The organism is Natrialba hulunbeirensis JCM 10989 (genome assembly GCF_000337575.1).
Taxonomy (GTDB): domain Archaea; phylum Halobacteriota; class Halobacteria; order Halobacteriales; family Natrialbaceae; genus Natrialba; species Natrialba hulunbeirensis.
Map to the genome: position 1 here is coordinate 57,672 of NZ_AOIM01000035.1, position 56,600 is coordinate 114,271.

52 protein-coding genes, 2 tRNA genes and 1 pseudogene (2 of these 55 cut by a window edge) are annotated in these 56,600 nt (G+C 62.7%); 26 read left to right on the forward strand and 29 right to left on the reverse strand.

Annotated features, from left to right (window positions below):
* The 5 genes from C483_RS11560 to C483_RS11585 all read left to right on the forward strand — a co-directional run.
* A protein-coding gene (locus C483_RS11560) for a tryptophan--tRNA ligase (RefSeq protein ID WP_006653541.1) crosses the window boundary here: on the forward strand, positions 1-488 show its 3' end. Its footprint begins 826 nt before the window's first position; the window shows 488 of its 1,314 coding nt (coding positions 827-1,314); the start codon falls outside the window, past its left edge; its stop codon occupies positions 486-488.
* Positions 489-637: 149 nt separating this feature from the next.
* Complete coding sequence (locus tag C483_RS11565; protein WP_006653542.1) at positions 638-1,141, forward strand: metallophosphoesterase; 504 nt, start codon at positions 638-640, stop codon at positions 1,139-1,141.
* Between the two features lie 97 nt (positions 1,142-1,238).
* The gene (locus tag C483_RS11570) at positions 1,239-1,823 is read left to right on the forward strand and encodes a KH domain-containing protein (RefSeq protein ID WP_006653543.1); all 585 of its coding nucleotides are present in this window, start codon (positions 1,239-1,241) and stop codon (positions 1,821-1,823) included.
* A 350-nt stretch (positions 1,824-2,173) separates the two neighbouring features.
* The gene (thsA, locus tag C483_RS11580; protein WP_006653544.1) at positions 2,174-3,832 is read left to right on the forward strand and encodes a thermosome subunit alpha; all 1,659 of its coding nucleotides are present in this window, start codon (positions 2,174-2,176) and stop codon (positions 3,830-3,832) included.
* Between the two features lie 314 nt (positions 3,833-4,146).
* Positions 4,147-5,226 (forward strand): ornithine cyclodeaminase family protein, encoded by a 1,080-nt coding sequence (locus tag C483_RS11585; RefSeq protein WP_006653545.1) that lies wholly within the window; start codon positions 4,147-4,149, stop codon positions 5,224-5,226.
* Between the two features lie 12 nt (positions 5,227-5,238).
* Here C483_RS11585 and C483_RS11590 read toward each other — a convergent pair whose 3' ends face one another.
* Positions 5,239-6,030 carry a YqjF family protein gene (locus C483_RS11590; RefSeq protein ID WP_006653546.1) on the reverse strand — a complete coding sequence of 264 codons (792 nt, stop codon included), beginning with the start codon at positions 6,028-6,030 and terminating at the stop codon, positions 5,239-5,241.
* A 261-nt stretch (positions 6,031-6,291) separates the two neighbouring features.
* Between C483_RS11590 and C483_RS20460 the strand changes: the two genes are divergently transcribed.
* Together C483_RS20460 and C483_RS21095 are read left to right on the forward strand one after the other, a co-directional pair.
* Positions 6,292-6,465 carry a hypothetical protein gene (locus C483_RS20460; RefSeq protein ID WP_169331426.1) on the forward strand — a complete coding sequence of 58 codons (174 nt, stop codon included), beginning with the start codon at positions 6,292-6,294 and terminating at the stop codon, positions 6,463-6,465.
* A gap of 162 nt (positions 6,466-6,627) precedes the next feature.
* On the forward strand, positions 6,628-6,753 hold the full coding sequence (locus C483_RS21095; protein WP_006653548.1) for a hypothetical protein: 126 nt from the start codon (positions 6,628-6,630) through the stop codon (positions 6,751-6,753).
* A gap of 112 nt (positions 6,754-6,865) precedes the next feature.
* Here C483_RS21095 and C483_RS11600 read toward each other — a convergent pair whose 3' ends face one another.
* Positions 6,866-7,360, reverse strand: a complete 495-nt coding sequence (locus C483_RS11600) for a PaaI family thioesterase (protein WP_006653549.1) — start codon at positions 7,358-7,360, stop codon at positions 6,866-6,868.
* Positions 7,361-7,567: 207 nt separating this feature from the next.
* Between C483_RS11600 and C483_RS11605 the strand changes: the two genes are divergently transcribed.
* The 3 genes from C483_RS11605 (at position 7,568) to C483_RS11615 (ending at position 11,025) form a co-directional block, all read left to right on the forward strand.
* Complete coding sequence (locus C483_RS11605) at positions 7,568-8,038, forward strand: DUF4385 domain-containing protein (protein WP_006653550.1); 471 nt, start codon at positions 7,568-7,570, stop codon at positions 8,036-8,038.
* Positions 8,039-8,098: 60 nt separating this feature from the next.
* On the forward strand, positions 8,099-9,577 hold the full coding sequence (locus C483_RS11610) for a serpin family protein (RefSeq protein ID WP_006653551.1): 1,479 nt from the start codon (positions 8,099-8,101) through the stop codon (positions 9,575-9,577).
* Between the two features lie 68 nt (positions 9,578-9,645).
* Positions 9,646-11,025 carry a serpin family protein gene (locus C483_RS11615; RefSeq protein WP_049912620.1) on the forward strand — a complete coding sequence of 460 codons (1,380 nt, stop codon included), beginning with the start codon at positions 9,646-9,648 and terminating at the stop codon, positions 11,023-11,025.
* Positions 11,026-11,057: 32 nt separating this feature from the next.
* On the opposite strand, the gene C483_RS11620 is transcribed toward C483_RS11615, so the two are convergent.
* Positions 11,058-11,963 carry a hypothetical protein gene (locus tag C483_RS11620; protein WP_006653553.1) on the reverse strand — a complete coding sequence of 302 codons (906 nt, stop codon included), beginning with the start codon at positions 11,961-11,963 and terminating at the stop codon, positions 11,058-11,060.
* Positions 11,964-12,022: 59 nt separating this feature from the next.
* Here C483_RS11620 and C483_RS11625 point away from each other — a divergent pair, with 59 nt between their 5' ends.
* Positions 12,023-12,868, forward strand: coding sequence for a lipoate--protein ligase family protein (locus C483_RS11625; RefSeq protein WP_006653554.1), 846 nt, complete (start codon positions 12,023-12,025; stop codon positions 12,866-12,868).
* Between the two features lie 115 nt (positions 12,869-12,983).
* Positions 12,984-13,517, forward strand: a complete 534-nt coding sequence (locus C483_RS11630) for a DUF7529 family protein (protein WP_006653555.1) — start codon at positions 12,984-12,986, stop codon at positions 13,515-13,517.
* 48 nt (positions 13,518-13,565) lie between these two features.
* On the opposite strand, the gene C483_RS11635 is transcribed toward C483_RS11630, so the two are convergent.
* The 3 genes from C483_RS11635 to C483_RS11645 form a co-directional block, all read right to left on the reverse strand.
* Positions 13,566-14,639 (reverse strand): hypothetical protein, encoded by a 1,074-nt coding sequence (locus C483_RS11635; protein WP_006653556.1) that lies wholly within the window; start codon positions 14,637-14,639, stop codon positions 13,566-13,568.
* 163 nt (positions 14,640-14,802) lie between these two features.
* Positions 14,803-15,534, reverse strand: coding sequence for a DUF5806 family protein (locus C483_RS11640; RefSeq protein WP_006653557.1), 732 nt, complete (start codon positions 15,532-15,534; stop codon positions 14,803-14,805).
* Positions 15,535-15,597: 63 nt separating this feature from the next.
* A complete protein-coding gene (locus C483_RS11645; RefSeq protein WP_006653558.1) occupies positions 15,598-17,502 on the reverse strand; it encodes a PKD domain-containing protein in 1,905 nt (634 codons plus the stop codon).
* A 179-nt stretch (positions 17,503-17,681) separates the two neighbouring features.
* Between C483_RS11645 and C483_RS11650 the strand changes: the two genes are divergently transcribed.
* From C483_RS11650 to C483_RS20885, 3 genes and pseudogenes are all read left to right on the forward strand, one after another.
* Positions 17,682-18,818, forward strand: a complete 1,137-nt coding sequence (locus tag C483_RS11650) for a thiolase family protein (RefSeq protein ID WP_006653559.1) — start codon at positions 17,682-17,684, stop codon at positions 18,816-18,818.
* 198 nt (positions 18,819-19,016) lie between these two features.
* Complete coding sequence (locus C483_RS20880) at positions 19,017-19,496, forward strand: PLD nuclease N-terminal domain-containing protein (RefSeq protein ID WP_006653560.1); 480 nt, start codon at positions 19,017-19,019, stop codon at positions 19,494-19,496.
* Positions 19,497-19,610 (forward strand): annotated as a pseudogene (locus C483_RS20885) (bacterio-opsin activator); the annotation flags it as partial.
* A gap of 505 nt (positions 19,611-20,115) precedes the next feature.
* On the opposite strand, the gene C483_RS11660 reads toward C483_RS20885, so the two are convergent.
* The 12 genes from C483_RS11660 to C483_RS11720 form a co-directional block, all read right to left on the reverse strand.
* Complete coding sequence (locus C483_RS11660) at positions 20,116-21,807, reverse strand: aldehyde ferredoxin oxidoreductase family protein (RefSeq protein WP_006653561.1); 1,692 nt, start codon at positions 21,805-21,807, stop codon at positions 20,116-20,118.
* Positions 21,808-21,903: 96 nt separating this feature from the next.
* A complete protein-coding gene (locus tag C483_RS11665; RefSeq protein WP_006653562.1) occupies positions 21,904-22,194 on the reverse strand; it encodes a hypothetical protein in 291 nt (96 codons plus the stop codon).
* Positions 22,195-22,327: 133 nt separating this feature from the next.
* Positions 22,328-24,349 carry an AMP-dependent synthetase/ligase gene (locus C483_RS11670; RefSeq protein ID WP_006653563.1) on the reverse strand — a complete coding sequence of 674 codons (2,022 nt, stop codon included), beginning with the start codon at positions 24,347-24,349 and terminating at the stop codon, positions 22,328-22,330.
* A 205-nt stretch (positions 24,350-24,554) separates the two neighbouring features.
* On the reverse strand, positions 24,555-24,920 hold the full coding sequence (locus C483_RS11675; RefSeq protein WP_006653564.1) for a cupin domain-containing protein: 366 nt from the start codon (positions 24,918-24,920) through the stop codon (positions 24,555-24,557).
* Positions 24,921-24,986: 66 nt separating this feature from the next.
* A complete protein-coding gene (locus C483_RS11680; protein WP_006653565.1) occupies positions 24,987-26,858 on the reverse strand; it encodes an acyl-CoA carboxylase subunit beta in 1,872 nt (623 codons plus the stop codon).
* Between the two features lie 9 nt (positions 26,859-26,867).
* Entirely contained in the window at positions 26,868-28,646 is a 1,779-nt protein-coding gene (locus C483_RS11685; RefSeq protein WP_006653566.1) for an acetyl/propionyl/methylcrotonyl-CoA carboxylase subunit alpha, read from the reverse strand.
* Positions 28,647-28,655: 9 nt separating this feature from the next.
* Positions 28,656-29,822, reverse strand: a complete 1,167-nt coding sequence (locus C483_RS11690) for an acyl-CoA dehydrogenase family protein (RefSeq protein ID WP_006653567.1) — start codon at positions 29,820-29,822, stop codon at positions 28,656-28,658.
* 370 nt (positions 29,823-30,192) lie between these two features.
* The gene (locus tag C483_RS11695) at positions 30,193-31,707 is read right to left on the reverse strand and encodes a UbiD family decarboxylase domain-containing protein (RefSeq protein ID WP_006653568.1); all 1,515 of its coding nucleotides are present in this window, start codon (positions 31,705-31,707) and stop codon (positions 30,193-30,195) included.
* Positions 31,704-33,362 carry a UbiD family decarboxylase gene (locus C483_RS11700; protein ID WP_006653569.1) on the reverse strand — a complete coding sequence of 553 codons (1,659 nt, stop codon included), beginning with the start codon at positions 33,360-33,362 and terminating at the stop codon, positions 31,704-31,706. The genes C483_RS11695 and C483_RS11700 overlap by 4 nt, the downstream gene beginning before the upstream one ends.
* Positions 33,359-34,021: a hypothetical protein gene (locus C483_RS11705; protein ID WP_006653570.1), complete on the reverse strand. Its 663-nt coding sequence runs from the start codon at positions 34,019-34,021 to the stop codon at positions 33,359-33,361. Before C483_RS11705 ends, C483_RS11700 begins: the two co-directional genes overlap by 4 nt.
* Positions 34,022-34,262: 241 nt before the next feature.
* Positions 34,263-34,457 carry a cold-shock protein gene (locus C483_RS11710; RefSeq protein ID WP_004267330.1) on the reverse strand — a complete coding sequence of 65 codons (195 nt, stop codon included), beginning with the start codon at positions 34,455-34,457 and terminating at the stop codon, positions 34,263-34,265.
* A 502-nt stretch (positions 34,458-34,959) separates the two neighbouring features.
* Positions 34,960-35,703, reverse strand: a complete 744-nt coding sequence (locus C483_RS11720; RefSeq protein ID WP_006653572.1) for a carbonic anhydrase — start codon at positions 35,701-35,703, stop codon at positions 34,960-34,962.
* Positions 35,704-35,850: 147 nt separating this feature from the next.
* Here C483_RS11720 and C483_RS11725 point away from each other — a divergent pair, with 147 nt between their 5' ends.
* Positions 35,851-36,867, forward strand: a complete 1,017-nt coding sequence (locus C483_RS11725; protein WP_006653573.1) for an NADP-dependent oxidoreductase — start codon at positions 35,851-35,853, stop codon at positions 36,865-36,867.
* A 102-nt stretch (positions 36,868-36,969) separates the two neighbouring features.
* On the opposite strand, the gene C483_RS11730 is transcribed toward C483_RS11725, so the two are convergent.
* The 4 genes from C483_RS11730 to C483_RS11745 all read right to left on the reverse strand — a co-directional run bounded on the left by C483_RS11730 (position 36,970) and on the right by C483_RS11745 (position 40,885).
* A complete protein-coding gene (locus C483_RS11730; RefSeq protein WP_006653574.1) occupies positions 36,970-37,560 on the reverse strand; it encodes a zinc ribbon domain-containing protein in 591 nt (196 codons plus the stop codon).
* Between the two features lie 83 nt (positions 37,561-37,643).
* Positions 37,644-38,441 carry an ABC transporter permease gene (locus C483_RS11735; protein WP_006653575.1) on the reverse strand — a complete coding sequence of 266 codons (798 nt, stop codon included), beginning with the start codon at positions 38,439-38,441 and terminating at the stop codon, positions 37,644-37,646.
* Positions 38,441-39,532: an ABC transporter ATP-binding protein gene (locus C483_RS11740; RefSeq protein ID WP_006653576.1), complete on the reverse strand. Its 1,092-nt coding sequence runs from the start codon at positions 39,530-39,532 to the stop codon at positions 38,441-38,443. The genes C483_RS11735 and C483_RS11740 overlap by 1 nt, the downstream gene beginning before the upstream one ends.
* A gap of 105 nt (positions 39,533-39,637) precedes the next feature.
* Entirely contained in the window at positions 39,638-40,885 is a 1,248-nt protein-coding gene (locus C483_RS11745) for a site-2 protease family protein (protein WP_006653577.1), read from the reverse strand.
* Positions 40,886-41,147: 262 nt separating this feature from the next.
* Between C483_RS11745 and C483_RS11750 the strand changes: the two genes are divergently transcribed.
* The 3 genes from C483_RS11750 (at position 41,148) to C483_RS11760 (ending at position 43,728) form a co-directional block, all read left to right on the forward strand.
* Positions 41,148-41,678 (forward strand): 50S ribosomal protein L16, encoded by a 531-nt coding sequence (locus tag C483_RS11750; RefSeq protein ID WP_006653578.1) that lies wholly within the window; start codon positions 41,148-41,150, stop codon positions 41,676-41,678.
* A gap of 313 nt (positions 41,679-41,991) precedes the next feature.
* Positions 41,992-42,735: a hypothetical protein gene (locus C483_RS11755; protein ID WP_006653579.1), complete on the forward strand. Its 744-nt coding sequence runs from the start codon at positions 41,992-41,994 to the stop codon at positions 42,733-42,735.
* Between the two features lie 117 nt (positions 42,736-42,852).
* Complete coding sequence (locus C483_RS11760; protein WP_006653580.1) at positions 42,853-43,728, forward strand: ATP-grasp domain-containing protein; 876 nt, start codon at positions 42,853-42,855, stop codon at positions 43,726-43,728.
* A gap of 93 nt (positions 43,729-43,821) precedes the next feature.
* Here the strand turns inward: C483_RS11760 and C483_RS11765 are convergent, their stop codons facing one another.
* Positions 43,822-44,223, reverse strand: coding sequence for an Hsp20/alpha crystallin family protein (locus C483_RS11765; RefSeq protein ID WP_006653581.1), 402 nt, complete (start codon positions 44,221-44,223; stop codon positions 43,822-43,824).
* Positions 44,224-44,397: 174 nt separating this feature from the next.
* The gene (locus tag C483_RS11770; protein ID WP_006653582.1) at positions 44,398-45,411 is read right to left on the reverse strand and encodes a type II glyceraldehyde-3-phosphate dehydrogenase; all 1,014 of its coding nucleotides are present in this window, start codon (positions 45,409-45,411) and stop codon (positions 44,398-44,400) included.
* Positions 45,412-45,607: 196 nt separating this feature from the next.
* Here C483_RS11770 and C483_RS11775 point away from each other — a divergent pair, with 196 nt between their 5' ends.
* Entirely contained in the window at positions 45,608-46,567 is a 960-nt protein-coding gene (locus tag C483_RS11775; RefSeq protein ID WP_006653583.1) for an aminopeptidase, read from the forward strand.
* A 54-nt stretch (positions 46,568-46,621) separates the two neighbouring features.
* Here the strand turns inward: C483_RS11775 and C483_RS20895 are convergent, their stop codons facing one another.
* On the reverse strand, positions 46,622-47,074 hold the full coding sequence (locus C483_RS20895) for a hypothetical protein (RefSeq protein WP_006653584.1): 453 nt from the start codon (positions 47,072-47,074) through the stop codon (positions 46,622-46,624).
* 143 nt (positions 47,075-47,217) lie between these two features.
* Here C483_RS20895 and C483_RS11785 point away from each other — a divergent pair, with 143 nt between their 5' ends.
* The 3 genes from C483_RS11785 (at position 47,218) to C483_RS11795 (ending at position 49,549) form a co-directional block, all read left to right on the forward strand.
* On the forward strand, positions 47,218-47,871 hold the full coding sequence (locus C483_RS11785) for an HVO_0476 family zinc finger protein (protein WP_006653585.1): 654 nt from the start codon (positions 47,218-47,220) through the stop codon (positions 47,869-47,871).
* Positions 47,872-48,055: 184 nt separating this feature from the next.
* Positions 48,056-48,718: a protein-L-isoaspartate(D-aspartate) O-methyltransferase gene (locus C483_RS11790; RefSeq protein ID WP_006653586.1), complete on the forward strand. Its 663-nt coding sequence runs from the start codon at positions 48,056-48,058 to the stop codon at positions 48,716-48,718.
* An 84-nt stretch (positions 48,719-48,802) separates the two neighbouring features.
* Positions 48,803-49,549 carry a protein-L-isoaspartate O-methyltransferase family protein gene (locus C483_RS11795; protein ID WP_006653587.1) on the forward strand — a complete coding sequence of 249 codons (747 nt, stop codon included), beginning with the start codon at positions 48,803-48,805 and terminating at the stop codon, positions 49,547-49,549.
* 249 nt (positions 49,550-49,798) lie between these two features.
* On the opposite strand, the gene C483_RS11800 is transcribed toward C483_RS11795, so the two are convergent.
* The 4 genes from C483_RS11800 to C483_RS11815 form a co-directional block, all read right to left on the reverse strand.
* Positions 49,799-51,967, reverse strand: coding sequence for a bacterio-opsin activator domain-containing protein (locus tag C483_RS11800; protein ID WP_006653588.1), 2,169 nt, complete (start codon positions 51,965-51,967; stop codon positions 49,799-49,801).
* Between the two features lie 226 nt (positions 51,968-52,193).
* Positions 52,194-52,622 carry a group I intron-associated PD-(D/E)XK endonuclease gene (locus C483_RS11805; protein ID WP_006653589.1) on the reverse strand — a complete coding sequence of 143 codons (429 nt, stop codon included), beginning with the start codon at positions 52,620-52,622 and terminating at the stop codon, positions 52,194-52,196.
* 417 nt (positions 52,623-53,039) lie between these two features.
* Positions 53,040-53,112: transfer RNA gene (locus tag C483_RS11810), tRNA-Asp, on the reverse strand.
* A 630-nt stretch (positions 53,113-53,742) separates the two neighbouring features.
* A tRNA-Asp gene (locus C483_RS11815) sits at positions 53,743-53,815 on the reverse strand.
* Between the two features lie 394 nt (positions 53,816-54,209).
* Here C483_RS11815 and C483_RS11820 point away from each other — a divergent pair.
* The 3 genes in view from C483_RS11820 to rpoB are tightly spaced (at most 6 nt apart) and all read left to right on the forward strand, a layout consistent with a single transcriptional unit that may run on beyond the window.
* Positions 54,210-54,437 (forward strand): DNA-directed RNA polymerase subunit H, encoded by a 228-nt coding sequence (locus C483_RS11820; RefSeq protein ID WP_004267310.1) that lies wholly within the window; start codon positions 54,210-54,212, stop codon positions 54,435-54,437.
* Positions 54,438-56,018, forward strand: a complete 1,581-nt coding sequence (locus tag C483_RS11825; RefSeq protein WP_006653590.1) for a DNA-directed RNA polymerase subunit B'' — start codon at positions 54,438-54,440, stop codon at positions 56,016-56,018.
* A gap of 6 nt (positions 56,019-56,024) precedes the next feature.
* On the forward strand, positions 56,025-56,600 hold the start of the coding sequence (gene rpoB, locus C483_RS11830) for a DNA-directed RNA polymerase subunit B (protein ID WP_006653591.1). 1,254 nt of this gene lie beyond the right edge of the window; the window shows 576 of its 1,830 coding nt (coding positions 1-576); the start codon lies at positions 56,025-56,027; its stop codon lies beyond the right edge, outside the window.

A 56,600-nucleotide genomic window follows, 5' to 3' on the forward strand; every position in this document is an offset into this window, starting at 1 on the left:
CCGCGAAAGAGGCGTTGCCCGTCGACAAACCCGGTGCGCTGCTCGGGCGGTTCCTCCCGAGTCTGGCGGGGCCGGGGAAGATGAGTTCCTCCGGCGACGCGCCGTCGATCGAGTTGACGGCCGATCCCGACACCGTCGCCGAGACGATCCACACCCACGCCTACACCGGCGGCCGAGCCACGCTCGAGGAGCACCGCGAGCACGGCGGCGATCCGTCGGTCGACGTCCCCTTCCAGTACCTGCGATTCTTCTTCGAGGAGAACGACGAGACACTCGAGTCCATCGCCGACGCGTACCGTGCAGGCGACCTGCTCAGCGGCGAGTTGAAGGAGCTCGCGATCGAGCGGATCACGGACTTCCTCACAGCCCATCAGCGCCGCCGTGACGCGCTGGGCGAGATTTCAGACGAACTCGAGTCCTACCGGCTCACGGACGACGAACGTCGCCGGGCACTGGAACGGGCTGGCGTTCCGGGGGTACTCGAGTAGCCCGCGGAGGGCCCGGTTCGGTCGTTACCAAGGTAGTAGTTGAACGATGTCACAACTACGGTGGCGAAGATGAGTTCGGGAACAGTCGCCTGTGGTGGCTCTTGCTCCCACCCCGAACGGCTTAGTGGCTCGCGGGTCCCCCATTGGGTATGAACATCGGAATCGTCTCCGACACCCACGACAACGTCGCGGCAACCGAACGAATCACCGACCTCCTCGAATCGGAGGGCGTCGAAATCGTCATCCACTGCGGCGACTTCGTCGCACCGCTGCTCCCGCCGTACTTCTCCGACTTCGAACTGCACGGGGTTCTCGGGAACAACGACGGCGACGTCGCCAATCTGCAGGCGGCCTTCGACTCGCTCGGCGGCGAAAGCGAACTCCACGGCCGGTTCGCCACACTCGAGTTCGACGGCCTCTCGTTTGCCGTCCTGCACGGGGAATCGATGGACGAAGTTCGGGCAATCGCCGACTCCGAGTCGTACGACTTCGTCTGCTACGGCCATCACCATACGCGTGAACTCTCGGAACACGGGCGCACGACGCTACTGAACCCCGGCGCACAGTTCCCGACGACCCCCGAGGACCACCAGACCATTGCACTCGTGGACACGCGAACGGAGTCGGTTCAGTTTCGGTCGGTACTCGAGTAACGTCCTGTGCGGAACCGGATGCCGCGGTGTGGGGAGCGGTTCCAAACGGCGGCGAGCGGACCAAGGCCTTAACCTCACGCAGCAAGTAGCCGGGTGTATGCAGCACGTGAAGATTCCGCAGGACCGGATCGGAGTTCTCATCGGTGAGGGTGGCGAGACGATGCGTGAGATCGAGGCGGCGGCCGAAGTGCGATTGGATATCGACTCGGAGAACGGCTCGGTTGCTATCGAAACGGTTGGCGACCCCGTTCTCGGGTTGAAGGGTCCCGAAATCGTCCGTGCGATCGGACGTGGGTTCCCGCCGGAAGACGCCCTTCGGTTGCTCGATGACGACATGATGCTGTTCGACGTCGTTGACATCGACGCCGCTTCCCGGAACAAGAACGATATGAAGCGCCAGAAGGGCCGACTCATCGGCGAAGGTGGCCGGACCCGTGAACTCATGGAAGAGCTCTCGGGTGCGTCGGTCGTTATCTACGGATCGACGCTGGGACTCATCGGGACGCCGCCGGAGGTCGAGGCCGCACGGACGGCTGCCGAGATGCTCCTCGATGGGGCTCCACACGGAACGGTCTACTCGTTCCTAGAAGAGAAGCACAACGAGATGAAACACCAGGGGCTGCAGTATCACCGGTTCCCTGGCTCCAGCTCTGACTCTGACTCTGGTTCGGAGTCGCCGTAGCGTCGGTGTCGTACGGTTCGCGCCGTATCTGCCGTGTCGAACCGTATCGCATCGATTGCGCCGTGTCGTCGTGCTCCGACCGCTGGCGACGTTGAGTATCCAGTCCCTCCGATCTGTTTCAGGTTTGGCCGGGTTCGTTGGTCCTGTTCCGTCTCCTCTGTCTCCTTCTGGGTTTGCCGACTGGTCGTCATGCCGTTACAGTCGGAACTCCTAATCGTTCATAAATAACTGCTGACCGGTTTCACTCGGTGCAACACTCCCCGTCGATTCAGCGCTGTAACGAGCGCGGACACCAAAGCATTTATATAGAATAACAATCAATCCTTCGGGTGACTATGGCTCAACAGCAGATGGGCAACCAGCCCCTCATCGTTCTTTCGGAGGACAGCCAGCGAACCTCCGGGAAAGACGCGCAGTCGATGAACGTACAGGCCGGTAAGGCAGTCGCCGAGTCCGTTCGGACGACCCTCGGCCCGAAGGGGATGGACAAGATGCTCGTCGACTCCTCGGGCAACGTCATCGTTACGAACGACGGCGTCACACTCCTCTCGGAGATGGAGATCGATCACCCCGCGGCGGACATGATCGTCGAAGTCGCCGAAACCCAGGAGGACGAGGTCGGCGACGGCACCACGAGCGCCGTCGTCGTCTCCGGTGAACTCCTCAGCCAGGCCGAGGATCTCTTAGAGCAGGACATCCACGCAACCACGCTCGCACAGGGATACCGCCAGGCCGCCGAGGAAGCCACGAACGCACTTGAGGAGATCGCGATCGAGGTCGACGAGGACGACGATGAAATCCTCCACCAGATCGCCGCCACCGCGATGACCGGGAAGGGCGCAGAGAGCGCTCGCGACCTGCTCTCGGGACTCGTCGTCGACGCCGTTCAGGCCGTCGCTGACGAGGACACCATCGACACGGACAACATCAAGGTCGAGAAGGTCGTCGGCGGTTCGATCGAGAACTCCGAACTCGTCGAGGGCGTCATCGTCGACAAGGAGCGCGTCTCGGACAACATGCCGTACTTCGCCGAGGACGCCTCCGTCGCGATCGTCGACGGCGACCTCGAGATCAAGGAGACCGAGATCGACGCCGAGGTCAACGTCACCGATCCGGACCAGCTCGAGCAGTTCCTCGAACAGGAAGAACAGCAGCTCAAGGAGATGGCCGAGCAGGTCGCCGACGCCGGTGCTGACGTCGTCTTCGTCGACGGCGGTATCGACGACATGGCCCAGCACTACCTCGCACAGGAGGGCATCATCGCCGTCCGCCGCGTCAAATCCAGCGACCAGTCCCAGCTGGCCCGCGCGACCGGCGCAACGCCCGTCTCCTCGGTCGACGACCTCACAGAGGACGACCTCGGCTTCGCCGGCAGCGTCGCCCAGAAGGACATCGCAGGCGACCAGCGCATCTTCGTCGAGGACGTCGACGACGCGAAGGCCGTTACGATGATCCTCCGCGGCGGCACCGAGCACGTCATCGACGAAGTCGACCGCGCAATCGAGGACTCCCTCGGCGTCGTTCGGACGACGCTCCAGGACGGCAAGGTGCTCGCCGGCGGCGGCGCACCGGAAGTCGAACTCTCACTCGCGCTGCGTGACTACGCCGACTCCGTCGGTGGCCGCGAGCAGCTCGCTGTCGAAGCGTTCGCAGACGCACTCGAGGTCATCCCGCGCACGCTGGCAGAGAACGCGGGTCTCGACCCCATCGACTCCCTCGTCGAACTTCGCGCCGACCACGACGGCGGCAACGAGGCCGCTGGCCTCGACGCGTTCACCGGCGACACGATTGACATGGCCGAGGAAGGCGTCTACGAGCCGCTGCGCGTGAAGACGCAGGCGATCGAGTCCGCCACTGAGGCGGCCGTCATGCTGCTTCGCATCGACGACGTCATCGCAGCCGGCGACCTCGCGGTTGCCGACGACGACGACGGCGAAGACATGCCACCAGGCGGCGGTGGCATGGGCGGTATGGGCGGTATGGGTGGCGGCATGGGCGGCATGATGTAAGCGCGGTTTGACCAAACCCAAACCCGCGTCCATGCGAACGGCGCTTTGCGCCGTGAGTAGGCGAGGTCGGGACGACCGAAGCGAGTAAGGATCTCGTGAAAGCGAGCGGGAAGCGAACGACCCGCGAGCAAGCCCGACTCGCAGCTACCTACGTTTCACCCGACCAGTACTGTCAGCTCGGACCGCATCCGAGCACACTTGCGACGGCCCATTTTGCCGTTGGCACTCGATCTCACTGTAGTGACAACGATACCGCTGCCCGGTTCTCCTGGCCGGAGAATCACTTAAGGTCCCGCCACGCAATATTCGCCTCTATGCAGACACTGCTTTTGGACAGCGACGACGTCGAGGCGAACGCCCAGATGGGTGCCATCATCGAGGCGGTCGAACAGGCCTTCGGTGCGTTCGAGCGTGGCGATACACAGATGCCAGCCAAGTCCTACATCGACCTTCCACAGTACAACGGCGACTTCCGGTCGATGCCAGCGTATCTCGAGGTTCGAGGAAGCGACGCGTCCTCGAGTGAGTCAGGATCACAGCGCGATGCTGACGCCGCCGATGACTGGGACGCGGCAGGCATCAAGTGGGTCAACGTCCACCCGAACAATCCTGCCGAGCACGACCTGCCGACCGTGCTGGGGACGATGATCTATTCCGATCCCGAAACCGCCTCCCCGCTCGCGATCATGGACGGGACGACGCTGACGATGAAACGAACCGGTGCGGCAGCAGCCGTCGCAACGGACTACCTCGCTGTCGCGGATGCGACGAGTCTCGGTCTCGTCGGTGCTGGCGTCCAGTCGTACACGCAACTCGACGCAATCAGCGAGGTTCGCCCCATCGAGGAGGTCGTCGTCTCGGATCTCGACGACGCGCGCACCCAGCGGTTCATCGACGCCTACGACGACGAGTTCGACGTCCGCGCCGGTTCCATCTCGGAGGCCGGCCACTGCGACGTGCTCTCGACCGTGACACCTGTCCGCAACCCCGTCGTCACACCCGACGATGTCGGTGAGCACACCCACATCAACGCCATCGGTGCCGACGCAGAGGGCAAGCACGAACTCGCTGACGACCTCCTGCAGGCGGCGACCATCGTCATCGACGACCACGAGCAGTGTACTCACTCGGGCGAGATCAACGTCCCGTACCACGAGGGAACGCTGACCGATGCGGACATCTACGGCGAAATCGGCGAACTCGTCGTCGGCGCAAACGCAGGTCGGGCCGGTGGAGCAGGCGGGGACGATGAATCGGGCGTGACCGGTGTCTCCGTCTTCGATTCGACCGGGCTCGCAATTCAGGACGTCGCCGCTGCTCGCGTCGTCTACGAGAACGCCCGCGACCGCGATACCGGTACCCCGTTCGGGCTGATCGACACCGAGGTTCAGTAAGCCTCATACCAGCTACCGCACACGCCGCGGAATCGATCCCGTCATCTCGAGTTCGTCGCAATAATAGCAGATCGGCCCGCCGGACGGCTCCGGCAATCCGTGCCTGTCGAACACCGTATTCTCTCGAATCGTCATCTCTGCCGGCTGTAACGGCCACGGGTCGTGTGCAATTTCTGCCGTGAGCACGCCGCTACGACCGTGCCCGCTGGCCGGCGCGTAGAACCGCCGGCGCTCTGTCAACCAGTACTCGAGTGACCCTGGCTCTGCCGTGGTGACTGGCCCGTTCGGACGGTAGGTTGCGGCGAACCAGGCGGGTTCGTCGTCGGTCCCGTTCTCTCCAGGGAGGTCAGCCACGGTGTCCGAGCGGCGACTCGAGAACGTGATGCCGTCCTCGGTGCCGCTGACGGACATGGTGGCGTTGAACACCGGGAGACGAGTAAGCCGACCGATGGCGGTTGCGAGCAGCGGTTTATCGAGGTCGACGCTGAGGAAGTAGAGTCCCGGATCACCGCGGCAGGTAACGTACGTTCGGACGTTGAGTTCTGGAAACGCGATTCTGGTCGCTGCAGGCGAGCCGCGGATGCCGACGTTCGTGAGGACGAACGGAAGGATGCTGAGCCAGGCGTCGCCGTCCCAGGTTTCGAGTTCCAGCGGCGCTGGAACGTGCGGTCGGAGCTGGTCGGGGTCGACCGGCCAGTTCGCGAACAGCCCGTGTCGCCACGTCATCGATGCGATGTGCGGTGCTCGCGGGCGCTGGCCGTCGGTGAACTGCCACCGAATCTGGTCAGTCCGTCCGTCTGTCATGTCTGTTGTCACGGTTTGAGACTGGTGACTACCCGTCTCTACTGTATGGCGGACAGCGACATAAAACAGATAGCTGTCTGTCAAAACCGGTGGAGGTTCGCCATCGGGAAGGCAGGTATGAGTGTAATCGAATGTGAAACGTCGGCGACTCCGGCGGGGTATGTGCAGGCTGCTGTGGCGGGGATTGCGCGATCGATACAGACGGAGTTTAGTCGTCTCAGTCAAAGCCGTACGTATGAGTACTCGATGGGGGAGCGGTCGATGACCGGGCGACGACTGCAGGCGATGTACGTCTTCGGTATCCTCCTCAACGCCGGTGCGCTGATTGCTGCGGCGACGAACGGGGCGACGCTGTACGCCGTCACGTTCGGCATCGTCATGTGTTATCTGGGCGTCCGGTTCTGGATGGTCCGCCAGAGCTATGGTGCCCACTGACCGTCACTGCACGACTACGAATCGCCACTTCCTGTACGCGGTGCGACGCAGTAGTGTGTCTTCGGTTCAGTTGACATTCTCGCCCTCTCTTTTACGCCGGCCCATAAAGCCATCAGCAGTTCAGGTTCAGACGTATGGTACTCGAGTGCCCACACTATCGTGATGGAACCGGTCCCCGTCTACGTTGAAACGGTGATTTACGGCTACTTTGTGCTCGTCTGTGCGATCGGTTGTTACCTCCACGGCCGACTTCGGTTCGGGTCGCGAACTGAGGGGCGCGAGACGTAATCTGCGTCATATACCAGTCCCGTTTGGACTCTGTTCCGATCCTATCCCACCCCGTTTCGACCCTGTCCAGACTCCGTTACGACCCTGTCCCAACCCCAACACCACCGCCGACTCAGCGCCGAAACACCCGATAAGATCCCTGCCCGGTCGCGACCTCCTTCGTCTCGCCGTCCGGCGTCGTGCTCTCGACCGTTACCTCGCTGACGCCGACGGTTCCGCCGACGCGGATCACGTTCGCCGTCGCCGTCAAGTCGCCCGTCGCCGGACGCAGGTAGTTCACGTTCAGGTTGATCGTCGCGATCGAGGCATCGACGGGGTCCTCCAGTTCGGTTCGGAGCGCGAGGCCGCCGACGGTGTCGATGAGCGTGGCGGCGATGCCGCCGTGGATGTCGGGTCGCTGGTCCGAGTCGGTCGTTGCAGCGGGGCGGACGTTCGTGAGTTTCTGGTCGTAGGGGATCGACATGGTCATCGTCCCGGGACCGACGTCGTCGACGCTGGTGCCGATCCACGAGAGGAAGTCCTGGTATTCGTCGATGTAGCTCTGGAGGTACTGTGCGATGTCGTCGTAGCCGCCGTCGCCGGTAATCTCAGGGACGTCTTCGGTCATACCCTGTGGTCCGACAGCAACTGTCTTGATGGCTACGCTTCTGTGGTTGCCAGTTGTTGGGTGTTTGTTGTGGGTTCGGCGAGCGTTTGGCGGACGCGTATGACTCGCTGCCCACTCGTTCTGTCGCCTGTCGTTTCAGTCGTTTCGCGTGGCGTGGTTTCGTATGCCGGCCGGGGGTCGTTCCCGCTGGTCCGCCACAGGTGAGCTATGGGAGATAGATCGACCAACAGCGATGGCGGCCCGGAGTACGAGACCGATTTCCGCGCCAATCCCGCCGAGTACGATATCGGTCGCGGCGAGGAGGGCGTCTTTAAAGTCGAACCGTACAAGAGCGAACTCCTGCCGCTGTGGTCGTACAAAGACGAGGACGCAGCCGAGGAGTCCGCCGAGGCAATCTACGATCAGTACGAACAGTACCGAGCGACCGACGAGTTCCCTGGGATGGATATGGCCCGTAAGTACCTCCAGATGGGGTACACGCGAGCGATGCGCTACGCGAAGTACTCTGGGGGACAGAAGTACGACGAGGATGGCACCGAACGCGACCCCGAACAGTGGGCGGACCCCGACAAACGCGAGGCAGCGCTCGTCTTCGAGTCCTACTGGGAACGAGTGCGGGAGGACGACGCCTACCAGCGGGCGAAAGAGCGCCACCGCGAACACACTGGCGAATCGTAAGCTGAAACTGCCGTTTTACCCTCCCGAACACGTTTGATACGCCAGTTCGTTATGTCGCATATGACACAGGGCTACGCCGACCGACGGACGATGCTCGCTCTCTCCGGTGCCTTTCTCGCGGGAATGGCCGGCTGTACAGGGACATCTCCCGATGCGGAGGACGAGGTCGAGAACGGAGATTCGAACGGAACTGAACCCGACGACGAGACAGGCAGATCCAACTCCGATATCGACTTCGACGGCGACTTCCCCGAACTCGAGTTCGTCACCGATCCCGAACTCGAGGACGACCTGCTCGCAGATCAGATCCGCAGTAACGTCGCGTTCTCGCTCGACCTTCTCTCCCAGCTCCGGACGGACCGACCCGATGAAAACCTCTTTTTCTCGCCGTACAGCGTCTCTGTCGCGCTGGCGATGACGTACGCCGGTGCGCGCGGTGAGACGGCCGCAGAGATGCGTGAGACACTGCGGTACGATCTGCCGGGAAGTGCCGACGACTGGTCGACAGCAACCGAATCCGACGACACGACGCTCCACGCAGCCTTCGGTGCACTCGAGTCCGAGTTCGATCGGCGAAACGAAGACGGGGAGGAGATTGAACAGCCGCGAGATGATGAAGTCGGCGCGGATGACGACGAAAGTAAGGACGAGTTGGGCTTCCAGCTCTCGAGTGCCAACGCCGTCTGGGCAGCCGAGGACCATCCGTTCGACGACGCGTACTTCGACCTTCTCGAGGCCTACTACGGGGCTGGCGAGCACCTCGTGGACTTTACCGGGAGCCCGGACGAGGCGCGCGAGGAAATTAACGCTTGGGTGGAAGCACAGACGAACGATCGGATCGAGGACCTCCTGCCCGAGGGCTCGGTCGACGCCTCGACGCGGCTCGTGCTGACGAACGCGGTCTACTTCCTTGCGGCCTGGAAGCACGACTTCGACCCTGCGAACACCGAGCCGGAGACCTTCACCGGGCTCGCTGGTGCCGAGACCGAGGTCGAGATGATGCACCAGGCCGCCCAACTGCGCTACGCCGAGCACGAGGGCCACCAGCTCGTCGAACTTCCCTATGCCAACGAGGAGACGAGCATGGTCGTTATCCTCCCTGCAGAAGGCGAATTCGAGTCCTTCGAGGAGTCGTTCTCGGTGGACGTACTCGCGGCGATGCTCGACGATGCCTCGCGCCCGCAGGTCGACCTTGCGATGCCGAAGTTCGGTATCGAGTCGAAGGTCAGTCTCGTCTCAGTCATGCAGGAACTGGGGATGCAGCGGGGGTTCACCACCAGCGCAGATTTCAGCGGGATGGTCGACGGTGAGACGAGCGACCTCTTCATCGGCGACATCATCCACCAGAGCTTCGTCGAGGTGGACGAGGAGGGAACCGAAGCCGCCGCGGCAACGGCCGTCACAATGCCGGTTTCGGCTCCGCCAGATCAGGTCGAACTGACGGTCGATCGACCGTTCCTCTTCTACATCCGCGACCAGCCGACCGAGACGCCGCTGTTTCTGGGTCGCGTCGTCGATGGCCGTTCGTTACGGATGTAGAAGGCATAAACTCGAAATCGGACATTACTATGAAAAAGCACTTATCGCGGCAGGAACGTGTGATCGGTATGTCATCCGACCGACGGACCGTTCTTACTCTGATCGGGGCCGCGATGGCCAGCGGAGCTGGCTGCCTGTCTGGAATGGGTTGGAGGGAGGGGGACAGCGTGTTCGACGAATACGACGCTCCTACCTTTCCCCAGACAGATTTCGTAACGGACCCCACTATCAGTTCGGCGGTAGCTGCCGATCAGGTGCGGGGTAATATCGATTTTTCACTGGCACTTCTAGACCAACTCCGGGACGGAGTGGCCGACGATGAAAACCTCTTCGTCTCTCCGTACAGCGTCTCTGTCGCGCTGGCGATGACCTACGCTGGCGCACGCGGCGAGACGGCCGCAGAGATGGCTGCGGCGCTGCGGTACGACCTCGAAGACGACGACCTCCACGCCGCATTCGGCGCGCTCGAAACGGAACTCGAACAGCGAAACAGGGACGGACAGGAGGTCGAACAGCACGGGGCGGAGGACTCCGACGAAACGGACGCACTTGGGTACCAGCTATCGAGTGCTAATGCCGTCTGGGCGGCCAAGGAGTTTCCCTTCGCCGACGACTATCTCGACCTGCTCGAGGCGTACTACGAGGCTGGCGACCACACCGTTGACTTCGCTGGAGACCCGGACGAGGCGCGCGAGGAAATCAACGCTTGGGTCGAAGCGCAGACGAACGACCGCATCGAGGATCTTCTCCCCGAAGAATTAATCAACGCCTCGACGCAACTCGTGCTGACGAACGCAGTCTACTTCCTCGCGGCCTGGGAACACGACTTCGATCCTGACGGCACGGAACCCGCGCCGTTCACCGGACTCGACGGAACTGAATCCGAGGTGGAGATGATGCACCAGTCGACGCAACTTCGCTACGCCGACATCGGTGGCCATCAACTCGTCGAGTTGCCGTATGCGAACGACGACACGAGTATGGTCGTTATCCTCCCCGCGGAAGGCGAGTTCGAGTCTTTCGAAGCGTCGCTGACAGCGGATCGGCTCGCAATCATGCTCGATGAAGCCACCTATCCAGTGGTAGACCTCGCACTACCGAAGTTCGGTATTGAGTCGAAGTTCGACCTCAGAAACGTGCTGGGCGAACTGGGGATGGAACGAGCGTTCGACGGGGCCAGTGCAGATTTCAGCGGGATGCTCGAGGATGACGACAGCGACCTGTCTATCACGAGTGTCATCCACGAGACCTTCATCGAGGTGGACGAAGAGGGGACGGAGGCTGCAGCGGCGACGGCGGTGGTGATGGGAGGGGACGACGACGGCGGACAGCCGGACAGCGTCTCGATGACAGTCGATCGACCGTTCCTCTTCTACATCCGTGACCAGCCGACCGAGACGCCGCTGTTTCTGGGTCGTGTTGTCAACGGCGAGACGTTCGACGACTGAATCAGCGAGTCGTCTCTGTCACCGTTACTCAGCTATTGCCCTCGAACGCGGATCTGTACCTGCTCCCCGTCCTCGAACGGCCGCTTCGGGCAGATCAATTTCGCGCCGAAATCCGCATCTCGCGCACAGAACAGCGAGAGCCCCGTAATCGGGTCCCCGTTCGCTGTGACGACCACATCGTCCCACGTGATCGACCGGCCGTCATCCGCGATCGAGCCGAGTTCGTCCCCGTTCAGCGAGACCTGCGACGGGAGTGGGGTACTCGAGTACACTCCGCCGCCGTCGTAATGCGGGAGTCCGCCGTCGAGGACGCCGCTCGTGTCGTTGTCGTCGACTCCGACACCGACGAATTCCTCGCCCGGATTCGGGTGTGTCGGCGCGTCGAGGACGGCGTACGTTTCGCCGGTCGCGACGACGGTTCCAGTGCCGTCCCATGCGAGCGGCCGCGGGCGGACGCCGTCTGCGAGTTCGATCGGAACCGACCCTGAGGCGCGGTACGGGTTCTGTGCCGGCGTCCGAAAGCCGACGTGGAGGTGGTTGTCGACCCACGGCGCGAAGAAGCCGGCGCGGACGAGTTTGCCGAGCGACTCTCCCGCTTCGACGCGGTCACCGGCCTCGACAGCGGGATCGACGTGGAGGATTCGGGCTGTTAGCCCTGCACAGTCACCGGGGCCGTCGCAGTCGATCAGAATGAGATGGTCGTGTTCTGGCGCGTACGGTTTCGGCGGTGCGCGGACCGTGCGGGTTTCGCGGACGGTGCCGGCGACAGGGCTCGGCGCGGCGGTCGTCCGACCATCGCGCAGCGTCCCGGGATAGAGGTCGATCGCACACCCCGCGTCGTGGGCCGGATACGGCGAGTTGTACAGCGAGAAGCGAGCGTATGGTGCCAGTGCTGCCTCCGAGAGCGGTACCGCGTCTGTGTCCGACAGATCGATCACAACTGTACCGACGACTCGCAGCGAGAGCGTTTAGGTGCGTCGACACAAATGCCACTGGTATGCGAGTGCTTCGCGGCCGCGCCGACACGATAGACGCTGACCGGCGGGCAAGCGAGTCGCTACTCGAGTTCGCCGCCGACGGCGAACCCGCGGTTCGGGTCTGGCGACCGCACCGACAGGTCGCCTTCGGCCGGCGTGATCGCAGGCAAGAGGGGTACGACGAGGCCTACGAGGCCGCACGCGAGCACGGGTTCGCACCGATCGAGCGGTCGGTTGGCGGCCGCGCGGTCGCCTACGACGGCGAGACGACGATCGCGTTCGCCCGTGCCGACCCGGTCGAAGACTTCCGGCGCGGAACCGACGCGCGCTACGAGCGAGCCACGAACGCGACGGAGCGGGCACTCTCCGAGTTGGGTGTCGACGCCGAGCGCGGCGAGCCGGCGGACGCGTTCTGTCCCGGCTCGCACTCTGTGTCGGCCCGGCTCACCGCTGCTGGCGGGAACAGGGACCCGACACTCGGGAAACTCGTCGGCCTCGCCCAGCGCGTTCGCCAGGATGCCGCCCTCACGGCGGGGATCGTTCTGGTCGACAACCGCGAGGAGATCGGACCGGTACTCGAGTCGGTGTACGGCGCGCTCGGGCTCGCGTTCGATCCCGATTCAGTTGGGACGATTGCGGCGGCTGGTGGCGACCCGCATCCAGCTGTGGTCCGCGCGCGGTTTGAGGAGGCACTTATCGGCGATGTCGACTCGGAGGCTGTCACGGTCGAGTCTGTACCGGTCGAGGACGACGGTGGCTCGGCAGACAGCGACCAGTCGAACGGCGGTCCGGCGGCACAGCAACCGGACGCCGATGCGGTAGACGACAGATCGACCCGAGGGTGGGACCGGGAGGAGTATGAGTGAGGTGGGTGTGAGAGCGAAAGGTACTGTTTTCGGGCTCCGTCCCGTCGGTTACGAGTATGCACACCGACGTAGCGATAGACCGACGGTACGGCGATCGTGCCGTGGAGGGCTCGCGATGAGCGACGACGCACCGACGGCCGACGACCGGTGGGCGGAACTGCTCGCCGACGCGAACGCGATCGCCGCGGAGTACGACGAGGACGGCTGGGAACCGATCGTTCTCGAGCCGGCGTCGGTCTCGCCGAGCGAGGCCGAGGAGCGCTTCGGTCTCGACGTTGGCATCGATCAGGAGACGTTCGAACGGGTCGAGGACCGTGTCGCGGACTCGGCCACGACGTTCGGCGACGCGGAGGTGTACTATCTGCCGGTCGACGAGGATGACACAACTCGCGACGACAGCCGCCGCTTCGCACTCGCCGTCGAACGCGATGCTGACAACTCGGTCGCCGTCTTCGTCCCGGTGACCTACACCCTCCCCGAAGCGAAACCTGTCTTCGAGACGGCGCTCCTTGAGGAGGAACTGCTGATCCACGTTCGGGCGATCGATGCGGACGAGACGGATCCGTGGGTGACGTTTTCCCACGATGACCCGTCGCTGTTCCTTTCGGAATCGGACGTGCAGTCGTGGGAGTTCTCGCCGAGAGAGTGATGACTGATTCGGACTAGATCGGACTGGTTCAGACTGGTTCAGACTGGATTAGCAGGGCCCGAACTCGAACGTCCCGTTCAACGCCATCGAGTGGTCGTCGTAGTACGCGTAGAGATTTTTCGGTGCGGTGTACTGGCCGCCGTAGTGACCCGCGGGACCGTTCGAATCGATGATGTTGTTCGCGTGATCCGTCGTGAACCGAAGGTCCTCGCGCTCGTAGACGAGGTCGTCGTCGAGCCAGTAGCGGACGATCCCGTCCGGATTCGCCGCGCCGTCGGTCACCGTGTTCACGCAGGCGTAGTATTCGAACTCGTACCAGTTCCCGGGGACGATCTCTGGCTGACCGAGCGCGTACGGCTCGCCCTCCATGACGAAATCGTGGTCCTGGTTCTGGTCCATATGGTACGTGTGTGAGAGCAGAGAGAACGGCCCGTCGGGGTCCGATCCCCGGTTGGTGATGTACAGTCGATTACTCCAGCCGTTCGTCCCGTCGGGCATTCCGCCACCGGCACTCCCTTCGCCGAGCGCCATCGCACAGTTCCAGAGCCGGCAGTTCGCCGGATACCGACCGGTCATCTCCCAGCCCGTATCGAGCGCGAACCGGACGCGTCCGGTGAGTTCGAACAGGCCGTCCGCGAAATCGTAGTGCGTGCTCGCACCCCAGTGTGCACCCTCCTGCATGCGCACCTGCAGCGCCCGGTTCCCGGAGGCAGTCGGATCGGCGACGAGGTCGAGCGCCGCCGGATCGCCGTTCGACAGACGATATACGTCGTCCCACCCCTCGTAGTCGTCGTAGTCGAGATGAACGACTTCATCCGGCCGGCCGCACTGCGTCGTGTCCGGTGTCTGTGCTGTCCCAACGCCAGTCCCGAACTCGAGTCCACCCACAAGTCCGCCCAGTCCGAGCGCTCCCAGAACGCCACTCGCGCGTATCGTTTGTCGGCGGCTCAGGCTTGGGCTCTGGTTCTGGTTTTGGTTTTGGTTTTGGTTCAAGTTGCCCGCTACTGGCGGGGTACTCGAGTTCCGGCCCGTGTCGGTTCGTGATGCCGTGCACCGATCACGGCCGTCGTCGCTGTTGGTTGTCCCGCCGTCGATTGCGTCGTCGGTCGCGTGGGATGTCATGCACGACTCGCTCGCACAGGGGGACGGTTAGTATCGAGTCAGCTACCAGACAGTCCCGATTCAGAAACGGTGTTTTCCGGCGGTTACCACCGGCAGGAACGATTGTACTCGGTACAACTGTCTGGAGTGGCTGCTCCCGACCGGCCCCATTCGCCGTGCGTGACTACTCGTCTTCCTGTTCGCGCAACTCTGCGCTCGCCTCGCGGACCTCGCGCATTACGCTGGAGATTCGCTCTTCGGCCTCGAGTTCGTCCTCGACGGAGAGGTCGACCCCCTCGACCTCCAGCAGGAATTTCGCGACCTCGGTAGATTCGTACATCACGTCGTCGAGTTCCTCGGCAGTGAAGAAGTCACACATTGCGCCGTAAAGGAAGGTTGCGCCGGCGGTTCGGACCTTGTCTTCGAACGAGGAGCGGGCCTGGTTGACCGCCTGGGGCGTGTAGGTGTCGGTCATGAACGGCACGAGTTCGGGCAGGTTTTCGCCGATTTTGGTCATCTCGACGCCGGTTTCGGTCCGGAAGTCAGAACAGAGTCGGGCGATGGCCCACTCGCGGGCGGTGATGTAGGTTCGGTCGCGCAGGAACTCGTTAACGCGGTCGTACTGCGCGCCGTCCATTTTCTTGAAACGGGCGTACTTCTGGACGTCTTCGGGGATGTCGGACTCTTCGGGTTCGGTATCTGGAACGTTCGGTAGTGGGCTATTGTCCTCGCTCGCCCCCGCTTGCTCTCCGGTGGTTGATTGCTCCGTGGGCGAACTCTCGGCGACGGTTCGTGGCTGTTCTCCTGCCGGTTCACCGTCGCTGCTGGCGTCGGTGTCAGTGTCGGCGTCGGTGTCAATGTCGGTGTCAGTCGACTGGTCCGACTCCATGCTTGCCTTCGTGCCGTCCTCGTCCATGCGCGCCTATTTCTACAGGCCCGAGATAAGGTTTCTTGGTTCGAGTACGGAGTGTCGGTGTCGTTAGGAACGGGAGTCCTCGCCGTCGCCACGATAGCGAGCTACCAGGTAGCCCGCCCCGCCGATGCTCGCGAGTGTCCCGACGAATCCTGGTGCTGGTATCCCGTCGGTGTCAGCACCACTCTCGTCAGCAGTTGACTCATCGGTTTCGTCGCTGTCGGTTGCCTCCGCTGTTTCCGTCCCGTTATCCGAATCTTCGCTGCCGCCGTCGTCTTCGCTCTCCGCGTCAGCGTCGTCAGCGCTTTCAGCTTCCTCGTCGTCCGTTCCGTCGGCTCCGTCAGATTCACTATCTGTTGGTTCTTCCGCAGTGTCAGCATCAGCCTCTACATCGCCGACTGCAATCTCCACTGACGTCTCCGCGCTCCCACCGCTGTCATCGATGACCGTCAGTGTGACTGTCCGTGTGCCTGCGTCCGAAAACGCGTGCGTAACTGTCTCACCGGAACCTGTCTCTCCATCACTGAACTCCCACGTGTAGGCGACGATCGTTCCGACACCCGCTGAGGACTTGGTTGCGTCAAACGAAACGTCCTCGCCGACTGCTGGCGCTGTCGCGGAAACCTCGATCACAGGTTCGGTTCCAAGTGCGTCGCCGAACTCACTCACACTCTCCCCGGCGAGACTTTTCTGGTGAAACTCGACGATGTCCGCTTCTGCTTCACGAGGACTGTGCCCGGCGTTCTCGTAGATCTTGAACTGGGCATCGACACCGGCTTCTTCGAACGCAGCCTGACAGGTTGGGAACCGTTCCGTAATCATATCATCGCCGTAAACGTCGAGCGCTGTCTGACGAAGTTCGTCCTTGGTCCAGGCGTCGTCGTACGGAATGGTGTCGTTGTCGTCCTGTGCTCCCATGTAGAGGAAGTGGTTGACCTCGTCGACCGCGTCGAGATCGACCGGCTCGCCGGTGAGCTCCTCGACGTCCGCGATTCCGACGTGGAACGGAAGTTCGTGGCCGTCGTACTCCTCGTGGGGCAGCGTGACCATTCCATTCAACCCACCGGCCGTGACCGATACGACCTCTTCTGGGTGAAGCATGGCAAAGCGTTCGACGAAATTCCCCGATGCGGAGAATCCGTTCAGCATAACGCCGTCGTCGGTGTCGTACCCTTCACTCTCGAGTTGCCCGCGGGCGTGCTCAACCATCGCCAGGAGCTGTAGATCAACGCGCTCGAGATCGCCACTCTCGATACTCATCGTTTCCCTGTCGAGCGCGTGTATGTAGTGCGACCAGTCGACGGGCTCCTGTACTGGGCGCGGGAAGACCGGGATTACCAGCGGTGTCCCAACCTCCTCGCTGACTCTCCGCGAGGTACCACCCTCGATGTGGCGCTGTGCAACCTCACGGTGCTCTTCGAGCTCGTCGGCTGTCGTCCCCGTGTTGTTCGGTTCGACGAGAACGGGCGTCGCTTCGTCATCGGAGACTCGATCCGGTGCGTACAGGTAATAGGGGTAGTTGAATCCGGCTGACGGATCCGCTTCGACGAACCGTTCTTCCACCCCGGAGACGACATCGACGGTGTCTTCGAAGGAGACTGTCGCAACCTCGCGGGCAATCCCCTGCCCAGTCTCGTGGTCGTAGATGCTGACAGCAATATCGATCTCCCCGTTGTCATCGATCGGCTCGGTGAACTCGAGTGTCAGGTCCTCGATTGTCGTGTCGGCCTCGATCGTCGTTCGTCCGAGTTCCCCGGTTTCGTTGCTCCGAGCTGCTAGCATTCCATCGACAGTCGAACTCGCTTCGGCGATGGTGATCGAGGTCCCGTCGGACGTCTGCTCTTCGAAGACCAGTGATGCGTCCGGGTCGCTCGTCGCACCGGCCGTATTCGAAGCCAGACCGGCAACTGAAACGAGACCTGCCCCGGCCAGTTGAAACAGCGTTCTCCGAGTCGATTTCGGTTCGCTCATTGAATTGGCCCCCGATTGTGTGATCCAACCTGTTTCATCGACTCACAGTTCTGAATAGGACGAAATCATCGTTATGGCCAGTTGCCGTTTTCGCGTGATCGGGTACAGAATCAGTAAACTCTCCTCGCATCCTCGCGAGTTCTCCCGGATTTAAGTTTGTTAAGCGTCTTCGATACAGTATGTCACAGACACCAGTCGTAGTGAAGGCCGTGCGGACACCACAGGGCAAGGAGGACGGCGTGTACGCCGATCTCCGAAACGAGGATCTCTCGGTCCCGCTCATCGACGAAATCCTGGCCGAGACCGGTCTCTCCGGCGAAGACGTCGACGACCTGATGTGGGGCTGTGCCCAGCAGCGCGACGAGCAGGGGAACAACGTCGCCCGCGTCATCGCACTGCTCTCCGAACTCGGCGAGCACACGCCTGCAACGACGATCAACCGCTGGTGTGCCTCTTCGATGCAGGCCGTCATCTCCGCCTCGGACGCCATTGCCGCCGGCAACCGCGACGCCGTCATCGCGGGCGGTGTCGAGAGCATGAGCCGCGTCGCGATGGGGCAGAACACGCACAACGTCCACCCGCGGATGGCCGAACTGTACAACATGGGCGAACTCCAGATGGGGATGACCGCCGAAAAGGTCTCCGAGGAGTACGGCGTCAGCCGCGAGGAGCAGGACGAGTACGCCGCCCAGAGCCAGCAGCGAGCCGTCGAGGCAACCGAGGAGGGTCGCTTCGACGACGAAATCGTCCCGATCGAAACCGAGGACGGCACCGTCGAGGAGGACGAAGGCCTTCGCCCAGGCACGACCGCCGAGAAGCTCGGCGAGCTGCCGACCGTCTTCAAGTCCGACGGCACCGTCACGCCCGGCAACGCCTCCCAGATCTCCGACGGCGCGTCCGCGCTGCTCATCACCAGCAAGGCGTTCGCCGAGGAGAACGACCTCGAGATCATGGCCGAAGTCGGCATGAACAACGTCGCCGGCGTCGACCCGACCGTGATGGGAATCGGTCCGGTCCCCGCAACTGAGGGGCTCCTCGAGCGCAACGGCCGCGACATCGACGAGTACGACCTCGTCGAACTCAACGAGGCCTTTGCCAGCCAGTCGCTCTATTCGCGCGACGAACTCGGTATCGACCCCGACATCTTCAACGTCAACGGCGGCGCAATCGCCATCGGTCACCCACTGGGTGCCTCCGGCGCGCGCCTCCCAGTGACGCTGATTCACGAACTCCAGAAGCGTGGCGGCGGACTCGGCCTGGCGACGCTCTGTGTTGGCTTTGGCCAGGGTGCAGCGATCGAGTTCGACGTGAACTAGGGCGGTCGATCGAGGACTTTTGGTCCAGATTTTGCGAGCGTGCGGTATGACCGCGAGCGAGACAACAGGTGGTCGTGTCAGGGTACAGCGATCGAATTCGACGTGAACTACCTGCGGACGCGGTTTCACTGGGTCGCGGTAGTTTTTTTATCACGATTGAGCAGTCGACTTACAACGCGTGGGCACGTAGGACCACCAATGGACCTGCTGCTCCTGGCTATCGTCGTCGGGATTCCACTCGCCTGGCACGTCGGGTTGACGGCGTTCACGTACTACGACGCCGGAACGGTCGGGCTCGAGCCGCCGGCGAAGTGGGCGGCGATCACGTTCCTCGTCCCGATCTTTGGCTTCTTTATCTACCTCTTCGAGCGCAGCGAACTCGACTACGATCCGGAGACGGACCCCTACAAGGGTCACAACTTCAACATTCATCCCTCGCGGGCCGACGATGCGCCGTTGCGCTCTCGCGGTGACGATCGGCTGTCGCCAGAGGACGAGCAGAAGAGCGGATTTGATGGTGATGGAGAGAGCGTTCGCGATGGCGAGAACACCACAGCGTACGACAGCGTGTTTGACTCCGACAGCGATCGGGGACGCGACGGGACCACTGACTCCACCGACACTACCGGAACTACCGACCCCACCGAGAACACCGATCCAAACTCACACTCGGAGTAACAACTCGGCGACGAGCTCGGAATCACGCAGCAGGCTATCGCGTCTCGTCTCCGTCGTGGGATGAAGCACATCCTCGAGAGCACCCTTCCCGAAACGGGGGAGTCGAACCAGTGATATACTTAAATCAGTTGTATAACCAAGAGTAGTTCTGATGTTGTTATTGCCCTAACTGGGGGTAGACAATGCCCGAGGGAGAGAGTGAACGGACAATTGCTGAATGTTTCGACTGTGGAAGTGCGTATGCGGCCAAGAAGTGGCCAGACGGGACGATTCAACCAATCGGGACGAGAAACGGCTGCCAATGTGGTTCAACGGAGTTTCAGACCGTTGGGAAGGCAAGTGCGACCGTTCTCCGTGAAGGTCAGAGTGACTGACTAGAGAGCTGTCGGCTACGCAGAAATCGACGGCGATGACCAAACCGATCGTGCGACACTCATCTTCTGTATTCAGTACGACGCCAGATTCCGATCGTCGATCAACGGGATCCACAGAGCCCTGAGGCCACGGTTGTCCAGGGCACAACGCAATTCCCACTGTGTGCGCCCTCTGCGCCGACCGACGCTGCGGAACCCCACATCCAGACTACTAGCAGCGAAGAACTCAGCACAGCAGCGCTGCCTCAGTCGTCAGCCGGTGCCGCGTCAGAGCCACCCGACTCGAGTGCACTCGCTGGAACCGTCCCGTCTTCGTTCCAGCCGCGTTCTGCGTAGTACTCGTCGAGTCCCTGCTCGAAGCCGGGAATCTCGTACGGTAGCGTGTCGTCCTTGCGGTCGAAGCCGCGCTGGTTGTTGAAGTGGCGCTCGAGGGCGACGATTTCGCCGCCGAGAGCGAGTAGCTCTTCGTAGTCGGCGTCGAGCAGTGTCTCGATGCGTTCTTCGGTCATGAAGCTCCGGGAGAACTTACAGAGGACGGCGCTGTCCTTGATGGCGTTGATGTTCTCGAGTTCGACGACTTTCGGGGGCTTGTCCTCGAGTCCCTCCTTGTCGAAGGCGTCGTCGGCGTCGACGAGCGGGTACTCGTAGGGGTAGAACTCGGCGTACATGTGGTCCGCGCCGCGGTTCGAGGTCGCGAAGGCGAGCCCCTGGCCGTTCAGGGTGCGCCCGTCGTGGGCGGCGAACTCCATGCTCTTGACCGACCAGTTCTCGACGCCGAGGTCGTCGTGGACGCGGTCGATACCCTCTGCGAGGTCGTCGCCGATGCCCTCGCGGTAGGCGATCTTCTCGACGGTTTCGTGGATGAGCTCGGCGTTGCCGAACTCGTCTTCGCTCGCGAGGTAGGCGGCGACGACGTCGCCGGCGGAGATGGTGTCGAGCCCGAGTTCGTCACAGAGCTTGTTCGACTTCATTACGTCCACGATGTCGTCGACGCCGGAGTTCGAACCGAACGCCATCAGTGTCTCGTACTCGGGGCCTTCGGTTTCGAGGCCGGTCTCCTCGTCTTTCGTCGGCAGTTTGCAGGCGAATGCACAGGCCGAGCAGGTCCCCTTCTTGTACTTTTTCTCCTCGACGCGGTCGCCGCTGATGTCGTCGATGTGCTCGTAGGAGAGCTCCGAGAAGTACCGCGTCGGCAGGGCTTCGACCATGTTCGCGTACGTTGCGACCGAGGTCGTCCCCTGATCACGCATCGGACTGTCGGACTGGGCAGCCTCGCCGTGGATCTCCATCTGGAGGGGTGGGATCTCGACCTCGTGGGTGGAGTCGCCGTCGAACGTGATCGCCTTCACGTTCTTCGCACCCAACACTGCACCGAGTCCGCCGCGACCGAACGCCCGTTCCTCGGAGGTCATAATCGAGGCGAAACGAACCTCATTCTCGCCGCCGGGGCCGATCACGACCGTGTGCTCCGAGCCGAGTCCGTGCTCGTCGTCGATGTAGTCACAGGTTTCGGGAACGGTCGCCTTCTCGAGTTCGGGGACGGCTTCGAACTCGACGCCCTCGTCGGTGACGTGAACGATGACGAGCTCGTCGCTCGCGCCGGCGATCTCGACAGTGCTGTAGCCGGTGCCGGTGAAGTTCCGCGAGAGGAAGCCGCCCGCGTTCGAGGAGAGCAGCCCGTCGGTCAGCGGCGAGACGCCGGTGGCCGACATGCGGCCCGTGAAACTCATCGTCGCATGCTGGAGCGGGCCGGTCGCGAAGTAGAGGCGGTTTTCCGGTCCGAGCGGGTCGGCGTCGAACGGGATGCGCTCGTGGGCGAGTTTCGTCGTGAGCGCGCGGCCGCCGATCGACGATTCGAGAACGTCGTCGATCGATTCGGTTTCGACTGTTTGTTCGCCGACGTCGATCGTACACAACGGTCCCCGGACGTGTTTCATACACACTACCGTGGTACGCGCTCCGGCAAAATGATACCGGTTCTGTGACTGTGGGTGTTTACTCTTCAACCGACTATTTGGATTGGCTGTTCAACTTCAGACAACATCGTGTGATCTTTTAGAAGACAAGCCAACTATCTCCTCGTCTGCCGGTGGCCGATGATCGGTGTCGTCGAGGACGACCTCGAGTCGTCCGTCTCGAATCAGGTGGTCGATCTGGTCGTGTGTGAACCGGCCGTTGCACTCCTCACCGACGAACGTAACGTAGCGCTCGGTTCGTTCGATAACGGTTGCGAGGGAATCGCCGGTTCGGTAGTAGTAGCGAACGGTCGTACCGGGGTGGAGGGCGTCTGCGCTCGTGCGATACGCCCAGCGGTGGAGGACCATCGGTAACTGATCTTGGGTGAGGGGTTTGTCTGTCTTCTGGTCTCAGCGTTGTCCCCAGATCGCCGGTGAACGGTCGACAACTGCACGCAAAAGAGCCAGCAGCAGGTGTACCGAACCCGTTACACCAATCGTCTCAGGCTTCGGGTGCCTGTTCGGCCGAATCCTCTGCGTAGATCGACTCGATCTCGTCGTCGAACGCGTCGAGGATCGCGCGGCGCTTCTTCTTCATCGTCGGGGTGAGCAGGTCGTTCTCCTCCGTGAACTCGATCGGAACGAGCCGGTACTCCTTGATCGTCTCGTGGGACTCGAAGTTCTCGTTGACCGTGTCGACCGCCTGGTCGATTCTGTGTTGGACCCATTCGTGATCGCAGATGTCCGAGGGATTCTCCGGCAGTGCAACGCCCTCGTCCGCAGCGGCACGCTTGATCGCATCGATGTTCGGCACGAGCAGCGCGCCGACGAACTTCTCGCCGTCGCCGACGACCATACACTGCTCGACGAGTTCCTTCGAGGCGAAGGCGTCCTCGATCGGTGCGGGCGCGACGTTCTTGCCGGTCGAGAGGACGACAAGCTGTTTCGTCCGCTCGTGGAACTCGATGTAATCGTCGGGGCGGATCGTGACGATGTCGCCAGTACGGAACCACTTGCCCTTGTCTTCACCTCCCGCATCGTCTTCGTCTACACCCGGCGCGTGCTCGGTGAACGCCCGATCCGTCGCTTCGGGTTTGTTCCAGTAGCCCTGGGTCACGTTCGGCCCGCGGACGAGGAGTTCACCCGTCTCGCCGGGCGTGTTGGCGGCGTCGCCGTCCGGCACAATCGAATCGTCGACAGTTACGTCGCAGTCGATGATTGCCGGGCCGACGGTGCCGATCTTCGGCTCCTCGGGCGGGTTGGTCGTCACGACTGGCGAGGTTTCAGTCAGGCCATAGCCCTCGAAGATGGGCAGTCCCATGCCGTGGTAGAGCTGGCAGAGCTCCGGCGAGAGACTGCCACCGCCGCTAACGAGCATCTCGATGTTTCCACCCAGCGCTTCCTTGACCTTGCTGAACACCAGTTTGTCTGCAACCGAGAGCTTGAACTCCAGAATCGCCCCCGGATCGTCCGCCTGGTAGTACTCGCGGCTTACGTCGGTCGCCCAGTTGAAGATGCGTTCCTTGACCGGGGACTCCGTCGCCTGCTCGCGAATCGTGTCGTAAATTTTCTCGTAGACACGCGGCACACTCGTCGCGCCGGTCGGCTGAACGGCCTGGAAGTCCTCTTTCAGCGTGTCCGAACTCTCGGCGTAGGCGACGGTCGCGCCCGCGGCGAACAGCAGGAAGTGGCCCGCCGTGCGCTCGAAGACGTGTGCCAGCGGCAGGTAGGAGACGAGCGTACTGTCCTGATCGATACTCGGCACGTCCTCGTCCTTGTCCGGTCGCGGCCCGTACCGGCGATAGACCTGGTTGACGTTCGTCCGGAAGTTGCCGTGAGTGAGCATGACCCCCTTCGGCTTGCCTGTCGTTCCGCTCGTGTAGATGATGCTCGCCAGATCGTCGAGGTCGCGCTCTTCGAGCCACTCCTGGTAGGCGTCCGGATCGTGTCGCTCCTCGCCGATCTCGTAGACATCCGCGAGGGTGTAGATCTCCGTTTCAGCGTCGGCGTACTCTGTGTCTAACGCGTCCATCGAGACGATGAACTCTAGATCCAGTTCGTCTTCGACTTCCAGCACGCGCTCTAGCACGTCCGCGTTCTCGACGACGACGCCGTCTGCGTTGGGATCGTCGAGCAGATACCTGGCCTTCTCCGGTGAGGAGTTCTTGTACACCGTCGTCACGACTGCGCCGGCGGCGAGCAGCGCGAAGTCTGTCTGTGCCCACTCCATGCGCGTCTGGGCGAAGATGCCGACCCGATCGCCGCCCTCGACGCCGAGTTCGCGAAAGCCGGTCGCCAGCGGCCGGACGATCTCGGCCATCTCGGTGTAGGTAAGACTCACATAGTCGCCGTGTGGGGCGGGTTCGAACGCCGTCCCCGCCAAACTACGGTCGTAGATCCCGCCCTGATACTGCTGGGCGACCGCGTTCGGATTCCGCTCGACCGACGCCTCGAACAGCTGCCCCAGTGGTTCCCCTCCCAGTACGTCGCTCGAGAACTCTCGCTCTGCAGTCTGCCAATCCATGGCTTATCATACCAAGGGAAGCGATCACTCTTGAAAGCATAGGATGTTTCGAACTCCGTTGGTTGAAATAATCGCAAAAATCAGGAGCGGTAAGCGGACCGTCCACTTCGAGTGAACATTGGTAACCATCACAGCGGGGTCGCGCTCCGGTCACAGCCCCGTTGGGTGGGAGGTGGTACACCGTGGGACTGGACAGCAACCCGCGTCACTCAACGAGTTCGATCTCGTCGTCGCCGTTCGGGACCGCACAGAGGAACGCACCGTCTTCGTCGCCCTCGTTTCGATACCAGTGGACCGTTCCCGCGGGAATGAGCAGCGAGTCACCCGCCTCAACCTCGTACTCCTCGTCGTCGATGCCGACGGTGTACTCGCCACCGAGGACGTACTGCTCGTGTTCGACCTCGTTCGTATGCTCCGGGACCTCGGCACCCGCTTCGAGGACGAACCGCCGGATCGCGAAGTTCGGTGCGCCGTGGTCGTCCGCGATCAGCACGCCCTTCTCGAGTCCGTCCGCAGCGTCGACGGCCTCGTACTCGATCTCGTCACTGGTTCGGATCAGTGGTTCAGCCATGGACGGCGATTCGGACGCCAGAACCAAAACAGCACCCGGTTTGGGTGTTCCGCTCGACCGCGCGGCTCAGAGAATCGTCCCGTGCTTCTTGTCCGGAATATCCTTCTCGACCGTTTCGTAGAATTCGAAGCGGTTTTCCAGTTCCTCGCGCAGCGAGCTCGGCGGGACGATCTCGTCGACGACGACCTCGCTTGCCATTCGGTGGATGTCGATATCTTCGCGGTACTCCTCGCGCAGTTCCTGCTCGCGTGCGGCGCGCTCGTCGGGGTCGTCGATGTCCGCGAGTCGGTTCGCGTAGACTGCGTTGATCGCAGCCTCGGGGCCCATGATCGCGATTTCGCCGCTTGGCAGGCCGATGACGCTCTCCGGATCGTAGGCTGGCCCAGACATGGCGTAGATGCCCGCCCCGTAGGCCTTGCGGACGACGACGGACTGTTTCGGCACCGTCGCCGAGGAGGTTGCGTAGATCATCTTCTTACCCTGCTCTAGGATGCCGTCTTTCTCGACCTGCGAACCGGCCATGAAGCCCGGTGTGTCACAGAGGTACAGCAGCGGCACGTCGTAGGCGTCGCAGGTCCAGATGAACTCGGCGGCCTTCTCGGCCGCATCGGGGAAGATCGCGCCCGCGCGGTGGTTTGGCTGGTTGGCCACGATGCCGACCGGCCGGCCGTCGATGCGCGCGAAGGCCGTGATGATCTCCTTGCCGTACTCCGGTCGCAACTCGAGTACCGAGTCGGCGTCGACGACGCGCTCGATGACGTCGAACATGTCGTAGCCGCGGTTCGGTTCCTGCGGAACGACGGCGTCGATGCCCTCGGGTGAGAGCCGCGGCGCTGTCCCGGCTGTCTGGGGTGGCTTCTCGTCACTGTTGTCCGGCAGGTAGCTGATCAGTTTCGCGACGAGTTCGCGTGCGTGTTCCTCGTCCTCGGCGATCAGATCCGCGCTTCCGGAGTGTTGGGCGTGGACGTCCGGGCCACCGAGATCCTGCAGATCGATGTTCTCGCCGGTGACCATCTCGACCATCCGCGGCGAGGCGATGGCCATCGCGCTCACGTCCCGGACCATGATCGTGAAGTCCGCGAAGACGGGCGTGTAGGCCGCGCCGGCGATACACGGACCGTAGAGCACGCAGATCTGCGGAACGCGCCCGGAGAGCATCGAGTGATTGTAGTAGTACTTCCCGATGCCCTCGCGGTTGGCGAAGAAGCCGGTCTGCTGGTCGATGCGGCCGCCCGAGGAGTCCATCAGGTAGAGGACGGGGCGACCGGTCTTGAGCGCGCGCTGTTGCATTCGCAGGAACTTCTCGACGCCCTTCTCGGCCATCGAGCCCGCCTTGACGGTGAAGTCGTTGGCCATGAAGTGCAGGTCCCGGCCCTCGAACTCCGCCGCGCCGGTGATGAGACCGTCCGCAGGCAGGTCGTCCTCGGCGTCGAAGTTGGCGAACTTGCCGTCTTCGAACTTGATCGTGTTCCCGCCGTTACTGCCGGCCGTGTCGCCGTCCGAACCGCCGTCATCCGTGCCGCCGTCGTCGCCGAACCAGAGATCGAGTCGGTCGCGAACGAACAGCTTCCCCTGATCGGAGAGTCGCTCCTTGTACTTCTCGGGGCCGCCCTCGAGTATCTCCTCGATTTCCTCGCGCAGGAGTTCCTCGCGCTCGGTTGGTTCGAGGTCGTCCGCTGCACTACTGCGCTCACGGCTTCGGCCGGCGCTCTGGACCGGTCCGGAGCCCGAGCCAGAGCCGGCAGCGCCACTGCCACCGCTACCGCCACTCGCCGCTCCAGTGGGCGCTGACGCGCTTGCGAGCAGATCGTCCCCCGACTGCGTGTACAGTTCGACGTCCTCGCCGAAGTGCTCGGCGAGCGCCGAGGCGACCGCTTGCACTTCGCTCTCGTCCTGTGCCGCCGCGTCCGAAATTCTGAGTTTGAGGTCTATCGTCATCGTTTCATCTCACTCCAGTACGACCAGCGGGTCGCCCATGTCGACCGAGTCGCCCTCGGAAACGGGAACCGAGGCGACGGTTCCAGTTCCTGGCGCGACCACGTCGTTCTCCATCTTCATCGCCTCGAGGACACAGACCACGTCCCCGCTGGCGATTTCGTCGCCGGGTTCGACGTCGATCGAGAGCACGGTGCCCTGCATCTCGGCCGTGATCGCGTCGCCGGCCGCGACCTGTTCGGTAGCGCCAGCTCCGCTCCCTGATCCTGAGGACTCACCAGCGGCTGCGCCGCCGTTGCTGGCCGCCCGCGGCAGGCCGTCTTCGACCAGCACGTCGAATCGCCGACCGTCGACCTCGACGGTGAGTTCGTGCTCGCTCGCGTCGGCATCGCTTGCGCCGCCGGTCGTTGCACCCGACCCCCAGCGCTCGACTGCGTCGGCGAGTTCGTCCTGGCTCACTTCGTGGTCGAGGTAGGCCGTCGTGTGCTCGCCTGCGCGGAAGGTATCATCCGCGAGCATGAGCCGGTGGAACGGCACGATGGTTTCGGGACCCGAAATGTCGAAGTGGGCGAGTGCGCGCTGTGAGCGGTCGAGACAGCGCTCGCGTGTCGGTGCGCGAACGATCAGCTTCGCGATCATCGAGTCGTAGTCGCCCGCGATCTCGTCGCCCTGGGAGACTGCGTCGTCGAGTCGAACACCGAGACCGCTCGGTGGGTTGTACGTCTCCAGTGTGCCTGGCGTCGGTGCGAACTCCTTTGCGGGGTTCTCGGCGTTGATCCGGAACTCGATGGCGTGGCCCTCGATATCGATGTCGTCCTGTGCGTAGGGGAGTTCCTCGCCGGCCGCGATGCGAAGCTGTTCCCGGACGATGTCGATTCCCGTTACCTCCTCGGAGACGGTGTGCTCGACCTGAATCCGGGTGTTGACCTCCATGAAGTAGAACTCGCCGTCCTCGACGAGGAACTCGACGGTACCGGCGTTCGTGTAGCCCGACTCGCGGACGCCGCGGCGGGCCGCCTCGCCGATCGACTCGCGCAGTGAGTCGTCGAGTGCGGGACTCGGCGCTTCCTCGATGACCTTCTGGTGACGGCGCTGGAGCGAGCAGTCGCGCTCGCCCAGGTGGAGCACGGTGTCGTGTTCGTCCGCCAGGATCTGCACCTCGACGTGCTTGGGGGACTCGAGATACTTCTCGACGTAGACCGTGTCGTCGTCGAAGTAGGCCTCGCCCTCACGTTTCGCGCTCTCGAAGGCGTCGTCGGCCTCCTCGGCGCTGCGGACGATTTTCATGCCGCGACCGCCACCGCCGCCGGCAGCTTTGATCGCGACGGGGTAGCCGTACTCCTCGCCGAGTTCGCGGACTTCGGCGGCGGAGTCGACGGGATCGGTCGTGCCGGGGACGACCGGCACGTCGGCCGCTCGCATGACCTGTCGGGCCGTCGTCTTCTCGCCGAGGGCCTCCATCGCCCCGCTCGGCGGGCCGACCCAGGTGATCCCCTCGGCATCCTCGACGCGGGCCGCGAACGCGGCGTTTTCCGCGAGGAAGCCGTAGCCGGGGTGGATTGCGTCGGCACCCGCGCGGTCGGCGACGTCGATGATCGTCTCCTGATCGAGGTAGGACTCGCTTGCGGGTGCGGGGCCGACGTTGTACGCCTCGTCGGCGTACTCGACGTGGCCCGCGTTTCGGTCCGCGTCGCTGTAGATTGCGACGGTGTCGATACCCAGTTCCTCACAGGCTTGCATGACGCGCACGGCGATTTCGCCGCGGTTGGCAACGAGTAGTTTGCTAAACATCGTGATCACTCAGTAGGACTTGGGGAACCCGAGCTGCTGGCTGATGTGGTTGTACGCCATCTGCTGGGAGACCGGCGCGAGCCGGGTCAGGTTGATCTCGCGCCACCAGCGCTCGACATCGTACTCGGTGGCGTACCCCCAGCCGCCGAAGGCCTGCATCGACTGCTTGACGGCCTCGATGCCGGCCGACACGGCGGTCGCCTTCGCGACGTTGGTTTCGTAGGCACAGTCCTCGCCCTGGTCGTAGAGCCAGGCCGCCTTCTCGCGCATGAGCGCGGCGGTCTCCATCTTCGCGTAGGGTTTCGTGATCGGGAACGAGACGCCCTGGTGGGAGCCGATCGGCGCGTCGAACACCTCGCGCTCGTTCGCGTACTCGATGGCCGTGTTCGCGGCGAGTTTCCCGATTCCCGTTCCGGCCGCGGCGAAGCCGATCCGCTCGGGGTTGAGCATGTCGACCAGCACCCACCAGCCGTCTCCCTCGTCGCCGAGCATGTTCTCCTCGGGGACGCGGACGTTCTCCAAGAAGACCTCGCAAGACTTCGAGTAGTTGATGCCGTGTTTGTCGATCGGCGAGACGTCGATGTTCGAATCGTCCATATCGACGATGAACAGGCTGATGCCGTCCGTGCCGCGGTCGACCTCCTCGCGGGGGGTCGTCCGCGTGACGATAATCATGTTTTCGGCACGATCGGAGAATGTGATCCAGGCCTTCTGGCCGTTGAGGACGTACTCGTCGCCGTCCTTGTCGGCTTTCGTGGCGACGTTCAGCGTGTTCGTCCCCGCCTCGGGTTCGGTGATCCCGATCGAGAAGTTGCGCTTCCCGTTCGCGATGTCCGGCAGGTACGTCTCCTTCTGGGACTCGGTGCCGTACTCCCGGATGCCGACCGCGGCCATTCCCGCGGTGAGCACCAGGTACCAGGTGCCGGCCATCCCACAGCCCTCCGCACAGAGGGTCTCCATGGCGAGGCCCATCTCCTGCATTCCCATGCCAGCGCCCTCGTACTCCTCGGGAATCAGCAGGCCGTGAAAGCCCGCCTCGGCAAGTTCGTCCCAGAAGGCCTCGGAGAACTCGCCGGCTTCTTCCTTCTCGCGCCAGTGCTCGGGGCCGTACTCCGCGGCCACGTCGGCCGCCGTCTGTCGGATCAGATCGCGTTCCTGTGTAGATTCGAAGTTCATAGTTTGAATCTCGTCGTGCACCGTTATCCGTGTCCCCACCCGATGGTTGGGTCGTCGACACGTCGTGACTGACCTCGCGCGACCCGCCCAGTTCGCGGGACGTGAACCAGTCGGTTGCCGCGCGATGGCATACACCGAAGCGGTTTCGCCATCCCCAATAACTATTCTGGTAACTTTCGCGCGATTTACCGGAGGAACCAACCGATTCAGCACGACGACACGGTGTCTACCCCGGCGCATTCTTGCGTAAACAGTTTCGTATACACCAGTACCGAGCGTGACCAGTTCAGTCCCTCCTGGTCGGTACTCGAGTACACCTGCGCTCAGAAACAGATTTGCGCCTGTTCGCTACTCGCTGTTTCCCGACCCGTCACTCCGCCGACTCGGACTCGTCGCCGACGGTAGCCATCGACTCCCGCTCGAACCCGAACTCCGTCCACGAGTCCCGAACTGCCTCGCGGAGTTCTGGCGGGTACGACTCGTCGAACGAGACTCTGGGTGCGATGTACTCGTCCGTCCAGCGCGGGTCCCAGGTGGCGTCGACGTAGAGGCGTGCGCCGGTCTCACTGTCACCGCCTTCGTGGTTGTTCTTGCCTCCACCTCCACCGCTGCCTCGGCCGTACGTCGGCATCCGCGCGCTCGGTGCGTCGGGTTCGCTCACCAGCCAGTCCCGCGAGGGGTGGGCCTTGACCCAGCTATCGCCGAGCGCCCGGCCGAGGTTTCGCGGACTGATCTCGGTGTCGACGACGAGCACCTTGTCGAAGCAATCAGAGAGCGAGAACAGCAGGTTCGCAAGCTGCCACTCGAAGCCGGCGTAGAGAATCTCCGAAGCGACGAGACAGAGCCCGAGCCGCCCCTCCGCGGGCAATAGCAGCCAGTCGACCGGCGCGACACCCCAGTAGCTGTTGACCCGATCGAACAGGGTCGCCGATAGCGAGAGGGCCGCAAGCTGCAGGTCGTCCGACAGCGGCACCCCCAGCGGCGTGAACGGCACGACCGGCTCCTCACGAGTGAAGATCGCGTCGGACTCGAGTGTCAGCGTCGCTCCGCCACCCAGTCGCTCCCAGAACTCGCGTTTCTCGGACTGCGTTGCAGGCTGGCGGTCGGCGACGGTGGTCTCGACGACGACTTCCGCGGAACTCGGGACGACGCCGCCGGCGGTGGGAATGACAGGGACCGTCGCGCCGACGCCGCGGTCCTCGATCGGCGTCTCGAGTCGGTCCGTGATCGCGAGCAGATGCGTCGCCGCGAGCGCTTCCGGGGGAACACCGAGTGCGATGGTGACCGCTGCGCCCGTCTCGAGGCGGTCTCGCTCGGCGACGGCCGCCGGCACTCGAGCACGGATGGTGTTGCCGTCGAGGATCGTGCCGTGAATCGGTGCCCAGTAAGAACCCCGATCGCTACCGATCGAGAGCAGTCCGAGGGTAAACCGCGGCCAGGCCTCGTCCGGCGGCGTCGGGAGTCCGAGTTCCCGGAGATCCTGCGCCGTCGCGTCGGCAGCGCGCTCGACGTAGGTCACGTCGCGCTCGTCGCGGCGCTCGCCGAGCGCGAGGAGGGACTCGAGTACGTCGGTGTACGCTGGGTCCTGATCGATCCCGAGGCCGATTCCGAGGCGGGTCCAGGGGTAGCCCTGCCGGTGCCGGGAGTCCGTTGTGCGTTGTCCGCGCGATTGGTCGATGCCGCCGTAGACGCCGCTCGCGAGGGTGACGGTGGTTGCGGTGGGTGCGCCCTCGCGGTCGGTACCGGGTTCCATCTCGATCGCGTGGCCACCCGCTCGAAGTGCCTCCGCCGCGACGACCTGCGGGGAGCAATCGGCAGGCCGGGAGAGCGTGCGACAGTCGTCGGTTCGGTGGAGGAACTCGAGGTGTTTGCGGAAGGCGGTCATCGATTCTGGTGCTGTGGGTGCTGGTGTCGCGTCGCGTCCGTCTCTTGATCGATTGCACTGTGCCGTTCGCCCATTGTGTCGACTTCGTCAGCGACGCCTGCCACGCCGGCCTCGGCGAGCAGATCGCGGGCGCGCTGGCGGTCTTCGGGGTTGCCGATGGTCTGGGTCGGTCGCTCGCCCTCCGAGAGCGCGTCGATGTACGCCTTCGCAGTTTTCGACTTCGAGGTGCCGACGGCGGCACTGCCCTTCTCGTCTGGCGTCTGGTAGATGTTCAGCGGCACTTTTGGCATGCGCTCGACGCCGAACTGGTGGAAGTCCGTGGCCGGATCGGCGTGCAGCGCGAGCGCTTCCACGACCGCGCGCGAGTCGAGCGGGTTGACCTCGCGGTCGACGAAGACGAAGCAGTCGATGTGGAGCATCCCCCAGGTGGTGAAGATGAAGTTCGCGAGTTCGTGTAGCGCGCCCGGATAGGGCCGATCCGTTGCAATCACCCAGACCGTTCGCTCGGTGTAGGGCCAGGGTGCGGCCATCGCAACGTCGTAGCCGGCGGCACGCAGGCCGAGGGTGGCGTCCGGTCCGGCGGCCGCGACCTGGAGCGAACTCGTCGAGTTGCTGGCGTAGCCGACGCCAGAGCCCTCCACGCAGAAGGGAAGGTACGGTCGCTCGCGGTGGGTGATCGCGTCAACTGCGAGTACCGGCATGGAGCGGCGCGGGCCGTTCACGTAGCCGAAGTAGTCGCCGAATGGACCCTCGTCGAGTCGTTTCTCGGGGAGAATCCGCCCCTCGATGACGAGTTCGGCCGACGCCGGCACGCGGAGGTCGTTCGTCTCACAGGGAACGAGTTCGATTGGCGACTCCTGAAGCCCGCCGGCGAACGTCGCCTCGCTCCGCCCGACGGGAATCCACATCTCGCTGGCAGCGGTGACTGCCGGCCCCGCGCCGAGCGTGAGGGCAACCGGCATCGCCTCGCCGCGGCGCTCGTACTCGTAGTAGTAGCGATTCGGGAGTTGTTCACCAGCAAGGAACAACACGCTCGCTCGCGACTCGCCGTGGATCATCGCCCGATGGCGCGACCAGCGCCCCCACTCGCCGTCCGGATCCGGCGCGACGAGCGTCGTCAGCGTCGCGTAGCGCCCGCCGTCCTGCTGGTGGATGTACGGCCAGGGGAACTCGAGTAGGTTCGCGTCTGTGTTTGTGTCCGTATTCGCGTCTGTGTCTGCATTCGTCTTCGCGCTCCCGTTTGCGCTTGCACTCGCGTCTCTGTCTTCAGCTGCGCGAGTCCGAACGACCTCCTTACACGGCGCTGTTCCCGGCTCGATGACGGTCGGTTCACGCTGCTTCTCGAGGCGATCGATAAGCTGGGCGTAGTAGGCGGGTCCCGATCGTCGCGCCGGCTTCGGCAGATCGAACGCCCGCGCGAGGTGGTCGAACTCCCGTCCGCGGGGGCCGCGGTAGGGATCACCGACGAGGCGGGCAGCCGTACCGTTGCCCTCGACGGACTCGAAGACGGGAATCCGCTCGTCAGTCTCGTTCGCGGCCATCGTGACCGCGCTCGCTTCGAGGTCCCAGGAAACCGGCGTCTCGATTTCGGTGAGTGCACCGGCGTTCTCGAGTACGGTGAGAAACTCACGGAACGTCGTTACGGAAGTTGTCATCGGGAGGGACGAGTGCGGTCGCGGTCAGTCGGCGCTGTCGTGGTCGGTGCGGTATCATCGCTGGCCGTATCCGTGCTCCGATTCCCATTCCTCTTCCTGCTCACATCCGCATCCGCATTCGTGCCCGTCTCTGCCTCCGACTCCGCGTTCGGGGCTGTGCTCTCGCCTCCGTCAACCGTCCGTTCGAGCGCCTCACGCAGCGGATCGGAGTCGTACTCGGTTCGGATCTCGTCGTACGCGTCGAGCAACGCCGGCTCCTGCTCGGCCAACTGGCTGAACAACAGCTCACGGATGGCCGCCGATGAGGACTCGTAGCGGCCAGTTTCAACGAGATACCGAAGGAGGACCTTCAGATCGTCCGACCTCGTGTTGAGCACGTTCGAGCGCTCGCGCTGGGAGGACGCGAGGGACTCGAGTAGTGTCTCGTCGACGGCGCGGTCGACGAACTCGACGTACCACTGTTCGGTCGTGGTCTCGTGGGGGCCGCTGACGACCGAGAGGGGGTGTGGGTCCTCGAGGTGTGTTTCGGTTCTGGACAGACGGACGCGCGCCTCGAAGATTTCCTTCGTCTCGGGGTCCCGAAGCTGAAGGGTTGTTACTGTCTCGCCTGTCACATCCTCGGGGACGTGTTCTGCGGCCGTGACGTACTGATTCGCCATTGTAGTGGGTCGTGTTCGGCTGCGTGCCAGTCGATTCGGTCGCCGAAAACCGCCCGACTGGGAAGTCAAACCGAAGCTACAGAGGCGAACGAGATAAAAGGGCACGGTCCAGTCGACCGGTTACGGCGCAGCCGCTCGATTTGGGTTGCCAGTTACTGAACAGCCAGTGAGTGATGACAGCGCTGTCGCTCACAGGTGTAGAATACTGCAGTCAAGAGTCGATACCGTTACGAATTCCGCCTTACAGGCGCTCGACGTTCGTCGCGCGCGGGCCCTTTGGGGCCTGCTCGATTTCGAACTCGAGCTCCTGTCCTTCCTCAAGGTCCGGGCCGCCGATGTCTTCCATGTGGAAGAACACGTCGTCGTCCGCGTCCTCAGTCTCGATGAATCCGTAGCCGCCTGTGTCGTTGAAGAAATCAACGGTTCCTTTCGCCATTGCTTCTAAAGAGAGCAGGGCTGGACCCATAAACCCTGCGACTCATGCGGTAGTGCGGAATACTGGCGAGCTGTGGCCGCTGTGTGCGGTTGGGGGGATAATTGCCGATACGTATCAGTATACTCTTCGTCTCGATGGGCAGATCGTTGCGGTTGGGGGGAGTCCGTCGAATTGGTATCGATCGCTGTCGAACCGATCGGCATCTGATCTGGAATCGAGAACGTACTCGAGCCGATGTGTGTTGGTACCGGAACTATGTGATCTGGTCGTGCTATGTGATACCATGGATGGGGTTCTGAACGAGCACACGAAAACGATCCACAAGCACCGAGGCGAGCATGCGGACCAGACCGACGTGCAGACGATTTGCGGTGCGACTGCACATGTGACTCACGGTCGACTACAGGTCGTCCCGATCGAACGAATAACCGAGGATCAGACCATTACGCGCTGTGGGCGCTGTTTTGCGGATGCTGACGGTGGCGGCTACTGACTGGCCGGCTCACCACAGCAGACTGCGCGTCGCAGACTCGAACTTCGGCGGGACGAGTTCGGCGATCGCTTCCGGTTGGGTTTCGCCGTCGACGTTGACCAGATACGCGCGGCCGTGTTCGTCGCCGTAGACGCCCTGAAAGTCGTAGACGAATCCGTACACGCTGACTTCCTCGGGCACGTCCTCCGCGGCACGGAGGAACTCGACTTGCCGGTCTACGTTGAACTCGACGAGCTGGTTGATGACTGTCTCGTCGTCGGCATCGGCGTCGATCTGGTCGGACTCGAGTCCGGCTTCCACGACGGGGACGAGCTGTTCGACCCACTTGTCGACGCCGCGCGGGCCGGGAAGCTCGCCACCAGTTGCAGCCTCGTAGGCGGCTGTGACGGCCCCGCAGCCGGTGTGACCGACGATGACGGCAGCGCTGGTTCCGGCGTGGTGGATCGGGTACAGCAGACCGCCATCGACGATGCGCTCGCCGTGGTCGACGTCCCAGACCTGATTCCCGATGTTGCTCGGCGTAAAGACGGAGCCGGGGTCGGCGACGTCCCACATTCGCTCTTGGGGGACGCGCGAGTCGGAACAACAGATCGAGACGACATCCGGTTGCTGACCGTCCTGCACGGCTGCGAAGTACTCCTCTGGTAGTGCGTCAGCGTGCGCTGCGTTGCCGGCGAGCAGGTCGGTCAGTACGGCGTGCCCGTCGCTCGCACAGGACGATTCCTGGGACTCCTGTTCGGCGTTGCCTCCCATACGAACTCACGCACCCACTGGCGTCAAAGGCGTTACTCTTTGGGAGTTCGTTGGCACCCGGTTGGATCTAGGTTGACATCCGGGAGCCCGCCGACCGGCAGGTTCCGGGAACCAAATATTGACCTGCCGACACACCGATGTGTGCGTATGGTATCTACGCGCCAGTGGCACCTCGCGAGCCGCCCGACCGGCGAACCGACGATGGAAAACTTCGATCTCGTCACCGTCGACCTCGACGACCCCGGTCCGGGCGAGGTACTCGTCCGGACGCTGTACCAGTCCGTCGACCCATATATGCGCGGCCGGATGCGCGACGCCGAGTCCTACGAGGAACCCTGGGACGTCGGCGAGCCGATGCAAGCCGGCGTCGTTGCCGAAGTTGTCCAGTCGAATCACGACGGCTACGAGTCGGGCGACATCGTCACCGGCGAACTCCTGTGGGCCGAGCACGCCATCGCGGACGGCGACGAACTTCGACCAGTCAATCCCGACCACGGCCCAATTTCGACCGCGCTCGGCACGCTCGGGATGCCCGGCGTGACCGCGTACTTCGGCATGCTCGACGTGGCCGAGCCGACGCCGGGTGACACGGTTGTCGTCTCGGCGGCCGCCGGCGCGGTCGGCTCCGTCGCCGGCCAGCTCGCTCGCCTCGCCGGCGCGCGCGTTGTCGGTACCGCAGGCTCCGACGAGAAGGTCAAGTGGCTCACCGACGAGCTGGGCTTCGACGCGGCGATCAACTACAAGGAAACCGACGACCTCGGACGGGCGATGGCCGAGGCCTGTCCGAACGGTATCGACGCCTACTTCGACAACGTCGGCGGGCCGATCACGGACGCCGTCTGGCCGCTGCTCAACGTCCGTTCGCGGGTCGCGGTCTGTGGACAGATCTCGATCTACAACGCGACGGAGGTCCCGACCGGGCCGCGAAAGCTCGCCAAACTCATCGAGAGTCGCGCCCGCGTGGAAGGATTACTCGTTCGTGACTACGAGGACCGCTGGGGCGAAGCACTCCGCCGGCTCTCGACGTTTATCCAGAACGATGAGATTCGGTACCGCCAGCACACTGTGGAGGGCTTCGAGAATGCGCCCGACGCGTTCCTCGGGCTGTTCGAGGGTGACAACATCGGGAAACAGCTCGTGCAAGTTGGTGAGTACGAAGCGTAACGGGCGAGACGGATAGCGACAAACAGCGGCAGACAGCGACAAACGGTGACAAACTGCGACAGACAACGGTAGAAGCGACACACAGCGAGCGATTTCCACTTCTCAGACAATCTCCGGTGTGAGCGGATATTGCCAGACCTCTCCATCGTTCGCCTTCACCGCCGCGACGACGCAGAACGCGATGTCGAGGATCGGCAGGATGATCAGACCGAGAATACCGACGCCGACGATGACTAGCATCAGCGAGAGCAGCATGTAGATGGTGAACATAATCTGCCAGTTCACCGCCATCCGTGCGTTCGCGTCGACGAACTCGTCCTCCGTGACGACGAGCACGATTAGCGGACCGATAAGCCACGTGAAGATCGCGAGCAGATGCGTCACGGCAGCAAACGACGTGTCGTTTCGCCGCGTTTTGTATCCCGGCGCATCGTAGCCGTCCGACCCATACCCGGCCTGCTCGTAACTTCCGGAGCCGTAGTCGTCCGTTCCATAGTCATCGGCCCCGTAGTCGTCCGACCCATAGTCGTCGGCTCCGTAGTCGTTCGTCCCCCACTCATCCGTTCGACCGCCACTCTCACTTTCACCTCCAGCACGGTCGTCTCGGCCAACTTCCGCACCACACGCCGAACAATAATTCGCGCCGGACTCGAGTACCGACCCGCAGTTCCAGCAGTACTCTTCGCGTTCCATAGTTGACAATACGCTCGCACGAAGCAATAAAGTGGCGTTGATCCTGCGTTCGGTGGCTGTCTGCTCGGGGAGTGCTCGCCAGTTCAGTCAGTGAGTCCGTACCCGATCTTGAACAGGTAGACATCGATCGCGAGGACGGCGACGGTTAGTAGCGTGAGCACGCCGAGGGAGGCAAGCGGCGCGAACTCGGCGTAGGCGGCCGGCGCGACCTCGAACATGTCCGAGTAGCCGAGCAGGCCGTAGCGGACGCTGTCGACCATGTAGACCATCGGGTTCAGCAGCGAGACGGCTTGCCAGAGCGGTTCGAGCATCGTCAGCGAGTAGAAGACGGCACCGAAGAAGACCAGCGGGCGCAGGATGAACTGGTTCATGACGGTGAGATCGTCGAAGTCCCGCGCGACGAGGCCGCCGATGATTCCCAGCCCCGCAAAGAGTGCGGCGATGACGACCATCGTGGCCACGAGGAAGAGGCCGTTCTCGATGCTGATCGGCACGAACAGGCGGCCGATGACGGCGATGATGACGCCGACGATCAGCCCGCGGACGGCACTCGCGGAGACGTAGGCGACGACCATCTCGACGTACGACAGCGGCGAGGTCAGCGTTTCGTGGATGTACTCGTTCCACCGCCCGTGGAAGATCGAGAACGAGGCGTTCTCGAAAGCGTTCGAGATGGTCCCGAGGACGACGAGTCCGGGAATGAGAAAGAGGATGTAGCCAATCCCCTCGACGGGTTCGTCGATGCGGCCGCCCAGGATCATTCCGAAGACGGCGAAGTAGAGCACGTTGGTGATCGCCGGCGGCATGAACGTGTTCTTCGGCCGGCGAACGAATCGCAGGAGTTCGCGCTTGAACAGGGCGCGAAAGCCAACGGAGAGCATTAGGCGACTCCCTCCTGTTCGTGTTCCTGTTCGTGTTCCTGTTCGCGTTCGTGTCCGTGCTCCTGCTTCTGATTCTGATTCTGACTCTGTTCCCCTTCCTGCTCACCAGCATCAGGAGCTTCACTGTCACCCGCACTGGAAGCAGACGACCGCGTCACCGACCGATCCTCCTGTCGCGTTAGATCCACGAAGATCTCCTCGAGTGACGTCCGCGAAATCTCGAGGTCTGCAATCTCGTGGCCCGCCGCCTCCAGGTCGTGCAACACCTGTGGCACAGTCGACCCGCCGTCGTCGACGCGGATCTCGAGTTGGTCGCCGTTCGTCGACACCTCGTGGGCGTACTCGCCGAGGGCGGACTCGATGGTCGCGGCAGCGGGCGGGGTGGACTCGAGTAGAATCTCGATCGTGTCGGTGCCGCGGCGTTTGAGGTCGTCTGGGGTCGCCACGGTGACCTTGTGGCCTTCGTTCATGATGGCGACGCGGTCACAGAGGCGTTCTGCTTCCTCGATGTAGTGGGTCGTCAGGAGGATGGTTGTCCCTTCCTCGTTGAGTTCGGTGACGAGGTCCCAGAGGTCGTGGCGTAGTTGCACGTCCACGCCCGCGGTTGGTTCGTCCAGAATCAACAAATCTGGGTCAGTAACGAGCGCTCGCGCGAGGAGGAGGCGGCGTTTCATCCCGCCGGAGAGCCAGTCGAAGCGCTCGTGTCGCTTGTCGTAGATGCCGACGCGCTTGAGCACCTCGTCGGCTCGCTCGCCGGCTTCATCTTCGGGAATTCCGTGGTAACCGGCCTTGTGCATCAGGACCTCTCGGATGGGGAAGAAACGATCGACGTTGAACTCCTGCGGTGCGAGTCCGATCGCGTTGCGAGCCTGCTGGTAGTCGGCCTCGACGTCGTAGCCGAAGACTCGCGCCTCGCCGCCCGACTTGCGGACGAGACCGACGAGCGTGTTGATGAACGTCGTTTTCCCCGCCCCGTTGGGGCCAAGGAGGCCGAAGAACTCACCCTCTTCGACGGTGAGCGACAGCTCGTTCAACGCGCGCAACTCCCCGTAATCCTTCACGAGATCGACGGTCTCGATGGCCGGTGGCATCGGCGCACTCTCGGCTACCGTCGCGGTTAAGAATGTTGGTCTCGGCGCACGAAACGGGTGCTTCGGCGGCTATGGCGCGATCTGTACGGCCGTCGATTGTCACCCTCAATCTGCGCGCTGGGCCTGTGCCGCGAGGCCGACTGCCCCACTCTTCTGGACGATGTCGAAGGCAGTCATGATGTCCGAGCGTGAGATGAGGCCGACAAGGTCGTCACCCGCCCGTGGTTCACTTCCGGGCGGCACGTCAGCCTCCTGCCCGGGAGCGCCATCATGGCCGTTTCGTTCGACGACCAGCAGCCGACCGATGTCGTTCTCGCGCATCTGTTCGATTGCGGTCATCGCGTCGGACTCCGCGGAGATGGTCTTCAGATCCGTCGTCATAATCTCCTCGACGGTGTAGGCATCGCGTTCGACTGGTTGGATCTCACGGGCGTCCGAGAGCGTCACGAGTCCGACCAGGCGACCGCCGCCGCCACCGTTTGGTTCGACGACCGGGTAGCCCGTGTGGCGCTCGCTGAACATCCGCTGGATCAACTGTGCGACGGAGGCGCCGGGAGCGACCGTGTGAAGATCGCTCGCGGGAGTCATGATGTCCGAGACGGTCACGTCTTGGAACGCCGCTTTCATTGTCACCTGCTGGGCCTCGCTCGAGGCGGCGATGTAGACGAAGAAGGCGATGCCGAGCAGGATGATGTTGAACGGCGGGATGAGCGCGAACAGCCCCATCAGAACGGCGAAAAATTTCCCGATGCTCGCGGCCTGCTGGGTCGCCTTGGCGTACGGCTTCGAGCGAGCGAGGAACGCCCGGAGAACGCGACCGCCGTCCATCGGGAACGCGGGCAGCATGTTGAATCCCGCGAGCGCGATGTTCAGGATTGCGAGGTATGCAAGCACGAACTGCGTGCCGTCCATACTCGCTGGGGTGACGTAGAAGAGGCCGAACGAGGCGATACCGACGAGCACGGAGACGATCGGGCCGGCGATGGCGATCGCGAACTCCTGTCGCCAGTCTTCGGGCATCTCGGAGAACGCGGCGACGCCGCCGAACAGCCAGAGCGTAATCGAGTCGATCGGGAAGCCGTACCGCTGGGCGGTCAGTGAGTGGCCGAGTTCGTGAAAGACGACGCCGACGAACAGGCCGATCGCAGCGGCAAGGCCGAGGATCCAGGGGTTCCAACCAGCCGTGACGGACTCCACGTCGATGTTGGCTCCCATGAACGCATTGAGGAGTTCCGTGACAGCACCGATCTGGAACCCGATAAGATACGCAAATAACGGGAGCACCAGCAAGAACGTAATATCGAGTTTGATCGGGATTCCGAAGAGGGTCCCGATCCGGAAACTCTTCATCATGCGTTATGATACCTGTGGTAGAAACTTAAGTACGCCGCCGCAATACGCGGGTTACCCTACTCAGGTGGCCGCCACGCTCTGAATCGATTCACTGTTGTGTCACGCCGTGTTCTCGAGAGTGAATGTCCAGCAGCCCCACGACCAGTGAAACACACTCACACGCACAGTGCGAGTATCTGTGGTCGGATGGAGCGGTTTCGAGCGCGCGCTTCGAAGGCTTTATCCGGACGGTAGGCCTGCCTTTTCGTAAGTAACCACAACCATGTCAGACAAACCCGCCTCAATGTACCGGGACATTAGCAAGCCAGCATACACGCGACGCGAGTACATCACTGGCATTCCCGGCTCGAAGATTGCACAGCACCAGATGGGCGACCTGCAGGCAGACTCCGAGGACTACCCGGTCCAGATCAGCCTCATCACCGAAGAAGAGGTCCAGATCCGACACGGTAGCCTCGAGGCTTCCCGCCTCTCGGCCAACCGCCACATGCTGAAAAACGCTGGCGAACACCAGTACAAGATGATCCTGCGCAAGTTCCCCCACCACGTCATCCGGGAGAACAAGCAGGCAACCGGCGCAGGTGCAGACCGTGTTTCCGACGGGATGCGCCAGTCCTTCGGGAAGATCGTCGGCACCGCAGCCCGCATCGACGCCGGCGAGCGTATCTTCACGATCTGGTGTGACGTCGACGACGCCGAGTTCGCCAAGGAGGCACTCCGTCGCTCCTACAACAAGATCACGCCGCCGTGTCGCATCGTCGTGGAGAAGGGCGAAGAGCAGCTCATCGCCTAAACTGAGACTGACCTTTTCCCTGCAGTCTATCCCGCTCCTGCAGCGACGCTGCCAGACAGCGTCGCCCCTCGATACTACCTATAGTAGCCACTGAAAGTCAGTGTACACCTGATCGCCAGACTGATCGGCGATCAGTGTGTGAACCGTTTCAGTTGTTACTATAGCCAACGCGCCTACTGCTCTGTAAGGGAACTCTTTCAGCGGTCGGGCAGGCGGTTGCATTCCGAACTGGTGTCCCGATTGTGCTACCACCCATTGGTTCGACAGTCATCGAGACGAAAGGATAACGAGGGCTCGCTGTGGCTGACGACGTATGGACCGTCGACGAGTTCTCGCTGCTGCTGGCGGGTTGCTTCCGCTATCGCTTGCCGGCTGTGTTTCCGTTTCGACCGAGTCAACGGACGAGACGGACGACCTGCCGGACCCAGTTGTCGAAGCCGTTCGCGTTCCAGCAGTCGCACACGTCGACCGTAACGGCATGCCGCCGATCGAGTCAATCGATGCGGATGCCGGTTTCGAGTCAGATCTTGATTCCGGTTCCGATTCCAACACCAATACCAATACCAATACCAATACCAATTCAGACCTCGAACCCGCCGGCACGTTCGAAAACAACGGCGATCCCGGCGAGGCCACGATTTTGCTGTATCTCCTCGAGTCGGACGACGACAGCGACACCGTTCTCACAGCCGCCGCGCCCGCTCTCGGGACCAGTGCCCACTTCGACGCGGGCGAACGGCGCGAAATCGTCTTCGACGATGTCGATGTCGATGTCGATGGCAATCTCGACGAATACGACGCCTACTATCTCGAAGCGCAGATCGGCAGCATCGAGGCAGACGTCCAAAACGACGGTGAGGCCGGTTCCATCGACGTCACGCTCACCACACCGAGTGGCGAACAGGTTCGCGGCCATATCGACGACCAGCAGGTACTCGAGTTAGCTACAGACGAAACCGAGACGGTCTCCTTCGAGGGGGCGTTTTCGCGGGAGTCCTACGACGTACGCGCGGAGGCGACTCATGCGGAGGACGCCGGCGAGTATAGTAGCCACTGAACGTCAGTGCACACCCAATCGACAGCCTTCGTGCGATTGGCGTGTGAACAGTTTCAGTTGGTACTATAGCCTCGATATCGAGCTACCTTTTTGCCTCTTTACTCCCGAGGTCGGTGTATGATTGAGCTCGCGGTCGCCAACGCGAAGCAGACGTTCCGGCGAATGCGCGACCCGCTCGCAGAACGCGACGTTCGAGTCCATCACGTGCCCGCAAGCGAGCGCGTGGTAGATCTAACTGATCCACCGTGGGAGCCCGACGAGTACGACGTCGGCTTCGTCTACCCCGGCCGGCTGATGGAGGGCGGCGTCGCGGACGCCCTGCTCGAGATGCCGTGGCTCAACGACCGTGAGGCGGTGCTGACCTCGCGAAATAAAGCCGAGGTCATCGCACGGCTTGATCGCGCTGGCCTCCCAGTTCCAAAGTCGGTCTACGTCTCGAACGACGTCGACGAGGGCGAACTGGCCGATGTCTTCGCGCAGTTCGAGCCACCCGTCGTCGTCAAGCCGAACTCGACCACGCGCGGCGTCGGCGTCGCGAAGGCACACGATCTGGATTCATTTCTGGGGATCTGTGACTACCTCTCGCTGGTCCACGACTACCGGGCGACCGGCGACCGCTCGTTTCTCGTCCAGGAGTATCTCCCCGAGGCGACCGACTATCGCGTGATGGTACTCGAGTCCGCGTACGCTGGTGCGGTCGAGCGCCGGCTGCCGGATGATGCGGTTCGGGAGGGACAGTGGAAGCACAACGTCCATCGGGGTGCCGAGGCGACGGGGGTCGAGTTGCCGCCGGCGTGGCGCGAGGTTGCCGAGGCTGCGGCGCGGGAACTCGAGATTCCCTTCGTTGGCGTCGATCTGCTCGTGACGGACGAGCGGGTGGTAATCAACGAGACGAACGCGCGTCCGACGATCGACGCGGAGACGAAGTACGAACCGGAGTTTTACGACAGACTGGCGGCTACGATTCGTGAGACTGCGGGGCAAGGGCTGTGAACCGTGAACCGGTGGCGTGCGGTGACGCTGTAGATAACGCAGAACAAGCGCGATCGGAGACCGACCCGGACGACTACTAGACCGCGAGTAGACTTACTCGAGACTGATTCCCGAGGACTGTTCGGCCGGATCGAAGACGACCTCGAGCACGCCGTTGTTGTAGGTTGCAGAGGCCGTGTGTTCGTTGACCCGCTGTGGGAGCGTGATGCGCTCGTCGTACTGGCGGTGGTCGCTGCCCGCAGAGATGGTCAGCGTCTCGCCGTCACATTCGAGGTCGATGTTTTCCTTTTCGACGCCGGGGAGATCCGCAACGACGCGCAGTTCATCGTCAGTTTCGTGAATATCGACGTGCGTATCCATGCCAAAGCCGGTGTCGACGTTTCGAGAGGAGTTGAAGTTGACATTCGTGTCGGCACCGTCCATCATCTCGTTCATCATCCGTTCAATCTCGCGAAAGAGGTCATCGAAGGGCTCGTCGCGGTCGTCTCTTCGCATAGACACCAGTAGTGGCCCACGGGGGAAAAACTTTCTGTCGGAACTAGTTGTTTCGGTGACTCGAGCGGCGTCTCGAACGCCGAACCGGCTGTTTCGGTCCGAAACGGTTCGGCGCTTTTACTGTCGCCTTGTGTGTCGTTGTCGTGTGCGTCGGGGAGACGCGTGACCGACGACTCAGAGCCCGATGCCGAGCGTCTCGTCGGTCGTCTCGATGCTCTCCTCGGCGTCGGCCTCGCCGAGCACCGCACGAATTGCGTCGACGTTCTCCGGCACCACGTCACTCTCCTGGTGAATGCCCTGGAAGAGGTAGAGGTCACGACCCACGGTCGAGATAGAGTCCTCCCAGATGGCGTTCTCCCAGACGTCACCGCGCGGGCGGCCTGCATCGAGGGCATACTCCTTCAGCTTCCCGCTGCCGTCGATAGCCATATGCTCGGGGATCAGGAACAGTCGCGATTCGTCTGCGAACAGCTCACGAACGTCGGCTGCATCGACCTCCGCCTCGAGTGTGACGTTGAGGCTGTGCATGTGCATCAGCGTTGCCGGGACCTTCATCCCGAGCGTGTCGATGTCGAGGTCGTCGAAGATGGTCTCGACGTCGGGGCCGTGGTGGGACGGGATCGTCACCGGGTTCGGAAGGATGTCGTTGATCGGGCCGCGAGAAGTCTGACCGGGGTCGCCGCCGCGGCGGACGAGCGTGGCGCGGACCTTCTCGACGCCGTATTCCTCGCGAAGCGGCGCGATGACGCGGGAGAGGCCGGTTGTGTTACAGGAGACGACGCGGACGTGATCGGCGTCGGCGGCGTCCTCGAAGTTCGAGCGCGCGTTGAAGCTCATGTCGACCAGGTCGGCGTCCTCGCCACCCTGGTAGAGCGCGGGCGTCTCGTACTCCTCGTACAGCGACTTGTTCTCAGCGCCGATGCCGGAGGGCGTGGCGTCGACGACGATATCCGCGTCGGCGACGAGTTCGTCGACGGAGCCGGCGATGTCGAGGCCGGCTTCCTCGAACAGGTGCTCGCGTTCCTCGATGGCGGCGTAGAGGGCGAACCCCTTCTCGATGGCCGTTTCGGCTTCGAAGTTCGGCCGCGTCTTCGCGACGCCGAGGACTTCCATATCGGGCTGGGCCCGGACGGCGTCTGCGACGCGTTTGCCGATGGTACCGTAGCCGTTGATCGCGACCTGGATCATTGTGTGTATCCGGCAGTCCACTACCGAGGCGGATAACCGTTTCGAGGCTTCTCGCGGGATTTTTACTCGACTCAGAGTTTCTCAGTACGATTTCCGGTTCACTCTGCAACCCGTGTCCCGAACGCAGTGTCACATCCTACAGCGGCGAGACTCACAGAAGGGAAGACATATTCACTCTCCGCACACACCCTGACGTATGTCTACCCCCACCACGCTTCGGGACCCAGCCGAAACCGCGGTCGAACAGTGTCTGGCACTCGAGTCCGACGAGTCCTGTGCGATCGTCACCGACGACAAGCGCGAACCGATTGGCGAGGCGCTCTACGAGGTGGCGAGCGAGATTACGGACGATGCGGTGATCGTGCGCTATCCGCCGGGATCGACCCACGGGAGCGAGCCACCAGCGCCGGTGTCGGCGGCGATGGCCGACGCGGACGTGGTACTCGCGCCGACGACCAAGAGCCTGAGCCACACCCGCGCCCGAACTGAGGCTAACGAGGCCGGCGCGCGCGTCGCCACGTTACCCGGAATCACCGAGGAGGTTTTCACGACCGGTCTCGACGCGGATTACGAACTGATCGCGGACCACTGCGCTGACGTTCGCGAGCAGGTCGACGACGCAGACGAGATCCGCGTAACCGCGCCGGCGGGGACCGACATCACGTTCGATGTCAGCGGCCGCGACTTCCTCTCGGATACCGGCATCGTTCACGAACCCGGTGTCATGTCGAACCTCCCCGCGGGTGAGGTGTTCGTCAGCCCCGAGAGTGCCAGCGGGACCTTCGTCGTCGACGGGACGATGATGCCCCACGGACTCCTCGATGACGAGCAGACGCTCGCCTTCGAGGTCGAGGACGGTCTCGTTACGGACATTTCGGACGACGACATCCGCGAGACGGTCGAGAGTGCGGCCGAAGAGGTTGGCGACGCAGCGCGCAACCTCGCGGAACTCGGTATCGGAACTAACGTCGCCGTGACGGAGCTCGTCGGCTCGGTCCTGCTGGACGAGAAGGCCGGCGGAACGGTTCACATCGCGATCGGTGATGACGCCGGGATCGGCGGCGACGTGGAGGCACCCATCCACCTCGACGGTATCGTCCGTGAGCCGACGGTGTATGCGGACGGCGCGGAAGTGGAACTTCCGCAGAGCGAGTAACGGAACGGCAGTCGCTATTCTCTCCCTGCTGAGGACTGCCACATTAGCAGCGTCTCAGAGCTCTTTGCGCGTTTCCTCCTCACCGTACGCCCCGTTTTCGACCGCGACGACGGTTCCCGGCGCTGCCCCCTCAAACTCGACGATGATTCGGTACGACGTCGCGTTGAACACGTCTTCACAGGTATCGCTCCCGTCGTGTTCCCGACCGATACGGACCGTTAGTTCGTCGGCGTCTGCATCGTACTCCGGGTCTGCGATTCGGCTGCTGTAACAACTGTTTCCGATCGGAAAGACACCACTTACCTGAATCTCTCGGCTGTCGGCGTCGTACTCGACGACTGGCGGATCTTCACTGCTTCCGGATCTGTCTCCCGACTCCGTCCGCGTCTCGATGATTTCGGTTTCGCCGGCCGGCTCCGTGCCGACCGCAGGGGAGTCGACACAGCCGGCCAGTGCCGCCAGCGTCAGTCCGGACGCCGACAGCAAGTTTCGTCGCGAGCGTTGCATACGTTCGCCCACAGTGACAGGATACAAGTGTTTTCTGTCGTCTTCTCGTTGCCGCTGGCAGGCAATTCCAGTACCGAGCAGTCGAATCGCTCCGTCAGAACAGGTCCAATCGCCTTTTAGGCACGTAGCGTCTACGCCGTGCTATGAACGATATTCCGGATCGGATTCCGACGCCGTGTCCGTCGTGCTCGCCGGACCTCGAAACCGTTCACGAGGTCCTTACCGAGGGCGGCGGCTCCCTCACCGTGCGCTGCAGCGAGTGCAGCCACGTCCACAAGGTACAGCCAGAACGAGAGCGCGAGGTAACGCTCGACGTCGTCGTCTCCCAGAACGACGAATCGTTCACCGCCAACGTGACGACACCCGAAGACGCGACCATCGAGGTCGGCGACGAGTTCCTCTTAGAAACGGAGGAGGTCCTCTCGACCGTTCGCGTGACCAGCCTCGAACTCGACGGCCAGCGCCGCGTCGAGAGCGCCCCGGCCGACGAAATCAAGACCGTCTGGACGCGCGAGGTCGACAACGTCTCCGTCGATATCACGATCCACCCACAGGACGGGTCCCGAGATGACAGTCGGAGTATCACGGTTCACGTCCCCGGCGACTACGAGTTCGAGGTCGGCGCGGTCGACGACTTCGGTGACGACGAGTTCGAAATCGACGCCTTCGTCGTCCGCAAGGCAGTCACGGGCTACGACCGCGACCGGTACGATATGGAGGGTGATACGGTGCCAGCGAAGGACGTCAAACGCATCTACGCCTACGACGAGACGTCGAGCGCGTGGTCGGCCTGGTAACGGTCGCGAGCGCATCCTTTTCTCTGTCTCTCCCGCCGACTCTCGCATCACTCTCCCCCCCACACTCACTCTCCACCCCCACACTCACGCTCTCCCCCACTCTCCTACTCTCCCCCACTCTGACCCTGAGCGAGCACGCACGTGCGCCCCCACACTCTTTCCTTCCGAACGCCAATTGGTACCTATGTTCGATCGCTTCGGTCACGACACCGACGATCCGGACGACGACTTTACGGCCGCTCGCGAGCGGATGGTCCAAACCGTCTCCCACCGCGTCGCCGACGAGCGCGCCCTCGATGCACTCGAGTCCGTTCCGCGCCACGAGTTCGTGCCCATCGGCCGGCGCGGTAACGCCTACGCGGATCGGCCGCTTCCGATCGGTGACGGCCAGACGATCAGCGCACCGCACATGGTCGTGATCATGGCCGACCGACTCGCCCTCGAGCCGGGCGACGAGGTACTCGAGATTGGGACGGGCTGTGGCTATCACGCGGCCGTGACGGCCGAGATTGTCGGGCCGGAGCACGTGTACACCGTCGAATACAGCCCAGCGCTTGCTGAGTCGGCCCGCGAGACGCTCGCAGCACTCGGCTACGGTGAGGTTGCGGTCCGGACGGGTGACGGCCGAGACGGCTGGGCCGAGCACGCGCCCTACGACGCGGCCTACTTCACCTGTGCGACGCCGTCGATTCCGGAGCCAGTGCGTGAGCAACTACGAGTCGGTGGGACGCTCCTTGCCCCCGTCGGGACGAGCCACCAGACGCTCGTCGAGGCAACGAAGCGGGCTGACGGCTCGCTTGCCCGGTCCGAGCACGGCGGGGTTCGATTCGTCCAACTGCGCGGGTAAGCGTTTGGTAACACGAGCAGAGCACGTGGCGACTCCGTCTGGCGCAAGCGCGCCATTCATATCCACCGACCAGATAGCTCGACTATGGACCCCGCGGTACTGCGAGAGGACATGGTCGACGGACTCGAGTCCCCGGCCAAGGACGTCCTCCAGAACGAGACCGTCGCCGTCGCGATGCGTGACGTGCCTCGCCACGAGTTTATCGACGACGAGCGGACGGCGTATGCCGACCGCGACCACGAGGTGCTCGGGACGCGTATGCTCTCGCCGAGCACCGTCGCCCGATTCATGGACGCCCTCGCACCGACAGCGGGTGATGCCGTACTCGTCGTCGGTGCCGGCGTCGGCTACACCGCCGCACTCGCAGCAGAGATCGCCGGCGAGACGAACGTCCACGCGATCGACATCGCTCGCCCCCTCGTCATCGAAGCGCGCCAGAACCTCGCCGGTGCGGGATACGACGGCGTGCTCGTCGACCGCCGCGATGGGGCCGACGGACTACCAGAGTACGCCCCGTTCGATCGTATCCTGCTGGAGGCCGCCGTCGTGTCGCCGCCACGGGCGTTGGTCGATCAGTTGGCTCCGGACGGCAGACTGGTCTACCCGGAGGGAACACAGCGCCAGCGCGTGGTCGCCGTCACAGGCGACGGCGACCGGACCGAACACGACGCCGTCTCACTGGAGCCGCTGCTAGTCGAGGGCGAGCAGCCCGGCACCATCGAACGAAATCGGACGGCGCGCGAAGACCGTGAGTACGCCCAGCGCCGAGCCGAGTCCAGACGCGGCTGGGAACAGGACTGGATCGAGTGGGAACGGTCGGTCGACTCCTGAGCAGTTTCGAACCGATCGCGTGCGAGCGTGCCGCTCAGGGTAACTGACTACGAGAGCACTGACTCCGAAGTGAAACAGGTGACCAGTACCAACCGCTCTACCTGTGGCTCTCGAGTATTGGTTTCGGAAAGTGGGGGTGGGGATTAGGGGGTGGCGACAGTCTCTCGCAGATCGCCATCTATGCGTATGGACGGGAGGGGATTAAGTATACTTTCTAATTGATTAGATACTATCTGGAGAAGGTACTAATCAATTAGAATGCCCATCGAGGGCCAGTGTGACCAGCTTCCGTTCGGCTGCCCGAAGGTGGTAGTGATACGTCGGCGACGACACGTCGAGTGCCGCTGCGAGGTCCTCCCCCGTGCTATCTCGGGGCCACTCGAAGAACCCGCTGTAGAAGGCTGCCTGCAGCGCTTCGTGCTGCTTGTCGGTCAATTCCTCCTCGAGATAGGTGTCGAGCTGGCGGGCCGACCTGGTGCTCGTCGTCTCGCGGCGCGCCTCGAGTTCGGTCTCCGGATAGCGCTCGGTGATCGCCTCGATCAGCGTGCGGGCCTCGACTCGCTTTGGCACGTCGAGCACGAGCGTCGAGACGCCCGCCTCCGCGGTGACGCTGCGTATCGTCACATCGTAGGTCCGCAACACGTCGAGCAGCGGCGTCGTCGAACCGGTCATCTCGAACAGCGTCTCGTCCTCGCCGTCCGAGACGATCGAACAGGTCTCGAGCGCCGCCCACTCCTCGGCGACCGGCCGAATATCGGCTGACGACGGCGTACTGACGAAACAGACGAACTCGTCATCGCTCCGGTCGATAACACCCGCCACCGTCAGCGACGCTTCGATCCGCGTCGTCAACCTGTTGAACAACAGCCGTGAGTCACGGCACTCGAGTTCCAACTCGAGTCGGCTGTCGGTGAGCATCGCTCGCGTGCGCTCGATGGAGTGAATTGCGTGACCGATGGTCTCTCCGAGTTCGGCGAGCACCTCGCGTTCGGCGTCGCCGATGTCCTCGCCGCCGCCGATATGGACGAGTAAGACCCCAAACTCTCGGTCACCGTCGGTGACGGGCACTGCGAGAACACGCTGGAAACCGTAGGTGAGTGCCTCGGCACGGCGCTGATCCCAGGCATCCGTCTCGAGTACGTCACGGATGACACAGGGCTGTTCCGCTGTGAGCGTCTGGCGGACGAGTTTCGATTCGGGGGTCTGGGATCCGCCGTCACGGATCCGATCCATGTACGTCGCGTCGACGCCTTCCCAGGTGGTTGGCTCGGGCGGATCGTCGGTGTTCGCGATCCAGGCGAACCGGTACCGATCCGTGTCGGCGAGCCGGTCGCAGACCGTCGTTTCGACCTCGGTTCGGGTCGAGGCCTGCGCGACGCCGTGGTTGATCTCGCGGACGATCTCGTTGATGTGATTGAGTCGCGTCAGTTCCTCGTTTTGCTCGGTCAGCGTTCGGTCGTGCTCGCGTAGTAACTGTTCGCGTTCGGCCCGATCGAGTGCCGCTTCCGTGTTTGCCGCCAGAATCTGGACGACCTCCGTCGTCGTCTCGGCGAACCCATCCGAATCCGTTGTCCCCGCGACGAGCGCCCCGTGTGACCCGAGGGGAACCACCACCTCACTGCGGGTAACCAGCTCCGTGCGGAGAATCCCACTCACGCTCGCGTGTGCCTGCTCGTCGTACTCGCGGACGACGCCCTCGGAGAACGCCTCCCAGATTAGATCATCCGACCGCGGGGTGTCGACAGCCGGATCGACTACCGCCCGTGACTCGCCCGTCGACGGCGATGATGACGTTGACGTTGACGATGACGATGATTCCGAGGCAACGTGTTCGAGAACCCGCTGCGTCGGCTCGAAAGCATACGCCGCAGCGGCTGTCACATCCCGCATCTCCGCCGCAGTTTCGACCGCCGACTCGTAGATCTCGTCTTTCGTCTCCGCGCGCATCAACTCCCGCGTCGTCTCGTGTAGCGTCGTCACCGTCCGCTCGTACCGGCGCTCGCTCTCGCGTAACTCCGTCTCCGCACGGTACTGGGCCACCGCGTTCGTGATCTGATTCGCGAGCAGCGTATACTGTTCCTTGCCCGACTGCTTCTGCAAATACTGGGTCACTCCCGCATCGATCGCTTCACTCGCAACTGCCTCCGATCCACGACCCGTAAACAGAATAAACGGCAACTCCGGATTCACCGCCCGCACGCGCTCGAGCAACTCGAGTCCCGTCAGCTCTGCCATCTCGTAGTCGCTCACGATACAGTCGACTGCGTGCTCGTTCCCCTCGAGGTACTCGAGTGCCTCCGGTGCGCTGGTGGTGGGTGTTGCAGCGATTGCATCGTGTTCGCGTTCGAGCATCTCGCTAGCAAGCCCGGCGAACCCGGGTTCGTTGTCGACGACGAGAACGGAAATCTGCTGTGACATGGTCGAACTCGAGCTATCGGTCGCCGGCTGTCACACACGATTGGTGACGGAATACGTTCCATCACCGGTGACCTGTAACTGCATCTATAAGGTTTCAGCGTGTACTAAAATGTAGCCTTCTTCGCTGGTTCCGCTGGTCTGTCCTTGCTGTGTCCGAGGATTCTCGCTGCAATCGTCGCCGAAGCACAACGCAACAGTGCTCATTGACCGCGATCCGTTCTCCACCTCACGGAAGTGCAGTCTCGAACCGAAACGCCGATGCCATCCTGACGCGAGGGTGATCGATTTCGGGCTCCTCGAGTCGGAGATACGTACTCTTTGACCCAACCTGCTCGGCTGGGAGCCAGTAGAGCGTGTCTGTGTCGATGCAGCGAACGGCGAACGCGTCGACCGCGTTGCCGTAGTCGACGACGGTCACGTCTCCGTTTCTCGTCGTCTTGCTCGCCGTCTTAAATCGGAGGACAGCACCGTTGTCCTCCTGCCAGCCGGTTTTGCACTGCACTCGGAACAGGTCAGTGCCGGTATCGAGAATCAGGTCATACTTGTCGTTGTCTCCGAACGGCCGCGAGACGGTGTAGCCCTTCTCGAGTAGCCGGCACATGATCTTGCACTCGGTTTCGTCACCGGTTTGTTTCGTGTTCGCACTCGTAGACATCTCTGTTCGCCGGTGTTGGTTGCGTCTTCGTATATGAACTCTCGGCTACGCGGTGGATCGGTTTCGGGACGGATCCAGACTTTGCTTTCCTCTCGCTCACGAAGTAGGAATCGAAGAAACGCCCGAGGCGGGATTTGAACCACCTGAACTCGCTCGCTGTGCTCGCTCGTTCCGTCATTCAAATCCCGGTACTGTCGCTCTTCGATTCAGGATGTTCGCGACACGGTTTCACCGGTCGCTCACGGATCAGAACTCGAAGAAGCGCCCGAGGCGGGATTTGAACCGGAGCCAGATGTGCTCGCTCTCACGCTCGCTGTGCGCGACTGGCAGGGTTCAAATCCCAGTACTGCTGTCCTTCGATTGAGTGTGTTCGCGACACAGCTACGCTGGTCGCTCACGAAGTAGGAATCAAAGAAACGCCCGAGGCGGGATTTGAACCCGCGTCACGACCGTGACAGGGTCGTATGATGGGCCACTACACCACCCGGGCTTGCAATACTNTTTGAACCCGCGTCACGACCGTGACAGGGTCGTATGATGGGCCACTACACCACCCGGGCTTGCAATACTTGGTTTCCCGCTCGGAGTATTAAGGGTTTTGTTCTCTTCTTGCCGTGTGTGGGAATATTGACCACTCGGTGTACTCGAGTACCGCTGCCTACGACGTGTCCTGCAATCGAAGGCCACAGTTGTCGTACCTGCTGTCCACGCTGCATAGCGTAGCAAACAACTCACTGCTACTGGTCAGTACATCGACACGGTGGCGGTGCCGGATTGCGACACTCGGCAGTTCAGCGTTGTCGTCAGAGAGTAGCTGATCGGTGACGATTCTCATCAACACCACACACACCTAAAACCGTATTTGAACCACGGTCGAAACAGGTTGCTTTCCGGTTCAAATCCCTATTGCCGTTTTCTCGAACACAGCATACTCGCAACACAGCACGCTGGTTGCTCGTGAGTTTGAGTTCGAGAAAACGCCCGAGGCGGGATTTGAACCACCTGAACTCGCTCGCGGTGCTCGCTCGTTCCGTAGTTCAAATCCGGTGCTGCCGTTCTTCGATTCAGCATGCTCGCGACACCGCTACGCGGGTCGCTCACGAATCAGGAATCGAAGAAACGCCCGAGGCGGGATTTGAACCCGCGTCACGACCGTGACAGGGTCGTATGATGGGCCACTACACCACCCGGGCTTGCAATACTNTTTGAACCCGCGTCACGACCGTGACAGGGTCGTATGATGGGCCACTACACCACCCGGGCTTGCAATACTTGGTTTCCCGCTCGGAGTATTAAGGCTTTCCAATCGAACCCACTGTGGTACGGGGAATCGCCACACAATCCGGCCCCACATCGTCAAATCATGGTGGTAATTGACACGACCCACAAGGGATTTAACTGAGAATCGGCTATTCACACTCGTGATCGTTCACACCGGTCAGGCCCGCCCGGCCGGATAGCGATGCTTCTGAGCCGAGTTAGTAACCGTTAAATGCCTGCCGCCGCTACCTCGCTGTAGTATCTCGTGACAGCCGCTTCTCTCCCAATAGCGCACACGCACATCACTGACCCCAACCAGACCAATACATGGTAGACGTAAGCCAACACGAACTCGTTCCAGACCACTCCGTCCTCGAGGAGGACGCACTCGAGGAGGTGCTCGACGAGTACGACATCGACCGTACCGATCTGCCAAAAATCAAACGTAACGACCCCGCGCTGCCGGACGATGCGGCGGTCGGCGACGTCATCAAAATCGTCCGAAACTCACGTACAACCGATCAGGCCGTCGTATACCGACTTGTGGTGGAATAAATGGCAATGGAACTTGACCGAGACAAACGACGGGACATTTCGCGCGAATACTTCTCGAGAGAACGGCTCGCAGAACATCACTACCGCTCCTTCAACGCCTTCCTCAACCGGGGGATGCAGGAGGTCGTCGACGAGAAGGCGACCATCGATACGGACATCGGTGACAAGGAAGGCGAGGAGCCGGTTCACGTCGAACTGGGCGACGTTCGCGTCGTCACGCCCCGCGTTCGCGAGGCAGACGGCTCCGAGGAACTGCTCTATCCGCAGGAAGCCCGACTCCGTAATATCACCTACTCTGCGCCGGTCTTCATGGAGATGTCCATCGTCAAGGGCGAGGAGGGCGATCAGCGCGTCGTCGACTCGACCGAGACGAAGATCGGCCGAATGCCGATCATGGTCGGCTCCGATAAGTGTAACATCGCCGGCTTCTCGGACGAAGAACTGATCGAGATTGGTGAGGACCCCGCCGACCCCGGTGGCTACTTCATCGTCAACGGCTCCGAGCGCGTGCTGATGACCAGCGAGGACCTCGCACCGAACAAGATCCTCGCGGAGTACGACACCAAGTACGGCGACGAGATTCAGGTCGCAAAGACCTTCTCCCAGCGCCGTGGCTACCGCGCGCTCGTTCTCTGTGAGCGTACCCGCGACGGGCTGCTCGAAGTGTCGTTCCCCTCGGTCTCCGGCTCGATCAACTTCGTGACGCTCGTGCGTGCCCTCGGCCTCGAATCGGACGAGGAAATCGTCCACAAGGTCTCGAACGACCCGGAGGTCGTCAAGTACATGCTCGAAAATCTGGAGGAAGCGGAGGTCCAGACCGAGGAAGAGGCCATCGAGGCACTCGGGAAGCGCGTCGCCTCGGGCCAGGGCAAGAACTACCAGCTTAAGCGAGCCAACTACGTCATCGACCGCTATCTCCTGCCACACCTCCACGAGGAGGGTGTCGAGGAGGAAGACGTTCGGATCAACAAGGCTCACTACCTCTGTCGGATGGCCGAAGCCTGTTTCGAACTCGCGCTCGGGCGACGCGAGGCCGACGACAAGGACCACTACGCCAACAAGCGCCTCAAGGTGTCGGGCGACCTGATGAAGGACCTGTTCCGGACAGCGCTTAACAAGCTGGCACGTGACGTGAAGTACCAACTCGAGCGCGCGAACATGCGTAATCGGAATCTCTCCGTCTCGACTGTCGTTCGCTCGGACGTGCTGACCGAGCGACTCGAGCACCCGATCGCGACAGGTAACTGGGTCGGTGGCCGCTCTGGGGTTTCCCAGCTGGTCGACCGCACCAACTTCATGGGCGTTCTCTCTCACCTTCGCCGACTGCGCAGCCCACTCTCGCGCAGCCAGCCCCACTTCGAAGCACGGGACCTGCACGCGACACAGTGGGGTCGCATCGGGCCGTCGGAAACGCCCGAGGGACCGAACTGTGGCCTCGTGAAGAACTTCGCGCAGGCGATGGAGCTCTCCCAGAACATCGAGGACGAACAGGGGCTCAAGCGGGAACTGGCCTCGATGGGGGTCGAGGGCATTCCCGGACTCGAGGGCATCGAACGATCGACATCCACTGCAGACGACTGATCTACAATGAGCAGCCAACAACGAGAAGCCAAAGTCTACGTCAACGGGTCGCTGGTGGGAACACACCCCGATCCGCACGAGCTAGCCGAACAGATCCGCGAAGCGCGACGCATCGGTGACGTCAGCGAGATGGTCAACGTCTCCGTTAAAGAGCGCACCCGAGAAGTCATCGTCAACGCCGACGCGGGCCGCGCTCGCCGCCCGCTGCTCGTCGTCGAGGACGGCGAGCCACGGATCTCCGAGCAGGAGATCGAGGCGCTTCGCGACGGTGATCTCGAGTTCGAGGATCTCGTCGACCACGGCTACGTCGAGTTCATCGACGCCGAGGAGGAAGAGGACATCTACGTCGCCGTCGAGGAGGACGATCTGACCGCGGATCACACGCACCTCGAAATCGACCCACAGCTGATCTTCTCGATCGGCTCGGGGATGATTCCGTACCCGGAACACAACGCGTCGCCGCGAATTACGATGGGTGCAGGGATGATCAAGCAGTCGCTGGGGCTGCCGTCGGCCAACTACCGAATTCGGCCGGACACGCGCCAGCACCTGCTTCACTACCCACAGCTCTCGATGGTCAAG

What these genes read in the sequence shown, in the direction of transcription:
- C483_RS11565 (WP_006653542.1), top strand. Translation starts at nt 638, where the DNA reads ATGAACATCGGAATCGTCTCCGACACCCACGACAACGTCGCGGCAACC.
- C483_RS11570 (WP_006653543.1), top strand. Translation starts at nt 1,239, where the DNA reads ATGCAGCACGTGAAGATTCCGCAGGACCGGATCGGAGTTCTCATCGGT.
- thsA (WP_006653544.1), top strand. Translation starts at nt 2,174, where the DNA reads ATGGGCAACCAGCCCCTCATCGTTCTTTCGGAGGACAGCCAGCGAACC.
- C483_RS11585 (WP_006653545.1), top strand. Translation starts at nt 4,147, where the DNA reads ATGCAGACACTGCTTTTGGACAGCGACGACGTCGAGGCGAACGCCCAG.
- C483_RS11590 (WP_006653546.1), bottom strand. Translation starts at nt 6,030, where the DNA reads ATGACAGACGGACGGACTGACCAGATTCGGTGGCAGTTCACCGACGGC.
- C483_RS20460 (WP_169331426.1), top strand. Translation starts at nt 6,292, where the DNA reads ATGACCGGGCGACGACTGCAGGCGATGTACGTCTTCGGTATCCTCCTC.
- C483_RS21095 (WP_006653548.1), top strand. Translation starts at nt 6,628, where the DNA reads ATGGAACCGGTCCCCGTCTACGTTGAAACGGTGATTTACGGCTACTTT.
- C483_RS11600 (WP_006653549.1), bottom strand. Translation starts at nt 7,360, where the DNA reads ATGACCGAAGACGTCCCTGAGATTACCGGCGACGGCGGCTACGACGAC.
- C483_RS11605 (WP_006653550.1), top strand. Translation starts at nt 7,568, where the DNA reads ATGGGAGATAGATCGACCAACAGCGATGGCGGCCCGGAGTACGAGACC.
- C483_RS11610 (WP_006653551.1), top strand. Translation starts at nt 8,099, where the DNA reads ATGACACAGGGCTACGCCGACCGACGGACGATGCTCGCTCTCTCCGGT.
- C483_RS11615 (WP_049912620.1), top strand. Translation starts at nt 9,646, where the DNA reads ATGTCATCCGACCGACGGACCGTTCTTACTCTGATCGGGGCCGCGATG.
- C483_RS11625 (WP_006653554.1), top strand. Translation starts at nt 12,023, where the DNA reads ATGCGAGTGCTTCGCGGCCGCGCCGACACGATAGACGCTGACCGGCGG.
- C483_RS11630 (WP_006653555.1), top strand. Translation starts at nt 12,984, where the DNA reads ATGAGCGACGACGCACCGACGGCCGACGACCGGTGGGCGGAACTGCTC.
- C483_RS11635 (WP_006653556.1), bottom strand. Translation starts at nt 14,639, where the DNA reads ATGACATCCCACGCGACCGACGACGCAATCGACGGCGGGACAACCAAC.
- C483_RS11640 (WP_006653557.1), bottom strand. Translation starts at nt 15,534, where the DNA reads ATGGACGAGGACGGCACGAAGGCAAGCATGGAGTCGGACCAGTCGACT.
- C483_RS11645 (WP_006653558.1), bottom strand. Translation starts at nt 17,502, where the DNA reads ATGAGCGAACCGAAATCGACTCGGAGAACGCTGTTTCAACTGGCCGGG.
- C483_RS11650 (WP_006653559.1), top strand. Translation starts at nt 17,682, where the DNA reads ATGTCACAGACACCAGTCGTAGTGAAGGCCGTGCGGACACCACAGGGC.
- C483_RS20880 (WP_006653560.1), top strand. Translation starts at nt 19,017, where the DNA reads ATGGACCTGCTGCTCCTGGCTATCGTCGTCGGGATTCCACTCGCCTGG.
- C483_RS11660 (WP_006653561.1), bottom strand. Translation starts at nt 21,807, where the DNA reads ATGAAACACGTCCGGGGACCGTTGTGTACGATCGACGTCGGCGAACAA.
- C483_RS11665 (WP_006653562.1), bottom strand. Translation starts at nt 22,194, where the DNA reads ATGGTCCTCCACCGCTGGGCGTATCGCACGAGCGCAGACGCCCTCCAC.
- C483_RS11670 (WP_006653563.1), bottom strand. Translation starts at nt 24,349, where the DNA reads ATGGATTGGCAGACTGCAGAGCGAGAGTTCTCGAGCGACGTACTGGGA.
- C483_RS11675 (WP_006653564.1), bottom strand. Translation starts at nt 24,920, where the DNA reads ATGGCTGAACCACTGATCCGAACCAGTGACGAGATCGAGTACGAGGCC.
- C483_RS11680 (WP_006653565.1), bottom strand. Translation starts at nt 26,858, where the DNA reads ATGACGATAGACCTCAAACTCAGAATTTCGGACGCGGCGGCACAGGAC.
- C483_RS11685 (WP_006653566.1), bottom strand. Translation starts at nt 28,646, where the DNA reads ATGTTTAGCAAACTACTCGTTGCCAACCGCGGCGAAATCGCCGTGCGC.
- C483_RS11690 (WP_006653567.1), bottom strand. Translation starts at nt 29,822, where the DNA reads ATGAACTTCGAATCTACACAGGAACGCGATCTGATCCGACAGACGGCG.
- C483_RS11695 (WP_006653568.1), bottom strand. Translation starts at nt 31,707, where the DNA reads ATGACCGCCTTCCGCAAACACCTCGAGTTCCTCCACCGAACCGACGAC.
- C483_RS11700 (WP_006653569.1), bottom strand. Translation starts at nt 33,362, where the DNA reads ATGACAACTTCCGTAACGACGTTCCGTGAGTTTCTCACCGTACTCGAG.
- C483_RS11705 (WP_006653570.1), bottom strand. Translation starts at nt 34,021, where the DNA reads ATGGCGAATCAGTACGTCACGGCCGCAGAACACGTCCCCGAGGATGTG.
- C483_RS11710 (WP_004267330.1), bottom strand. Translation starts at nt 34,457, where the DNA reads ATGGCGAAAGGAACCGTTGATTTCTTCAACGACACAGGCGGCTACGGA.
- C483_RS11720 (WP_006653572.1), bottom strand. Translation starts at nt 35,703, where the DNA reads ATGGGAGGCAACGCCGAACAGGAGTCCCAGGAATCGTCCTGTGCGAGC.
- C483_RS11725 (WP_006653573.1), top strand. Translation starts at nt 35,851, where the DNA reads ATGGTATCTACGCGCCAGTGGCACCTCGCGAGCCGCCCGACCGGCGAA.
- C483_RS11730 (WP_006653574.1), bottom strand. Translation starts at nt 37,560, where the DNA reads ATGGAACGCGAAGAGTACTGCTGGAACTGCGGGTCGGTACTCGAGTCC.
- C483_RS11735 (WP_006653575.1), bottom strand. Translation starts at nt 38,441, where the DNA reads ATGCTCTCCGTTGGCTTTCGCGCCCTGTTCAAGCGCGAACTCCTGCGA.
- C483_RS11740 (WP_006653576.1), bottom strand. Translation starts at nt 39,532, where the DNA reads ATGCCACCGGCCATCGAGACCGTCGATCTCGTGAAGGATTACGGGGAG.
- C483_RS11745 (WP_006653577.1), bottom strand. Translation starts at nt 40,885, where the DNA reads ATGATGAAGAGTTTCCGGATCGGGACCCTCTTCGGAATCCCGATCAAA.
- C483_RS11750 (WP_006653578.1), top strand. Translation starts at nt 41,148, where the DNA reads ATGTCAGACAAACCCGCCTCAATGTACCGGGACATTAGCAAGCCAGCA.
- C483_RS11755 (WP_006653579.1), top strand. Translation starts at nt 41,992, where the DNA reads ATGGACCGTCGACGAGTTCTCGCTGCTGCTGGCGGGTTGCTTCCGCTA.
- C483_RS11760 (WP_006653580.1), top strand. Translation starts at nt 42,853, where the DNA reads ATGATTGAGCTCGCGGTCGCCAACGCGAAGCAGACGTTCCGGCGAATG.
- C483_RS11765 (WP_006653581.1), bottom strand. Translation starts at nt 44,223, where the DNA reads ATGCGAAGAGACGACCGCGACGAGCCCTTCGATGACCTCTTTCGCGAG.
- C483_RS11770 (WP_006653582.1), bottom strand. Translation starts at nt 45,411, where the DNA reads ATGATCCAGGTCGCGATCAACGGCTACGGTACCATCGGCAAACGCGTC.
- C483_RS11775 (WP_006653583.1), top strand. Translation starts at nt 45,608, where the DNA reads ATGTCTACCCCCACCACGCTTCGGGACCCAGCCGAAACCGCGGTCGAA.
- C483_RS20895 (WP_006653584.1), bottom strand. Translation starts at nt 47,074, where the DNA reads ATGCAACGCTCGCGACGAAACTTGCTGTCGGCGTCCGGACTGACGCTG.
- C483_RS11785 (WP_006653585.1), top strand. Translation starts at nt 47,218, where the DNA reads ATGAACGATATTCCGGATCGGATTCCGACGCCGTGTCCGTCGTGCTCG.
- C483_RS11790 (WP_006653586.1), top strand. Translation starts at nt 48,056, where the DNA reads ATGTTCGATCGCTTCGGTCACGACACCGACGATCCGGACGACGACTTT.
- C483_RS11795 (WP_006653587.1), top strand. Translation starts at nt 48,803, where the DNA reads ATGGACCCCGCGGTACTGCGAGAGGACATGGTCGACGGACTCGAGTCC.
- C483_RS11800 (WP_006653588.1), bottom strand. Translation starts at nt 51,967, where the DNA reads ATGTCACAGCAGATTTCCGTTCTCGTCGTCGACAACGAACCCGGGTTC.
- C483_RS11805 (WP_006653589.1), bottom strand. Translation starts at nt 52,622, where the DNA reads ATGTCTACGAGTGCGAACACGAAACAAACCGGTGACGAAACCGAGTGC.
- C483_RS11820 (WP_004267310.1), top strand. Translation starts at nt 54,210, where the DNA reads ATGGTAGACGTAAGCCAACACGAACTCGTTCCAGACCACTCCGTCCTC.
- C483_RS11825 (WP_006653590.1), top strand. Translation starts at nt 54,438, where the DNA reads ATGGCAATGGAACTTGACCGAGACAAACGACGGGACATTTCGCGCGAA.